The organism is Hafnia sp., from assembly GCF_036648275.1.
Lineage (GTDB): Bacteria > Pseudomonadota > Gammaproteobacteria > Enterobacterales > Enterobacteriaceae > Hafnia > Hafnia alvei.
On sequence record NZ_JAVXIQ010000012.1, the window covers coordinates 57,672 to 115,342 of the forward strand.

Consider the following 57,671-nt stretch of genomic DNA (forward strand, 5'->3'; position numbering starts at 1 on the left):
AATGCCGTGGCATTTGGTGAAAGAGTACGGCGGTTGGAAAAATCGTAAAGTCGTTGATTTCTTTGTTCACTTTAGCGAAGTGGTGATTAAACGTTACCAACATAAAGTGAAATACTGGATGACGTTCAACGAGATCAACAACCAGCGTAACTGGAAAACACCGCTGTTTGGTTATTGCTGTTCAGGGGTGATTTACACCAATGAGCCTAACCCTGAAGAGTGCATGTATCAGGTACTGCATCACCAGTTCGTTGCCAGCGCGCAGGTGGTGAAATTAGGGCACGATATTAATCCTGCACTACAAATCGGCTGCATGATTGCAATGGTGCCGCTCTACCCGTACTCCTGCCATCCCGATGATGTGATGTATGCGCAGGAAGCGATGCGTGAGCGTTTCCTGTTTGGCGATGTGCATATGCGTGGTTATTACCCTTCATACATTCTTAAAGAGTGGGAACGCAAAGGGTATCACATTGAAATGCAACCGAATGATAAGCAGATTTTGTTAGACGGATGCGCGGATTATATCGGCCTGAGCTACTACATGAGTAATGCGGTGCAGGCAAACTCGGCGGGAACAGGAACGGCGCTGGCGGGCTTTGAGGGATCGGTACCGAACCCACATGTGAAAGCGTCAGAGTGGGGATGGCAGATCGACCCTGTAGGCCTGCGTTATACGCTGAACATTTTGTATGAGCGTTATCAGAAGCCGCTGTTTATCGTTGAAAACGGCTTTGGTGCGGTCGATAAAGCCGGTGCCGATGGGCAAATTCACGATGATTATCGTATCGCGTATTTAAAATCCCACATCGAGCAGATGAAAAAAGCAGTGATCGACGACGGCGTTGAGCTGATGGGGTACACCCCGTGGGGCTGCATTGATTGCGTTTCTTTCACTACTGGTCAATACAGTAAGCGCTATGGCTTTATCTACGTTGATAAACATGATGATGGCACTGGCACGCAGGAACGCTCGAAAAAACAGAGTTTCGATTGGTATAAGCAAGTGATTGATAGCAATGGTGAGAAGTTGTAGTAGTTTGATTTAAATAAAAAAACAAAAAAGCCATCGGCTATTCGCAGATGGCTTTTTTACGTCTTCAAATCAGACGATTTTATTTTTTGCTTAATGAATTGAAGATGGTGAACTGCTTACAAATATAGGTCTGGCCACCCATCGTCAGATTGTATAAGTCATTGCCTGGTGTGCCAGGATGACCCATTTTGATGCCGAAATTGATGGTGGTATTCGATGGATCTGGCGTGAACTGTTTGGTTTTCTCATCGTAATTAGACAGCACATACTGCACTTTCTCGCTCTCGTCGTCAGTACGATTCCCGTAATAAATCTGCGATGCCTTGCTGATAGGGTCAGTGATTTGCAACACCATCACATTCTCGTTGCTGATGGCGCTGGAGAGCACTTTAAACCCGCCGCAGGTGGTATAACCTACCGCATGATAGTTGCCGATCATCGGCTGTGCTGGCGTTGCGGCCAGACTGGCGAACGGTGAGAGAACGAATAAGGCTAACAGTGTTTTCTTCATGAAATTGTTCTCAATGGTTAAAAATTAAACTATTCAGCGTGTTAAGCTAATTCGCTTTTATTTGGTCAGTAGCTTGGACAACAGATTCTATAAAACCTTCGGTATCTGTCCAATTTGCACTGCAAGAATTTATGTCTAGAGGCTGGGGGTTGGAAAGCTTTTCTCGTGGCTTTGAAAGTAAAGATATATAAATTATTTATAATTCAATGAGATGATGTGACAATCATTATTGTCTGAACGTTTCAAATTGAAAATACCAGCAACACTTTTTAGGAATCAATGACTTTCAGCATTGTGCTATGAGCAAAAAGACGCCTATCCATATAACTTATAAGGTAGTGCGCCTTTTCTTTTGCGTTATCAGGTCATCAGTCCTGCATCAGAGCACTCCGTCCACCGTCCATCACGATGGTGGTTCCCGCGATAAATCCAGCCGCGGGGCTAGATAAGAACAAACACAGTTCGCCCACTTCTTCAGATGTTCCGATACGGCCAACGGGATGTTTGGCGATAGTTTCTTGCCGCGCTTTTTCTCCGTCGCCGTGTGAGTCAAACCAAACCTGATTTCCTGCTGTATCAATAAAGCCTGGCGCGATCCCCACGCTGCGAATAGCCGGCCCCCATTCAATGGTGAGGCTTTGTACCAGCGAGAGCAACGCACGCTTGGTGATGTTGTAAGGCGCGCAGCCTGGCATGGTTGAAAAGGCGTGGTTTGAGGTCATCACCAGAATAACGCCCCGTGATTTCTCTAACATCCCACGGCAGCATTTCGCCATATACCAATGTGAGCGCAGGTTAAGATCGAGATTGTGGTGCCAATCTTCCAGTTCGCAATCAATGCCTTTAAAGACGTTTTTGCCTGCGTTAGAAACCAATACGTCAAGGCGGCCAAAACGTTGCTCAACGGCGGTAATAAATTCGCTGATGCTTTCGGTGCGGGTGATATCGACCGAGTAGTAGCAAAAATGTTCGGGGTAGTGCTCTAAAAGCGTTTTGGCATGGGGCGCTTTTTCCAATGAGGAAAAAGCGCAGCCAATAACAATATCACCGTTTTTCAAAAATGTTTGCGCGATGGCGTGGCCGATGCCTTGGCTGGCTCCGGTCACGATGACAACGCGCGGCTGCTGGGCTGGTGTAGACATAAATACTCCGTCAGTTTAAAGAGCAAATGTTGAAATGAAACTGTCGATCATCAGACGATCTTGCTCCGTCAGTGACCAGCCAGGGTGGCGACAGTAATCGCTGGCGATGATCCCTCGGCGTTGCAGGATCGTTTTCTCCACCTGAATGATGTATTCGCAGTGCGTCATCCAACGCTGGATCCACGGCAACAGCTGCTGATGTAATTCTTGTGCAGCGGCTTTTTCACCTTGCTGCCAGCGCTGATAAATCTGTACATAGATCTCGCTGAAGGAACAACCGGGCATCACGCCTTTGCCTCCCGTCTCAAGCATTTGCAGCATATAAAGCCCTGCATAACCGTTGAGAACGCTGGCCTGAGGCGCTTGTTGTAAAAATTCACGGGTGTAATCCACCGGTGGATTGCATTCAATTTTAAACACCGCGTGTGGATAGCGAGTTGCCACCTCGGCCAGCTGTGCAGGGGTGATAGCCAGCCCAGTCTCACCCGGTGCGTATTGCACCATGACCGGAATATCGACCGCTTCTAGCACCGAGAAAATATGATGTGAAATCGCCTCTGGGCTCGGCTGTAGGAAGAATGGCGGCAATAGCATGAGTGCATCGGCACCACGCTTTTGATAGTCGCGAGCGCGCTTAACGGCAACCTCAGTGCTGTGGTCGGTGACTGAAATGGCGCGAAAAACACCGCTGCCGCGAAGGTCAGATAAAAACTGATTGGAAAGCAGTAAGCGTTCAGCATCATCCAACTTAGGAAATTCACTGGCGATGCCAAATAGGGTTAATCCCTGAATACCGGTTGCCGCCAGATGCTCCAACATACGGCCAAAGCTTGAGTAATCCAGTTCGCCCTGCGATGTGAAGGGCATGGCTGCAATCGGATTGACGCCACAGATATCTGTTGATTGGTACATGATGATTACTCCTCATCTCGGTCTGCAAGCACGGCACCTTGTGCCGCAGGCAGTGCCCAGCGGCGGTATAAACGTAGGAATCCGCGTGGTACCTGTTTTTCAATCGGAACCCAATGCTGGCGGCGCTCTGCCAACGTGGCTTGGTCAACGTTCAATGTGAGTTCGCGGGTCGGAATATTGATAGTGATGATGTCGCCATTTTCGACCAACGCCAGATCGCCGCCGTCACTGGCTTCAGGTGAAATATGACCAACAAACAGCCCGCGGTTGGAACCGGAGAAGCGGCCATCGGTGATTAACGCACAGCTATCAGAAAGCCCCATGCCCTCTAGATATTTCATGGGCTTATACATTTCCGGCATACCTGGCCCGCCTTTGGGGCCTTCATAGCGCAGAACCAGCACGCTGCCAGACGCGATCTCGCCGGAAAGAATGGCATCAACCGATTCCTGCTCGCTGTTGAACGCGACCGCAGGGCCAGTGAAGGTCATCAGGTGTTCAGGCACGGCAGCCGGTTTAACGACGCAGCCGAGCGGCGATAAGTTGCCATGTAAGACCGCAACCCCTGCCTCATTGCGCACCGGAATGGCCAATGTGTGAATGACTTCAGGGCGATGACTGACTGGAACCTGAGCCAGCCATTCGCCTTTGGTTTGTCCATTTACGGTGAGCGCGTTGAGATCCATCAGCGACGCGATCTCTTTTTCGACCGCCGCCACGCCACCTGCCTCCCAGAAATCGATCATGTCGTATTCTGATGCTGGGTAGAGCGACGCAACGAGAGGAACCTGATGGCTTAGCTTATCGAAGTCTGACAGCGGTAGATGACCGTATTCCCCTTCGTAATGAATCGCCTGTAAATGCAGGATCGCGTTGGTTGAACCGCCGGTTGCCAGTAGATAAATCATGGCGTTACGAATTGACTGCGGCGTGATAATTTGCCGCGCATTGATGCCGCGTTTGACTAAGTCAACGGCGGTTTGGCCGGTGCGGAAAGCGCATTCGCGACGCGCTTGAGATATGGCGGGAAGCATTGCGCTGCCTGGCAAACTCATGCCTAAAACCTCTGAGATACTGCACATCGTATTGGCGGTGCCATACATGGTGCAGGAGCCAGGTCCGGGCTCGGCGATATCTTCGATATGCCGGAACTCGGCTTCGTCAATTTCACCGCGTTTTTTCCAGCCAATAGCCTCGGTAACGATATTGCCGTCCCAATGTTTGCCGTGATATTCCGCCGGATACATTGGACCACCGTTAACCAAAATGGCTGGAATATCCAGACGTGCTGCGGCCATGAGCATCGCGGGGACAATTTTGTCACAGGAGCCGAGCAGCACCATGCCGTCAAAACGGTGGGCGCGCATCATCACTTCGATTGAGCTGGTGATCACTTCGCGGGCAGCAAGAATGTAGCGCATGCCCAAATGCCCCTCGGCGATACCGTCGCAGGGTGCAATAGTGCCAAAGACCATGCCAACGCCGCCGGCCTCATCAATTCCTTTCAGCACTTCGGCGGTAAGCTCATTGAGGTTCGCATGACCAGCCGTAGCGTTGGTATAGCTGTTTACGACCGCAATGACCGGACGACGTAGCTGCTCATCCGTATGCCCCATTGATTTGTACAGCGCACGCTTAAGCGCGCCGTCGTCGCCGCTTAATACTGGGTTAAAATGACCATCACCACAGGTGCCACAGCTTTTACATCCACTCATAAACTGCCTCTTTTCAATAACGATACAACGCCCACCGTGCTTTGCACTTAGGATCTGCCTGCATCACGGCGGGGATTAACCAGCTTGGCTGGTAACAAAAACATCAGGGGGGCGCACAGCAATAAAAATGCGGCGAGGATATACAGCCCGACATTGGTGCTGCCGGTATTGTCTTTGAGCCAACCAAGAACCGTAGGGCCAAAGAATCCAGCCAGATTGCCGACTGAATTAACTAGTGCGATACCCGCAGCGGCAGCGGTGCCAGACAGCAACGTACCGGGAAGGCTGATATAGGTTGGGATCAGCGCCAAAGTGCCGGACATCGCCAGACATATCCACGCCATCATCCATACAGTTGAGCCGCTGCAATATGCGCTGAGCGTGAGCCCCACCGCGCCCAGCACCGCAGGAATGGCAATGTGCCAGCGCCGCTCGCAGTGCAGATCGGAGTGACGACTGTTCCACACCATGAAAATGGCGCCGAAAACATAAGGTAGCGCGGCGAGTAAGCCGATATGGAAATCGTCACTCACGCCAGAACTTTTAATGATTGAAGGAAGCCAGAAGTTGATGCCGTAGTAGCCAATATTGAAGCTGAAAAAGATCAGCGCTAACAGCCAAACGTAGCCATTACGAAACATCATTTTTAGGCTTTGTGGTGGCTTGCCTGCATTCGCTTTCAGGCTGCGTTGACGGTCGATTTCAAGGTCGTCGCTGACGACCTGCTTTTCCTCATCGCTAAGCCAACGGGCTGATTTCACGTCGTTGTCGAGATAACGTAATACGACGAATGCCAGTAAGAACGAGGGGATCGCTTCGACCACAAACAGCCATTGCCAGTTATGTAGACCTTCAACGCCTTCAAACGCTTTTAGAATAAAACCAGACAGCGGGCTGCCAATGATGGTGGATAGCGGTGTGACGAGAATAAACAGCCCCAACGTGCGAGCCGATCGCCACGATGGAAACCACAGCGTGAGATAAAACACGATGCCGGGGAAGAATCCCGCTTCCGCCATGCCCAGTAGGAAGCGAAGCACGTAGAACTGAGTGGGTGTTTTTACGAAGATCATCAACGCAGAGAGAACGGCCCAACTGATCATGATCCGCGCGATCCAAAAGCGCGGGCCAAAACGCTGCATCAGCAGATTACTCGGCAGCTCAAACAGAAAGTAGCCGATAAAGAAGATCCCCGCGCCTACGCCGTATACGGTATCGCTGAAGTTGAGTGCATCCTGCATATGCAGTTTGGCAAAGCCGACGTTTACGCGATCCAAGTAGGCGAAGAAGTAGCACAGGATCAAAAAGGGAATGAGGCGGCGGGTAATTTTGTTATATACCGCGGCGATCCTTTTTTCATTTTCAGAGGTATTACTGATGTCCAAAGCTGTCATAGGTGACCTCGACGAAACAAAAATAATCGTGAATTAAAGAGCGCTGCCGATGCTTTTCAGCGGTGAGCCAGCCATCAGGTTTTTCTCGATGTTTTCCAGCGAGATATTTTTAGTTTCAGGGACAAACAGCAGGGTCAGCACGATGCAGACCACGTTGAGTCCGGCATAGAGCCAGAACGTGCCCGCGCTGCCGACGGTGTCGATGAGAGTAAGGAAAGTGGCGCCGATAATCATATTGGCGATCCAGTTGGCCATGGTGGAGCAGGTGACGCCAAAATCACGGCCAGCCAACGGTTGGATCTCGGAACAGAGCACCCAGATCAACGGGCCAGCGCTCATGGCGAAGCCGACGATAAAGATCAGCAATAGCGTGACGGCGGTATATTGCTCAGTGGCGCTGGTGATGCCGACAAAGAACATATATCCCATTGATGCCATGCAGATCGCCATTACGCTAAAACCGAGTTTGAGGATCGGTTTACGTCCCCAACGATCCACCAAGCCAATGGCGATAAAGGTGGCGAGCACGTTGGTAAGTCCTGCGATAACGGTTCCCCACATTTGCTGTTTGGTAGAGGCAAATCCAGCAATGGCGAAGATCTTCGGTGCGTAATACATGATCACGGTCATGCCTGTGAACTGCTGCATAAACTGCAACAAAATGCCCAGATAGGTGGAGCGGCGGAAATGACTATTGGCGCGGAACAGCTGCCAGCCACGCTGTTTTACCTGCACGCTTTGGCGAATGGCCTCTAGCTCGGCGTGGGCTTCCGTGTGGGTGGAACGAAGCAATAACAGAACTTTTTCTGCTAGCGCATGTTTGTCTTTCATCATCAGCCAACGAGGGCTTTCTGGCAGCGTAAGTACGCCGACAAACAGGATCAGAGCAGGGATGGTAATAATGCCCAGCATCCAACGCCAGTTACCGCTGGCGCTGAGCGCCGTATCGGATAAAAAGGCGGCTAAAATCCCAATAGTGATCATTAACTGATACAGGGAAATCATGCTACCGCGGATGTGTTCTGGCGCGATTTCAGAGAGATAGAGCGGCGCCACAAAGGAGGCCACGCCAACCGCTGCACCGAGCAAAAAGCGCGAAATAATCAGCATCTGCAAATCACCTGCCAGCGCACAGCCAATCGAACCGACCACAAATAAAACAGAGCCGATGAGCAGCGTTTTTTTACGTCCAATTCGAGTACATAGCGGGCCACTGCATAGTGCGCCGAGCGCCGCACCTAACATCATGATGCTGACAACCATCTCTTGCTGGTGGCTGCTAAGGGCGAATTCTTTAGCTAAGAACGGGAGAGCTCCGGCAATCACGCCCATATCTAGGCCGAAGAGCAAACCAGCCAATGCGGCTAAAAAACAGATCAGCAATGTTTGCCGATTGGTGTGGGGTACAGACTGCGGAATTGAATGCGTAGTCATGGTAAGCCTCTAAAATAATTAATTGTTTTAATGATTATTCAGGGTGAACAGCGTGGCTCGCTGTCCGGTGTAGGAGGTTTGATAACGTAAAAGTGCGCCTTCAATGTTGGCAGGCTCGACGAGTCCATCAGACGCTGAAGTGATATAGAGATCGTGCAAATCTGGCCCGCCGAAGGCACCGCTTGTCGGTTGAGTGACGGGAAGTGAATAGGTTGCCAGCCATTCAGGTGCGGCATCGCCCAAGCGGTAGGCCGTGATACAGGCGCTTCCCCAGCAGGCATTGAGCAATATTCCGTTATGCGTAAGCGCTGAGCCGTCGGCCAGCAGCGAGGCGATCGGCCATTCGTGCAGGCTGGTTTCGCTCATGCGCGGAGCATCACAGCGACAAAAACAATGGCGAAAAGTATCGGCAAACCAAGCGTGTTCGCCATGCCAGACCAACGTATTGGGAACGTGCTGCCCGCTGAGCATTTTCTCTGGCTGGGCGCTGCCGTAGGCAAAGCGATACCAACTGCCAATGGCTAACTGAGCGGTTTTGTCCATGGTGCTAAACCACAGCGAGCCATCTGGTGCAATGGCCGCTTCGTTCGGGCGTGTTCGATTATCTTCAGGCCAAGCACACAACGCGCGATGGCTTTGCTGGCGATAGTCGTACAGCATCACGCCCTGGGTGGTGAGCAGCAGAAATTGTTCAGGTTCGGTCGTAAGCAGCGCGGCGCTACAGAGAAAAGGTAATGCGTGGATCTCGATACGTTCCTCCTGCTGCGGCCAAAAGCGCAGCAGGCGGTGCTGCAAAATATCTACCCAGATCAGCGACTGAGAGCGGAAACACCACACCGGTGATTCCCCGAGCATTGCGCGGTAGTCGCCGACAATAGACGGATTTTGCAGCGCGTTGAGGTTCATTTTTTATCAGCCTGATGCCAAGCGTCGTGATAGGCCAGCGCTCGTTCACGTAGCGTGGTTAGCGATATATCCGGCTGATATAAGCCGCCGCCTAAACCAAAACCACGCGCGCCAGACTGCCTGTAGCGGCGCATTTGCTCGGCGTCAGGATGAATCCCGCCCACGGGTAGGCAAACGGCTTCGGCGGGTAAAACGGCTCGCATCGCTTTAACGATCGTGGGCGTTATCAACTCCGCGGGAAAGAGCTTGAGCGCGCTGGCACCGGCACGCAGTGCAGTAAACGCTTCACTCGGCGTTGCGATGCCGGGCAGGCTGGTAAGCCCTAACTCACAGCTGGCGCGGATAACAGAAGGCTCCATGTTGGGTGAGATAATCAACTGCCCACCGGCGTCAGCGACCTGATGAACCTGATGCTCGGTGAGCACCGTTCCGGCCCCAACGAATCCACGACTACCGACGGTTTTCGCCATAATCGCAATAGATTCAAATGGCTGAGGGCTATTAAGCGGCACTTCCAAATAGGTAAAACCGCATTCAAGCAGCATTTCTGCCACGCCCTGTGCTTCTTTAGGTGTAATCCCACGCAAAATAGCGATCAGCGGCAATGAGCACTGCTGCCAGCGAGCTGCAAAGCTAAGGTAGTTCATGCGAATGCTCCGTCTAAGGATTGATAGATTTTGCTCATGCCGTGGATAAAGCAGCTATCGCCATCGACAGAGGTCAACGTGATGCCAAGCAGACTGGCTGCGCGGGTATAGCGCTCGGAGAGTGCTGGTGAACCAACGAGCCACGCTTGGGTTTCTAATAAAGCAGCCAGTTCTGAGCCAATGAGCAATCCAGATAGGTAGCTAGCAACCTGAGCCGCGTTGATGACGCCGCCGAGTTTTAACGTGCGTGCAGAGAAGAGGGCGTTGCTGAGATAAGGAGCAGTTTGTGCATTCTGCACCCCAAGGGTGAAGGCGGGATTATCTTCACAAGGCTCCGGTAAATCTTTGCCTAGCAGTGAATGGTTCAGCATGACGGCGTAGATTTCGCCGGTCATAAAAGTGTTGAAGTGCAGAATATGGTCGTGCTCAAGCGTGGCGTGTTTGCTGTGCGTACCGGGCAAAATAACCCGATGACGTTCCTGAGGATATTGGGCTGCCAATCCAATCAGTTGAATTTCTTCACCACGCATGACATCCGGTAAACCGAAGGCGTTAACACCGCAGGCGCCGGCGACAATTCGGCAAGGGCTTCCCCATGAGGTAACAACCTGCGCGGTTTGCTGAGCAAAGCGTTGGCCACTGGCGGGTAATTCAACATAAGGCACTTCTTGCCAGCCCTGCTGTGAGCCGACCATTCCCGCCATGAGCAGAGGAAGGTTAGGGTGTTGCGCCAACCACGGGGCAATCAGTGGTAAAAGCGCAGCGTCAAACTGGCGATCGGGCACGCTAAGCAGCCCGCAATGTGCGCTGACGCTATCAATGCATTGGTTATGGTTCATCAGGAACGCACGAAAATTTGAGGTTCCCCAGTCGATCGCAATCCAGTGATTATTCATTCTTGACTCACAACAAATCAATTCTTGTATTACAAGAATAATGGCGAAAAAATAACCCTAGATCTGTGAAGGAGATCGAAAGTTAGTTACGCGTGAGGAAGAATGATGAAAAAAAGCCTAGAAAAAGTGCTGATATTTTTCTGGGATTTCACGCCAAATATGCTTATGAGCTGCGCTCAATAAGATATGGCGCATGCATTGACGGGCTGTATCTGCCTGTTTTAAACGGATGGCTTCAAATAGATCGCGGTGCTGCTGGACGGCGTCTTGGGTCAATTGGAGATCGTCTTCAAGCGTCTGCTTGAATGATAAAAGCATGGCGGCAGAGAGCGCGTTGCCCACGGAGGCGAGAAAAGGGTTATGACAGGCGCGCAGTACCGCTGTATGAAAGGCCAAATCGCCGCGCTCAAACTGCTCTGCGGAGTTATTTTTTTGCCCCGCCTGCATAGTAGTCCAAGCATCTTCGATAGTGGCTAAATCATGGCCGTTGGCGTTAAGTGCTGCCATTGCCGCAACGTCGGGTTCGAAAATGAGGCGGGTTAGCATCAGTTGCTCAACCAGTTCGGATTCAATCCCAACGTCTTCTAACCAAGAGAGCACTTCGGCATCCAGAAAGCTCCACTGCTCACGCGGCGTGACTGTGCTGCGGCGTTTAGCCTGAATCAGCAGCATTCCTTTGGCTCCCAGCACCTGAAGCGCATTTCTTACCGACGTTCTTGATGCGTCGTACTGTTGTGCCAGCTCATGCTCGCCTGGGATTGCCATGCCTTCTGCTAGTTCGCCACGAATAATACGAATCGCTAGATCACGAGTGATTGATTCAGAAACAGAAGACGTTGGTTTGCTCATGACTTTCTCGGTGGCCACAGTAAGTAGAAATAGGGTTTAGATTGAACGGAATAAACATCATGCTCGCACTATCTTAGCATTGTTACTTCTGAGGGGATATTGGTGAGAAATGAAGATGTTAGAGATAAATGGATAGCAAAAAGGCGCTTTATCTTGCGATAAAAGCGCCTTTTTTCAATACGTTAACTGATTAGTATCAGTTCATGCCGTATTTTTTCAATTTCTTACGCAGAGTTCCGCGGTTAATTCCCATCATCAGCGCAGCGCGGGTTTGGTTACCGCGAGTGTACTGCATCACCATGTCTAACAGTGGCTGTTCTACTTCAGCCAGTACCAGCTCATACAGATCATTAACGTCCTGACCATTCAGTTGAGCAAAATAGCCTTTCAGGGCTTGTTTAACCGAGTCACGCAGTGGCTTTTGAGTCACCTGGTCCTGGGAGTTTACGGTAGAAACGGTCAGTACGTCAGAATTTACGCGTTGTTCGAACATAGTTCTGTCAGCTCTTTTTTTACGCTAAGATTTTCGAAATATGCCTCCAACGCCTCCAGCTGTTCGCTGGCATCCTCTATGGCGTTGAATGTGCGCCGAAACTGGTCACATGGGGCGTGTTCTTGGAGATACCAAGATACGTGCTTGCGGGCAATGCGAAATCCCTTACCAGAACCGTAAAAATTATGCAGTTCTTGTACATGCCCTAATAACAAGTGCTTAACTTCCTCCAACGGCATGGGCGGAAGCAGCTCCCCTGTGTCCAGATAATGCTGGATTTCCCGGAAGATCCAGGGTCTCCCCTGAGCGGCACGTCCTATCATCAGAGCATCGGCTCCAGTGTAGTTGAGTACCTCTCTGGCTTTATGCGGGTCAGTTATGTCTCCATTCGCGATAATCGGGATGGAAACACTCTGCTTAACTGTCCGAATGCTGTCGTACTCCGCCTCGCCGTTGAATAAGCAAGCACGTGTTCGGCCATGAATAGTCAGGGCCTGAATTCCGCAGCGTTCAGCCAATTGGGCAATCTCAACACAGTTACGGTGTTCTGGGCTCCAGCCCGTACGAATTTTTAGCGTTACCGGTACATCCACAGCGTTAACTACCGCGCTGAGGATTTTTTCAACCAAGTCGGGATACTGCAAAAGCGCAGAACCCGCGAGTTTGCGGTTCACTTTTTTCGCTGGGCAACCCATATTGATATCAATGATCTGCGCGCCGCTATCAGCGTTGATTTTGGCAGCAGCAGCCATGTCATCAGGGTCACACCCGGCGATTTGCACGGCTCGGATCCCAGGCTCGTCTAAATGCACCATACGCAGACGCGACTTATCTGTCTGCCACACTTCCGGATTGGAAGAGAGCATTTCAGAGACAGCCATCCCTGCACCCATTTCGTAGCAAAGCGTCCGAAAAGGGCGATCGGTTATGCCGGCCATAGGCGCAGCAATAAGGCAATTTTTAAGTTCAATGTGTCCAATGCGCATAGACAAAGACTGACCATACTGTGTCCGCAAGGGCGCGTATATTACGCATTTTTGCTTGGATATGAAAGGCCAAACTTTGAACAATCCTCTGTTGTAGATCAATGAAATTGCGGGCTGAGGGCAGGGGTTTGATTATTTTTGTTGTTTAACATATGGTTATATTGCAATGGTTAAAAAATGCTCTTTTGTTTTTTACCTTTAGTATTCGTTGTTTTAACCTGTTTTTGGCAGTGGCATTCAAACAAATTGCTGATTAAAACAGCAATAATGGCGCTATAAATGGGATGCATATCGCATTTTAGAGGATGATATGGACAGTGAAATCGCATTATTTTGGTCGAAAATAGTACAAGCTCACCCAGATTTAGCTGGCCGTCCTTATCATGCTGAACAGTTTGGTTCCCCGGGTGAGTTAGCGCAGCAGCTTGCAGACCTTATCGTCAGCGGCGAAAAATATGCTACCTGCGGTGCTTTAGTAGAGTATCAGCAGCAGGGAAGCACCATTCCTCACGTGGGTTACCTGACTATTGTGCTAGATGGGCGTGAAAAGCCCGTGGCGGCGATAGAAACCACGCAGGTGTCTTTGCGTCGCTTTCGTGATGTAGACGCTGTATTAGCCGCGGCAGAGGGAGAAGGGGATAAATCTTTGGCTTATTGGCGGCAGGCTCATCAGACATTTTTTGAAACATCCCTTGCGGCAATAGATAAAAACTTCACTGAGGATATGTGGCTGGTCTGTGAGTATTTCCGGTTATTGGGTATTGCTGAAACAAAAACAGCGCCTGAATAAGGCGCTGTTTTTAACGATGGTTCGTTGTGAACGTGGGAATATCGCTTAGCGGCGAACGCCGGTAATACGGCACCACTCTTCGCGTTCTGCTACTGGATCGATAATGAATTTATCTTCGTATGCTTCTGCAACGCTTGGTGCCTGCGTTGCCAATACACCAGATAGGCCCAAATGGCCGCCTGATTTTGGCAGATCGCTGATCAGCGGTGCCAGTTCACGCAATGGACCTGCAAGAATATTAGCGACAACCACATCAGCACTCAGATCGGCTGGCTGATCTTTTGGCAGATAAAGCTCTAGACGTTCAGAAACACCGTTACGCTGGGCATTATCACGGCTGGCTTGAATTGCCTGCGGATCGATATCGATCCCAATAGCGCGTGCTGCACCCAGTTTTAGCGCGGCAATCGCCAGAATGCCTGAGCCACAGCCGAAGTCGATCACGGTTTTGCCTTCCAGATCCAAACCATCCAGCCATTGTAGGCAAAGGGCGGTGGTTGGATGCGTACCCGTACCAAATGCCAGACCCGGATCGAGCATAACGTTCACCGCGGTAGGATCGGGAACATCACGCCAGCTTGGGCAGATCCACAGGCGACGGCCAAACTGCATTGGGTGGAAGTTATCCATCCACTCGCGCTCCCAGTCTTTATCTTCGATCTGCTCGATTTTGTGGTGGAAGCCTTTGCCTAGTGCGGGATCGTTTTCCAGAATCGCGACAATCTCTTTCATATCGGTTTCAGCATCGTACAGGCCGATAACGTCGGTATCGCCCCACAGCAGGGTTTCACCCGGCAGCGGCTCAAACACGGGGTTGTCATGAGTATCTTGGAAGGTAACGGATACCGCGCCGCTTTCCATCAGCGCATCACTCAGTGATTCTGCCTGATTGCCGGTCGTATTGATTTTGATTTGAATCCAAGGCATCTCGAAGTCTCTATTTTGAATTTAATTCAGTGGCAGCGGACGTGGACGTACCACGTTCGCCAAAAAAGTTTCCGATCCAGAATGCCGCCAAGCTGATTAACAGTGACGGAATGATCGGATGTAAGCCGAAAATATGCCAGTCGGCTGTGGCAAGCGCGGTATAACACGCGGCACCGGCAATCATAGAGCTGAGCGCACCGTGCGCATTAGCGCGTTCCCAGTACAAACCCAGTACCAGTGGCCATAGGAATACCGCTTCGAGGCCGCCAAATGCTAACAGGTTCAGCCAGATGATCATCTCAGGTGGACGCCATGCTGCCAGCAGCAATAGCAAACCTAAAATCAGCGTAGACAGACTGGACATTCTTGCCAAACGCTTTTCATTTTTGAGCGCGTGAGGCTGCATTCCCAGGTACAAGTCTTTGACGATGGTCGCCGATGATTGTAACAGCTGAGCATTAATGGTGGACATGATCGCGGCCATCGGCGCAGCCAAGAAGATACCTGCGGCGAACGGCGGCAGAACTTTCACCATCAGCGTTGGAATAACCAGATCGGGCACTTTGAGATCGGGTAGAACCGCACGCCCAAGCGCACCGGCTAAGTGCATGCCAAACATCAGAATGGCGACCACGATGGTGCCAATAATAATGGCACGGTGCACCGCTTTGCTGTCTTTGTATGAAATACAGCGCACGGCGGTGTGTGGCAGACCAATCACGCCAAAGCAAACTAATACCCAGAATGACGCCATAAACGGCGCACTTAAAATATCGTCAGCCCCTTCCGGTGCAACGAGTTTAGGGTCGATATTTTTCAGGGTATCTACGGCGGCGTGCAAACCCCCTGCGGCATGGATAACGCCGGCAAGCAGAATGATGGTGCCGAGCAGCATTACCAGGCCCTGCATGGCATCGTTAAGCACGCTAGCACGGAAGCCGCCCACCGACGTATAGAGCGCAATACTGACGCCAAAAATTAGCAGGCCGGTGTCGTAAGGAATACCCGCTGCGGTTTCCAGCAGGCGTGCACCACCAATGAACTGTACGGTCATGGCGCCGATGAAAGCGACCAGCAGACTCAGGCTTGCTACCCAAACTAATAAACGGCTTTTATAGCGTGCATACAGCATGTCGTTAAGCGTAACGGCATCATATTTGCGTGCCAGAATAGCGAATTTCTTACCGAGAATGCCAAGAGATAGCCAAACGGCAGGCAGCTGTATCATCGCTAACAGCACCCATCCCAGCCCATATTTATAGGCCGCGCCGGGTCCACCGATAAACGAGCTGGCGCTAATATAGGTGGCGGTTAGCGTCATCGCGAGCACGAAGCCACCCATTGAACGATCGCCAATGAAGTAATCGTTAAGGAAGTTGCCCTTTTGGCGGCGACGATAGGCATATACCGATAAACCAAATACCAATAATAGGTAGCCTACCAGCGGTAAAATGACATCAGTCTGCATCATTGTTCCCTAAAGGTATGTCTTTAAAAATCAGGCGAACCATCGCCCAGCACAGCAAAATAAACACCAGCGGCAACAGTAAACAGGCCATTTCAAACCAATGTGGTAACCCTGTTATGCCCTGCAAGTTGTTTGGGATATATGCGGCAGCGATCCATAGCACCATATAAGCAATCGTTAGCCACAAAGCCCAGCGTGCTTCACGGTTCGCCTGCGAAAAGCGTGCATCCATGGGGATCTCCCCTGTTTGAATAAAAAGTCAGAAGGTACGGGATTTTACGGCAACCCTACGTTTTATGCAGCGTTATCGTTTCTCTGGACGATTCGGCAGCTAAAAAGCAAAAAGGCCGGTTACCCGGCCTTTTGAGGGAGCTAAAACTCACGCGCAGTTATTTTTCCTGCAAACCGAGTTTTTTCTCCAGATAATGAATGTTAGTACCGCCGTGTTGGAAGTTCTCGTCACTCATGATCTTTTGTTGCAGCTCAACGTTGGTTTTGATGCCGTCGATGATCAGTTCCGCCAACGCATTTTTCATGCGAGCGATAGCCACGTCACGGTTTTCACCGTAGCAGATAAGCTTACCAATCATGGAATCATAGTACGGAGGCACAGTGTAGCCTGCGTAGATATGAGATTCCCAACGAACACCAAAGCCACCCGGTGCGTGGAAGCGCGTAATTTTACCCGGGCTTGGCAAGAAGGTATCAGGATCTTCGGCGTTGATACGGCATTCTACCGCATGACCGCGAACCTGAACTTCGTGCTGTTTGATAGACAGAGGCTGTCCTGCAGCGATACGCAGCTGTTCTTTAATCAGATCGACGCCGGTGATCATTTCAGTCACTGGATGTTCAACCTGAATACGGGTGTTCATTTCGATGAAATAGAACTCGCCGTTTTCGAACAGGAACTCAAAAGTACCTGCGCCGCGGTAGTTGATGTCTACACAAGCTTTAGAACAACGTTCGCCGATGTAGCGACGCAGTTCAGGCGTGATGCCTGGTGCTGGTGCTTCTTCGACGACTTTCTGGTGACGACGCTGCATTGAGCAGTCACGTTCAGCCAGATAGATCGCGTTGCCTTGACCGTCTGCCAGCACCTGAATTTCGATGTGGCGTGGGTTTTCCAGATACTTCTCCATGTAAACCATGTCGTTGTTGAAAGCCGCTTTGGCTTCCGCTTTCGTCATGATAATGGATTGTTCCAGATCTTTATCGCCGCGAACAACACGCATACCGCGTCCGCCGCCGCCGCCAGAGGCTTTGATAATCACTGGGTAACCGATGCGTTTGGCGATGGCTTTGTTCTTCACCATATCGTCGCCTAATGGGCCGTCAGAACCCGGTACGCAAGGGACACCTGCTTTTTTCATCGCGCTAATCGCAGAAACTTTATCACCCATCAGGCGGATAGTTTCAGCGCGTGGGCCGATAAAGATAAAGCCAGAACGCTCGATTTGCTCAGCAAAATCAGCGTTTTCAGACAGGAAGCCATAACCTGGATGAATCGCTACGGCGCCAGTAATTTCAGCTGCAGAGATAATCGCAGGGATGTTTAAATAGCTTTTGACTGATTGTGCAGGGCCAATACAGACGGTTTCGTCTGCCAGCAGCACGTGTTTCAGATCGCGGTCAGCCGTGGAGTGAACTGCTACGGTTTTAATTCCCAGCTCTTTACAAGCGCGCAGAATACGCAGGGCAATTTCACCACGGTTGGCGATAACAATTTTATCTAGCATGACTCGCCTCGTTATTCGATGACGACCAGAGGCTCGTCAAATTCAACCGGTTGGCCGTTTTCCAGCAGAATGGCTTTCACCACACCGGATTTGTCGGCTTCAATCTGGTTCATCATTTTCATTGCTTCTACGATGCACAGTGGATCGCCAACATTCACTTTTTGGCCCACTTCAACAAACGCTTTCGCATCTGGGCTTGGAGTACGGTAGAAAGTACCGACCATCGGAGAACGTACAATGTGACCGCTAATCGCTGCCGGAGCTTCTGCTACAGGTGCTGCCGCAGGCGCTGCTGCTACTGGAGCTGCCGCTTGCGCAGGTGCTGCATAGTAAGGCTGCATCATAGGCATGCTGCCTGCTGCTGGGGCACGACTAATGCGTACTGATTCTTCACCTTCAGAGATTTCCAGCTCAGAAATGCCAGATTCTTCAACCAGTTCGATCAGTTTTTTGATTTTACGAATATCCATGTGTGATTCCGTACTCTTTGTTGTTACGTAGAATATAGATGCTCATCTGTCTGAACCTAAACCCTGGGTTCGGATCGACCGGGATGACATCCTTAGTTAAATTTTTTCAGGCGGTTAACTGCCGCCTGCAGGGCGAATTCGTATCCATCTGCACCCAAGCCGCAGATAACGCCAACAGCGATATCAGACAGATAGGAGTGATGACGAAAAGGCTCGCGTGCGTGCACGTTCGACAGGTGGATCTCGATGAACGGGATTTGAACTGCCAACAGTGCATCGCGGAGTGCTACGCTGGTATGCGTAAATGCCGCAGGGTTGATCAGAATGAAGTCAGTGTTGCCTCGGGCAGCATGAATGCGATCGATAAGCTCAAATTCGGCATTAGACTGCAAATGACTGAGCGAAACATTCAGCGCATCGGCGGCCTGTTCTAAATGGCTGACAATTTCTGGCAACGTGGTGCTGCCGTATTTGTCTGGCTCACGCGTTCCTAACAAATTTAGGTTAGGCCCGTTTAAAAGCAAAATGTTGAACTTATCTGCCATTGTGCTGCTATCTCCGGCAATCAGACGATCATCGTCAAAATAACCCTATGTCACCGACTTGTCACCTTTTCTGTGTCAATTTGTGGCACAGATCTGCGTATAAGGTCGGGCATTATAATGATTTCGTGGCAATTAGCAGCTAAATACTGGTCGAATCAGCGAAGATATTCAACTACGAACTTCGCTAGATAGAAACACGTTGAATGAATTTGAATAGAAAAATACTAATAAGTTCCAACCGTTACCGCCACCATTGGCGAATTTTCTGATAACGGAATGCTAACAATATAATCGCTCCAATCGCGTAAAAAATAGGCAATGGCGAGAGTGTTTTCACCGACCACAGGTAGTGAATCGGCGCTAGGATGGCCACAATATAGACAAAATTATGTAATTTCTGCCAGCCAGAACCCATTTTTCGCATCGCCCACTGGGTGGATGTCACCGTTAAAGCAAATAAAATCAGCCAACTGATGATGCCTAAGGTGAGATAAGGTCGCTTGATCAACTCACTGCCCAGCAGGGTGAAGTCTAACCCAAGTTCCAGAATTGTATAGCTGGCTAAGTGAATTGATGCCCAAACAAAACACCAAACTCCGAGCAAACGGCGGCAGCGAATTAGCAACGGTTGTTTTCCGTAGCGCGCCAGCGGGCTAATAAGAAGGGTGGCCAGCAGCAGTTTTAGCGCCATTCTGCCGGTGAAGTGCTGAATATCTTTAGCGGGATCGGCGCTAAGTAGTCCCTGTGTGGCCGCAAATACTAACCAAAGCAGCGGTAGGCTCGCCGCTAGCCAGATCAGCACTTTGACTATCTTTATCTGTTTGAGCGTCAGTCTTTTCATGTTTGGGCTGTTGACCTCGTACTCTAGGCTGCTGATGGATCATCTTGAGCACATCGGGTTAGTGGTTAGAAAAATTTCCTAAGATCCATGCCTTGATAGAGCGGTGCAACCTGTTCGGCATAACCATTAAAAAGCAGCGTTGGTTGGCGTTTGACGTCCAAAATGCCGCCAGAACCAATAAAACGTTCGCTGGCCTGCGACCAACGAGGATGATCGACATGTGGATTCACGTTGGCATAGAAACCATATTCGTCCGGAGCGCTGGCATTCCAGGTTGTCGGCGGTTCATCGTGAGTTAAGCGGATACTGACAATTGACTTAATCCCTTTGAAGCCATATTTCCACGGCACCGTGAGGCGCAAAGGGGCACCGTTTTGCGGCGGCAGCGCTTTGCCGTAGACGCCTGTGGTGATCATGGTGAGTGGATGCATGGCCTCGTCTAAGCGCAGACCTTCAATGTAGGGATATTTCAGCCCGCCGCCGATAAAGCGATCTTTTTGCCCCGGCATGTTGTCAGGGTCATAAATGGTTTGAAACGCCACGTAGCGAGCTTTGCTGGTGGGTTCCGCCATTTTTAGCAGTTTTCCCAGCTCAAACCCTACCCACGGCACCACCATCGACCAAGCCTCAACGCAGCGCATGCGATAAATGCGTTCTTCCAAGGCAAAGTGTTTATAGATGTCGTCCATATCGAGGGTGAGCGGTTTGGCGACTTCGCCGTCGATGCGAATTTTCCAGCCTTCGGTTTTTAACGTTCCAGCATTGGCTGCGGGATCGGCTTTATCCAAGCCGAACTCATAAAAGTTGTTATAGCCCGTCACTTTATCTTCCGGCGTGAGCGCGAGCTTTGCTTGGTACTCTGCCGGTTGGGTAAATTTCAATGGTTTACCTGCCGGAGCTGCGGGACGATCGTGCCCCTTAAACCAAGAGAGAAGATCGGCCTGAGCAGCATGGGGAAGCGCTAAAGATGCTGCGGTAATGCCTAACGCCTTGAGTACGCTGCGGCGTTGCTGAAACACGCTCTCCGGCGTGACATCTGATTCAGTGAATCTTGGAAATTTAGCCATGATAGATGCCTCTTGTTTTTCTTAATTATCGTCGCTGTTGAAAAACATGATGGCAGGAATTACGCGTAATGGAGGAGTATCACGAAATTGTTATAAACTCGTCATACTTAGCGTGAAGGTTCCCTCTCCTTCGCGGGAGAGGGAAGTGTTTAGCGTGAACGAGCAAGACGCTGCTTAGCGAACTTTCACTAAGGTGCGGCCCGTGACTTTGTTGTCGATTAAGGCCGCTGCGGCTTCTGCGGCTTTTTCCAGCGCAACTTCTGTTGACGCGTGTTCATAGAAGCTTTCTGGCAGTAAATCAGCCAAACGCTCCCATGCTTGGGTGCGGCGTTCATGCGGAGTCATTACGGAATCAACGCCTTGCAAACGCACATTACGTAAAATAAATGGCATCACGGTTGTAGGTAACTGATAGCCACCGGCTAGCCCACAGGCTGCAACCGTGCTGTTGTAGTCCATCTGAGCCAAGACTTTCGCCAGCACTTTATCGCCAACAGTATCAATTGCGCCTGCCCAAATTTGCTTCTCTAATGGTCGGCTGTCGGCGGTGAACTCACTGCGTGGCAGAACACGTTCTGCTCCCAGTGATTTTAGATACTCTTCATTACTGTCACGGCCGCTCACGGCAACAACGTGATAGCCCAAGCGAGTCAGCAACGCAATGGCGGTGCTTCCCACGCCGCCGCTGGCACCTGTAACCAGAATTTCACCGCTTTCTGGCGTCACGCCGCCATCTTCGAGAGCCATAACGCACAGCATGGCAGTAAAGCCCGCTGTGCCAATAATCATGGCCTTACGCGCATCCAGCCCCTGAGGTAATGCAACGAGCCACTCACTGCTAACACGAGCCTGCTCAGATAAACCGCCCCAATGATTTTCTCCCACGCCCCATCCTGTGAGGATCACGGATTGACCAATATGGAAACGCGGATCTTCGCTGTGATGGACGGTACCCGCAAAATCAATGCCGGGAACCATTGGGAAATTACGGATAATTTTGCCTTTACCGGTGATCGCCAAGGCGTCTTTATAGTTAAGGCTAGACCACTGGACATCAACGAGAACATCTCCTGCGGGGAGATCGTCAGTTTTCAGAGTCTGAATATTGGCAACGGTTTTGCCATCAATTTGTTCAAGCACTAAAGCTTTCATTCGGGAGCCCTCGTTGAGGTCATTAAATTGCCAAAAGATCGAGAAAATACCGCGAGACGCCTCATTCATTGACAAAAATCGTCTCGGATTAATTAGGAATTCGCTATGCTAATAGATTAATCAGTGTGTGAATAATTTCAAAAGTTGTCTTTGATATAGAGCAATGAAGCTCTTAGGATGTCGGTGTGCGCAATGGAAAGGCGCTTGGGAGCCAGATTTACGGCTAAGTTACATTATATAGGTGGGTACTGACAGGGATGCGTATCACAACCAAGTTGTTTGCGTTTGTTACGGTCTTAGTGGCATTGGCAATGTTGCTCATGTTACTGGGAAGCACATACAGTTTTTTCAATCAAAGCCATCATCGGGCTGAAAACCAGCTTAATGCCCTCGCCACGACTATCGATCAGCTGTTGTTGACCGAGCCGCGCAGCAATATCAAAAAATGGCTACCGGTGGTTATGCGCTCGTCTGGCGTAAATGAAATCATCGTCCACAATAATTCTCATCAGGTCTATCAGCTTAAATTACCGACCAGCTACAACGCGTGGGATACGCTAACCAACCAGCGCTATGTTGACGCGCCTTTAATGCATCATCCAGGCTATAGCCTAAAAATGGTGTATATCGATCCCACGGCGAGCTATACGCGCTCGCTGGAAACCATGTTTCCCGTGACGGTTTCTATCGGTCTGATGATTTTGGTGCTGCTATTTAGCTATCGCTGGCTACGTGAACAAACGCTGGGGCTCGAAAAGCTAGAGCGGCGGGCGCGGAAAATCTTGGGCGGTGAGCGAGAAAATGCGGTTCGTGGCGACGTACATGAGTTTCCACCTAACGCGAGTAGCGCTATCGATCGTCTACTTTCCGATCTGGCTGATGCGCGCGAAGAGCGCGGGCGTGTTGATACCTTGATCCGCGCTTTTGCGGCGCAGGATTCTCGCACCGGACTCAATAACCGCCTCTTTTTTGATAATCAACTGACGACGCAGTTAGAAGATGAAGGTGCGCACGGCGTAGTGATGGTGATCCGTGTGCCGGACTGGGAATCGATGGCGGGTCTGCCAGGTAAACGCGAGCGTGAAGAATACCGCTATTCGCTGGTGAATATGCTGTCGACGTCGGTCATGCGTTATCCATCTGGGTTATTAGCCCGCTATTTCCAAAACAATTTTGCCGTGTTGCTTCCTCATCGATCTTTAAAAGAAGCCGAAGGGTTTGCATCCCAGCTCATTAACTCGGTCAGTGCTATTCCTCCTGCCAACGGGATTGATAGCGAGGAAGTATTGCACATCGGGATTAGCCTTTATCATTATGGGCAAAGTACCGAGCAGGTGATGGATCAGGCCGAGCAGGCAGCGCGTAACGCGGTGCTACAGGGCAGTAACGGCTGGTTTATTGATAGTAACCCCGTGCCGGAAGTGGTACGCGGTAGCGTGAAATGGCGCACGTTGTTAGAACAAACGCTTGCACGAGGCGGCCCAACGCTGTTGCAAAAAGAAGCGGTCAGCGTGAGTGGAGAAGTGCATCATCACGATATTCTTCCTTATATTTACGATGGGGGTCAGGCGCTACCCAGCGCTGAATATTATCCGCTCGTTCAACAGCTTGGCATGGCTGAAAGCTATGACCGGCAGATGCTGCTTCAGATTATTCCTTTATTACGTCATTTTTCTGCTGAGAAACTGGCCTTTCCGGTTAGTATTGACTCATTATTGCAGCGCAGTTTCCAACGGTGGCTGCGTGACACGCTGCTTCAGAGTGAAAAATCGCTTCGCCAGCGTATTTTGTTTGAACTGTCTGAGGCGGATGTGAGCCAGCATATTGACCGTTTGCGCCCTGTTGTGCGCTTGCTACAAGGTTTGGGTTGCCACATTGTTATCTCTCAAGCAGGGCTCAAAGTGGTTAGCACTTCTTATATCAAGCAATTACAGGTGACGTTGGTAAAACTTCATCCTGGCTTGGTTCGTAATATCCATAAGCGTGTAGAAAATCAGCTGTTTGTTCAGAGCTTGACGGGCGCGTGTGAAGGCACGTCGGCACAGGTTTTTGCCGCAGGCGTACGAACTAAAGAAGAATGGCAGGTACTAAAAGACAAAGGGATCGCCGGTGGCCAAGGAGATTTTTTTGCAAAACCAAGGCCTGTTAGTCGTGTGTAAAAAAAATATTCACATCGACAATAAATTGGCCTTTTTGTCGCGTGAAATTCACGTAGAATAGCGCGCGACCAAGTCATTCATAGTTGGTAGGTGCTAACGTTAGTGACCACCTGCCGATTGATACAAAAGACCGTCCGCAGTATTCGACGCATTAATGCATCGAAACTGTTCAGCAATAGGTTGTCTATTGGTCAAATATTGTCTGTCGGTCAGTTTCAAAGCTCATGTGTGCTGTGTTTTACCGTTCAACGAATTACCGGCGTGGTGTTTCTGTGGCCGCTGAAGGTGAGATTGTGCTGTTATTTCTCTGACCTGTAGGCCTAATTCATTGAATCTCAAACATGGTGTAAATTTTCACCGAAGTAGGACGTTTTTGCGCCTTGTCGCTGCTTCGCGTGGTTGGTAAAGTAGGCGGATTTTATTTTTCGCCCCCAGCTTTCAGGATTATCCTTCAGTTATGTTTAAGAAATTTCGTGGCATGTTTTCAAATGACTTGTCCATCGACTTGGGTACAGCCAATACCCTGATTTATGTGAAAGGACAAGGCATTGTATTGAACGAACCGTCCGTAGTGGCGATTCGTCAGGACCGCGCAGGCTCCCCGAAAAGCGTTGCCGCGGTAGGGCATGAAGCTAAGCAAATGCTGGGCCGTACGCCAGGTAATATTGCCGCGATTCGTCCAATGAAAGACGGCGTTATTGCCGATTTCTTCGTGACTGAAAAGATGCTTCAGCACTTTATCAAACAGGTGCATAGCAACAGCTTTATGCGTCCAAGCCCACGTGTCTTGGTGTGTGTGCCAGTAGGTGCAACGCAGGTTGAACGTCGTGCAATCCGTGAATCTGCGCAGGGCGCAGGTGCTCGTGAGGTCTTCTTGATTGAAGAACCAATGGCAGCAGCCATTGGCGCAGGCTTGCCTGTTTCTGAAGCTACCGGCTCAATGGTGGTGGATATCGGTGGTGGTACCACTGAAGTTGCCGTTATCTCCCTTAATGGCGTGGTTTACTCTTCTTCTGTACGTATCGGTGGTGACCGCTTCGATGAAGCTATCATTAATTATGTGCGTCGTAACTATGGCTCACTGATTGGTGAAGCAACCGCCGAACGCATCAAGCACGGCATCGGTTCTGCTTACCCTGGTGATGAAGTTCACGAAATCGAAGTTCGTGGCCGTAACCTGGCAGAAGGTGTTCCTCGTGGCTTCACGCTGAATTCCAACGAAATTCTGGAAGCTCTGCAAGAGCCTCTGACGGGTATCGTAAGCGCGGTGATGGTTGCTCTGGAACAGTGTCCACCAGAATTGGCTTCTGATATTTCCGAGCGCGGTATGGTTCTGACCGGCGGCGGCGCACTGCTGCGCAACTTAGACCGTCTGCTGATGGAAGAAACCGGTATTCCAGTTGTTGTTGCCGAAGACCCGCTGACCTGTGTGGCGCGTGGTGGTGGTAAAGCGTTGGAAATGATCGATATGCATGGCGGTGATTTGTTCAGCGAAGAATAATCGGCCAGTAGGTAGGAGCTTGGCTCCTGCTTGCCGGTGATGCCACGTGTTTGCCACCGGATTGGGAATTCCCAAGCCGGTGGTTGTGCATCGTGGAATCGCTAAAACCGCTCGGGAAACGCTTGCCTGTTTCCCTGCTGTCGAGGATAACGCAATTTTATGAAGCCCATATTTAGCAGAGGCCCTTCTCTGCAACTCCGACTCTTTCTGGCGGTGGTTGTTGCTATTGGATTAGTGATTGCAGATAGCCGTTTTGGTACTTTTCTGCAGATTCGTAGCTATCTTGATACCGCCGTTAGTCCTTTTTATTATCTGTCAAATGGACCTCGTCAGATTCTGGACAACGTTTCAAGTACGTTGGCCACCCGCGAACAATTGGAACTGGAAAACAGGGCATTACGCCAAGAACTCCTATTAAAAAATAGCGATACCCTGTTACTCGGTCAGTTCAAACAAGAAAATGCCCGTCTGCGTGAGCTGCTGGGATCGCCGTTGCGTCAGGATGAGCACAAAATGGTGACGCAGGTCATTTCCACATTGCCCGATCCGTATAGCGATCAGGTGGTGATAGATAAAGGTAGCAACAGCGGCGTTTATTTTGGTCAGCCTATCATCAGTGATAAAGGCGTAGTGGGTCAGGTTGTTGCCGTCGGCAAAATGTCTAGCCGAGTGCTGCTGATCTGTAATGCTTCACATGCTTTACCTATTCAGGTATTACGCAACGATATTCGCGTGTTAGCTGCGGGTAACGGTTGTACTGACGATCTTCAGCTTGAGCACCTTCCTGCCAACACTGACATTCGCGTCGGTGATGTCTTGGTGACATCCGGCTTGGGTGGACGTTTCCCTGAAGGCTATCCGGTTGCCGTGGTTTCTTCGGTTAAAGTGGATAACCAACGTGCTTATACCGTGATCAAAGCGCGTCCAACCGCTGGGCTACAACGCTTGCGCTATCTGCTGCTGCTGTGGGGTGCCGATCGCAATGGCACCATGCCGCTGCCGCCAGATGAAGTACATCGTGTTGCCAACGAACGTTTGATGCAGATGATGCCGCAGGTATTACCGACGCCGTCTGAAATGGGTCCCCAACAACCCGCGCCAACTGCAGGTATTACCCCGCCGGGAACGACTCCCGTTGCGCCAGTAACGCCTACCAATAATGCTACCAACTCAACCACTCCTGCGGTTTCGCCTTCAGCCACAACGCTTCCTGCTCGTGCGCAAGGAGGCCGTTAATGTCGGGATATCGTAGCCAAGGACGGTGGATTATTTGGTTGTTCTTTCTGCTGGCCTTCGTATTGCAAATAATGCCGTGGCCGGACGAATTGATGATGTTTCGGCCGAATTGGTTAGCCTTGTTTCTGATTTACTGGGTGATGGCGTTGCCGCATCGGGTTAACGTTGGCACGGGGTTTGTGCTGGGCCTGATCTGGGATCTCATTTTAGGCTCAACGCTCGGTGTTCGCGCGTTAGCGTTTAGCCTGTTGGCGTATCTGGTCGCATTCAAATTCCAACTATTCCGCAATATGGCACTCTGGCAGCAGGCCCTGATGGTGGTATTACTCACGGCTGCCATGGACGTTGTTGTTTTCTGGGGTGAATTTGTTGTGGCAAATGCCTCTTTCCGTCCAGAGGTATTCTGGAGTAGTGTGGTTAACGGCGTGCTGTGGCCGTGGCTATTCTTGCTGATGCGCAAAGTTCGCCGTCGTTTTGCGGTGCAATAATTTACCTTAGGGTAAAGCTCATTCATTTATAACGAGATATAACGAGAATTTTCAATGGACTCTATCTATCTGGGATCTGGATCGCCGCGCCGTCGCGAATTATTAGCGTTAATGGATATTCCATTCGAGCGCTTGATTATCGATGTGGAAGAACAGCGCCAGCCAGAAGAAACGCCATTGGAATATGTTTGCCGTTTGGCTCAGGATAAAGCGCGTGCAGGTGTTGATGCAGCGCCAGAAGACAAACCGGTGCTGGGTGCCGACACGATTGTTGTGCTAGATGGCTTAGTGCTGGAAAAACCTAAAAATGAGACTCATGCGGCACAGATGTTGCGCCAACTATCAGGGCAAACTCATCAGGTGATTACCGCGGTTTCATTGGCAGATAGACAGCATCAGTTATATTGTCATGTGGTAACCGACGTGACATTTCGATCTCTCAGCGAACAAGATATTCACGACTATATCGCCAGCGGCGAACCCATGGATAAAGCGGGTGCATACGGAATACAAGGAAAAGGTGGCTGCTTCGTAAGATCTATTACCGGTAGTTATCATGCCGTAATGGGACTACCGTTAGTAGAAACACAAGAGCTACTTAAACAGTTTATGGCGTTACGGGACGTGAGGAGAGACCATGACAGCTGAATTGCTAGTTAACGTTACACCTTCAGAAACACGGGTCGCCTACATTGACGGGGGGATCCTGCAAGAAATCCATATTGAGCGCGAATCTAAGCGTGGCATTGTGGGTAATATTTACAAAGGGCGCGTCAGCCGTGTACTTCCCGGCATGCAGGCGGCTTTTGTCGACATTGGATTAGATAAAGCGGCATTTCTACATGCCTCGGACATCATGCCGCACACCGAATGCGTGGCGGGTGATGAGCAAAAAAACTTCCACGTACGTGATATCGCCGAGCTGGTTCGTCAGGGACAAGACCTGATGGTTCAGGTTGTCAAAGATCCCCTTGGAACAAAAGGCGCACGCCTAACCACGGATATTACGCTGCCTTCTCGTTATCTGGTCTTTATGCCGGGAGCGAGCCACGTTGGCGTTTCTCAGCGTATTGAAGGCGAAGCGGAACGCAATCGTCTGAAGTCTATCGTTTCTGAATACTGTGATGAGCAGGGCGGTTTTATTATCCGCACGGCGGCAGAAGGTATTGATGACGAAGAATTGGCACAAGATGCCGCATTTTTAAAACGTTTGTGGACCAAAGTAATGGAACGCAAGCGTCGCAATAAAACCAAATGTAAGCTGTATGGCGAATTGGCCTTAGCGCATCGCGTATTGCGTGATTTTGCAGGCGCCGCGTTAGATCGCATCCGTGTTGATTCACGCCTGAACTTTGATTCATTGACCGAATTCACCCGTGAGTACATTCCGGAGATGACGTCTAAGCTTGAGTTGTATACGGGCAAGCAGCCCATTTTCGATCTCTATGACGTTGAGAACGAGATCCAGCGCTCGCTCGATCGTCGCGTTGAGCTAAAATCGGGTGGCTATCTGATCATCGATCAAACGGAAGCCATGACGACGGTTGATATTAATACCGGTGCGTTTGTGGGCCATCGTAATCTGGATGAAACCATTTTCAACACCAACGTTGAGGCGACTCAGGCAATTGCTCGTCAGCTACGGCTGCGCAATTTAGGCGGAATTATCATCATTGATTTCATTGATATGAGCAGTGAAGATCACCGCCGCCGCGTGCTGCATTCGTTGGAGCAGGCGCTTAGCAAAGATCGTGCGAAAACCAGCATAAACGGTTTTTCCCAGCTAGGATTAGTGGAAATGACGCGCAAAAGAACGCGCGAAAGCATTGAACATGTGCTGTGCAGCGATTGTCCAACCTGTCGCGGGCGTGGAACGGTGAAAACCGTCGAAACCGTATGCTACGAGATTTTGCGTGAGATCGTTCGTGTACACCATGCTTATGACAGCGATCGATTCTTGGTTTATGCGTCACCTGCCGTTGGCGAAGCGCTGAAAAGCGAAGAATCTCATTCTTTGGCTGAGGTGGAGATTTTTGTGGGTAAACAGGTCAAAGTACAGATTGAGCCGCTTTACAACCAAGAGCAATTCGACGTGGTTATGATGTGATTTGAACGCTCAGCTTACCATTATGATTTCAAGGAGAAGAGCGTGAGGCGACTGTCTGGATACTTACTAGCGACACTGGTGGCATTGATTGTTCTGGTGGCGTTGATAGTGAGTGGCCTGCGCTTGGCTCTGCCTCACCTTGAAACATTTCGCCCGCAGATCGTTGAAAAGATTGAACAGTATTCTGGTGTGCCGGTAAAAATCGGCGCGCTGGATGCAAACTGGCAGTCGTTTGGCCCCACGCTGGAAGTGCGCAATATTTCTGTGTCGCAGCCAAAAGGTAATATCAGCATTCAGCGAGTGACCGTTGCGCTGGATGTTTGGCAGTCTCTGCTGCATTGGCGTTGGCAGTTCCGCGATCTCACTTTTTACCACTTACAGGCCGATAGCAATGAGCCTTTAAGCGGTTCCTCGTCCGATTCAAAGGGCATCGAAAGTGATGGCATCACGGATATTTTCCTTTATCAGTTTGACCACTTTATCCTGCGCGACAGTAAGATCACCTTTCCAAGCCCGTCGGGCCCGCGTATCCAGCTTGAAATCCCTAATCTGACTTGGCTAAACACTGCGACGCGTCACCGCGCAGAAGGTCAGGTTATGTTCTCCACGCCGGAAGGTCAGCACGGCAATATGCAGGTCAGAATGGATCTGCATGACAAAAACGGCTTGCTCAGCGATGGCACCGTTTATTTGCAGGCCGATGAAATAGAGATGAAGCCGTGGCTGAGTCGCTGGGTAAACCGCAATACTGGGTTGCATAGCGCGCGGTTCAGCTTAGCGTCTTGGTTAACCGTGACCGATGGCGAAATCCAAGGCGGGCATCTGTTGTTAAAACAGGGCGAGGCCAATTGGAGCATCGCGGATAAGCAACATGAGCTGACGGTGGATAATCTTACGCTACAGGTTGGGCGCATTGCCGGCGGTTGGACGTTTGATATTCCGCAGCTTAATTTGAGCACCGATGGCGTTGCATGGCCGAAAGGCTCGTTGAGCGCCATGTATCGTCCCGAAAATACCCATTTTATCGGCCCAGACCAGCCTGAAGAACTGCGTCTGCGTGCGACAGATTTACAGTTAGAACGCATAGGGCCTATTTTACCTACGCTGGCGTTTCTTACGCCTGACGCCTTAGGGCGCTGGGACGATATTCGCCCTAAAGGCCATATCGCCTTCGCGGGTGTTGATATTCCCCTGCAACAACCTGAACGAGCGCGCTTTATCGGGGAATGGCAAGACGTTAGCTGGCAGCCGTGGAAATTGCTGCCTGGTGTTAATCATTTCAACGGCAGCGTATCCGGCAGTGCGATGAACGCGGGCCTGAAATTCTCGTTGAAAGACAGCTTACTGCCGTATGGCGATATGTTCCGAGCGCCGCTCGAAGTGAGTCACGCCAGCGGTTCCGCCACGTTTATCAACAATGACAAAGGCTGGTCGCTGTCGGGTGATAATCTTGACGTACAGGCGAAGTCTTTGTGGGCGACCGGCGAGTTTAATTATCAGCATCCTAAAGAAGGCCAGCCATGGCTGAGCATCTTGTCAGGGATCCGTCTGTATGACGCGACACAGGCATGGCGCTATTTCCCTGAGCCCTTGATGGGAACGCATTTGGTTGATTATCTCACCGGCGCATTGGAAGGCGGGAAGGTGGACAATGCCACGCTGGTCTACGCAGGGAACCCGCATGACTTCCCTTATCTGCATAATGAAGGGCAGTTCCAAGTCTTTGTTCCCCTCCGTGATGCCACTTTCCGTTTCCAGCCAAACTGGGAGCCGCTGAATAATCTCGCTATCGATTTGAATTTCCTCAACGATGGCCTGTGGATGAATGCGCCGCACACGAAACTCGGTGACGTTGACGGCACAGATATCACGGCCGTAATCCCTGTTTACCAAAAAGAAAAGCTGCTGGTTGACGCAAAGGTGGCAGGTTCTGGCAAGGCCGTTCATGAATACTTCAAAACATCGCCATTAGCCGATTCTGTGGGCGCGGCCTTGGATGAATTGGAAGTGGGCGGCGATGTCAGTGGGCGCTTACATCTTGATATCCCGCTGGATGGCAAAGAAACCCGAGCTACCGGTGACGTTGCTTTTAAAAATAACTCCTTGCTGATCAAACCGCTGGATAGCACCTTTACTCAGCTCAATGGTTCGCTGCATTTCGATAATGGCAACTTAACCAGTAGCCCAATGAATGCCGCTTGGTTTGGTCAACCGGTAAACTTCACCTTCTCAACGGCGGAAGGTGCACAGGACTTTGGCGTGGATGTGGCGATGAACGCTGATTGGCAACCCGCGAAGCTGCCGTGGATGCCGTCGGCGTTAGCGAAAGACGTTGCAGGTTCTGCGCCTTGGAATACAAAAGTGGCGATTAAGCTGCCGCATAAAGGCCATCCATCGTATGACGTTCAGGTTAGTGCCGATCTGAAAAATGTAAGCAGTCACTTACCGTCACCGTTAGATAAACCACATGGCCAGGCATTACCATTGGTAGTGAATGCTAAAGGCGATTTGAATGGTTTCATGCTGACAGGGAATCTGGGGCCGAAAAACCACTTTAATAGCCAAATCATTCTGCAAAAACACGGTGTGAAGCTGGCTCGTGCCGCGTGGAGCGACAATAGCCGTAAAATACCGGCGTTGCCTGAAAGCGAGTCGTTAACGTTGAATCTGCCGGCTCTCGATGGTGAAGAGTGGCTCGCGGCGCTGGCTCCTGCGCTGGGAGAGAAGGCGGGAACCGCAGCTTCAAACTTCAGCTATCCGCAGCAGGTTAACCTAACCACACCGCAGCTAATTTTAGCGGGGCAAACGTGGCATCAGTTGACCGTTTCGGCTTCAAAGCTAGCGAATGGCACGCATATCAGCGCGAAAGGACGTGAAATTAACGGCGAAGCTGATTTAGATAATAACAACGTGTTACGTGCCAACGTGGCCTACCTATATTACAACCCGCAGTGGAGCACTGTGTCTCCAAGTGCTGCGCCTTCAGCAAACAACGATGCGCCACCGGCCGTGGAACGTGTCTCCTTTAGCCAGTGGCCAAGCATGATCCTGCGTTGCCAAGACTGCTGGATGATGGGGCAGCGACTGCGTCAGGTAAACGCAGATTTAACGCCGAACGGCGATCAACTGATGTTGAAAAATGGCTTAATCGACACCGGAAATACTAAAGTCACCCTCAGCGGAATGTGGAATCAGAGCAACAGCAAAGATCATACTTGGCTGAAAGTGCAGGTTAAAGGCGCTAACATTACCACTAGCAGCGACTATTTTGGCTTTAGCTCGCCGCTGAAAAATTCGCCGTTTGATGTTCATCTTGATTTGAACTGGATAGGCGAACCGTGGCGACCGCAGGTGAACTCGCTTAATGGCACGCTAAGCAGTAAGCTGGGTAAAGGTGAAATTGATAATGCGGGCGGCGGCCGTGCGGGGCAGCTGTTGCGATTGGTGAGTTTCGACGCCCTGCTACGTAAACTAAAACTCGATTTTAGCGATACGTTCGGTCAAGGGTTCTACTATGACAGCATTCGCGGCAATGGTAAGTTTAAGGATGGTATTCTATCCACCAATGACTTACTGGTAGACGGCTTAGCTGCTGATATTGCGATGGACGGTAACGTGAACCTTGTGACTCGTCGTATCGACATGCAGGCGGTCATCGCGCCAGAGATTTCAGCTACCGTCGGCGTTGCAACGGCATTTGTCATCAACCCTGTCGTTGGAGCCGCCGTGTTTGCTGCATCAAGAGTATTGGCGCCGTTGTGGAATAAAATATCGCTGATACGCTACAACATTACAGGCAGTTTGGATCACCCAACCATTAACGAAGTTTTACGCCAGCCAAAGGAGAAATAGCACGATGAGGAATGCAAATATTGCTTTATTGCAACTGTGCAGCGGAGATAACACCCGTTCGAATCTGGCGCAAATAGAACAGCAAATCAAACAGTTGAATAACAACATCAAGCTGGTGATGACGCCAGAAAACGCACTGTTGTTTGCTGATTCGAAAGCCTATCACGAGCAGGCCGAGCAAGAAGGCAAAGGCCCGTTGCAGGATGCTATTCGTGATATGGCGCGCCGTTACGGGGTGTGGATCCTGATTGGCTCAATGCCGCTAATTAGCCGTGGAGACAGCAAGCAAATCACCGCCAGCAGCCTGTTATTTGACGATCAAGGCGAGCTGAAAGCGCGTTACGATAAGCTGCATATGTTTGATGTTGATATTAAAGATACACACGGCCACTACCGTGAATCTGATACCTATCAGCACGGTGAACATCTGACCGTGGTCGATACCCCAGTGGGTAAATTGGGTATGACTATCTGTTACGATCTACGTTTCCCTGGATTATTCCAAGCGCTGCGCGATAAAGGTGCCGAAATTATTTCCGTGCCTGCGGCATTTACCCGTGTAACAGGGGAATCTCATTGGGAAATTTTGCTGCGTGCTCGCGCGATTGAAACCCAATGCTATATTTTGGCTCCGGCTCAGGTTGGCCGTCATGGCGCAACGCGCCGTACGTGGGGACATACCATGGCGGTAGACGGTTGGGGCAATATTATTGAACAGAATGCCGATTTGGTGATGCCGATTAAAGTTAAAGTGAATACTCACTCACTTGAAGGTATCCGCACCCAGATGCCGGTCGCGCAACACAACCGATTCCAGCCGACGCTGGTTAATCCTTTGGATCATGAAGAGTAAAACGCTATGAGTCTGACGTTCGTTAGTGAGCAGCTATTGGCTGCTAACAAACTGAGTCATCAAGATCTGTTTTCAGTATTGGGTACACTGGCTGAACGTCAGCTTGACTACGCCGATCTCTATTTCCAGTCCAGTTACCATGAATCTTGGGTGATTGAAGACCGTATCATTAAAGACGGTTCTTACAATATCGATCAGGGCGTTGGCGTACGCGCTATTAGCGGTGAGAAGACCGGCTTCGCCTACGCTGACCAGATTACCCTTAATGCACTGAATCAAAGCGCACAGGCGGCTCGCAGCATCGTTCGTGAACAGGGTAATGGCAAAGTTCATACCTTGGGCAACGTGCCTTATAACTTGCTGTATCCCGCCATTGATCCGCTGCAAAGCCTGCCGCGTGAAGAGAAAATTGCTCTGCTGCATCGCGTTGATAATGTTGCGCGCGCGGAAGATCCCCGAGTGCAGGAAGTGTCTGCCAGCATTACTGGGGTGTATGAATTAATTCTGGTGGCTGCAACCGATGGCACCTTGGCGGCGGATGTTCGCCCGCTGGTTCGTCTTTCGGTCAGCGTGCTGGTAGAAGAGGATGGTCGCCGTGAACGCGGTTCAAGCGGCGGCGGTGGCCGTTCTGGTTACGAATACTTCCTTGAGATCGTTGATGGTGATGTGCGTGCCGATGCTTTTGCTAAAGAAGCGGTACGCATGGCGCTGGTAAATCTGTCTGCGGTGGCAGCTCCAGCCGGTTCAATGCCGGTCGTGCTTGGCGCAGGCTGGCCGGGCGTGCTGTTGCATGAAGCAGTTGGTCATGGCTTAGAAGGTGATTTTAACCGCCGTGGTACGTCGGTGTTCAGTGGACAGATGGGGCAGTTGGTGGCCTCTGAGCTGTGTACCGTTGTTGATGATGGTACGATCAGCGGGCGTCGTGGCTCTCTGGCAATCGACGATGAAGGCGTTCCAGGTCAATACAACGTACTGATCGAAAACGGCATTCTGAAAGGCTTTATGCAGGATAAAATGAATGCTCGCCTAATGGGACTTGCGCCAACCGGTAACGGTCGTCGTGAATCTTATGCGCATTTACCAATGCCGCGCATGACCAATACTTATATGCTGGCGGGCAAATCATCGCCGCAGGATATTATTTCTAGCGTTGAATATGGCCTGTATGCGCCGAATTTTGCTGGTGGTCAGGTCGATATTACGTCGGGTAAATTTGTCTTCTCTACGTCAGAAGCTTATTTGATTGAGAATGGCAAAATCACCAAGCCGGTGAAAGGCGCAACGCTGATTGGTTCAGGCATTGAAGCCATGCAGCAAATTTCTATGGTCGGTAACGATCTGGCGCTGGATAAAGGCGTTGGCGTATGCGGCAAAGAAGGGCAGAGCGTGCCGGTTGGCGTTGGTCAGCCAACGCTGAAGCTCGATTCAATGACGGTGGGAGGAACGGCGTAAGCTGCATCTTCCTCGCCAAAGACCCCCTCCCAGCCTCCCCCTTGTCAGGGGGAGGAGCAGATCGAGATCCTTAATTGAGCGCCGATCTGTTCCCTCCCCCGCGAGGGGGAGGGTTAGGGTGGGGATTTTACCCTCACTCCTCCTGCCGATAATCCTGATAAATCTCCCCAACCTTGGTGAAGTATTCGCTGAGATAGTTAATACAAACCTGTACTTTGAGCGGTAGCTTATCTTTTTGGGTATGTAAGGCGTAAACCGGCCTTGGATCGGATTGGTAACGGCTGAAGAGAATTTCAACTTCACCGCGTTTTATCTCTTCAATTACCCACATAAGCGGCACGTAGGCAATTCCCACGCCTTCACTGAGCCAGCGGATGAGCGTTTGTGAGTCATTGGTGACGAAGCGCCCCTGAGGCGAGAGGCGCAGAGTTTGCCCTTCTGGTGCAATCAGCTCAAATTCACTGTCAGGGCGAACGCTGTAGGTTAGCCAGCTAAAACTGGTGATGTCTGCGGGCTTCTCAGGCGTGCCGTGCTGTTGGAGATAGCTTTTCGCAGCACAGACCACCATTGGCATGGAGCCTAAGCGCTTAGAGAAAAGGCTGGAGTCTTGTAACGCGCCCACCCGCACCACCAGATCGAGCCCGTCAGCGATAAGGTCTGGAGCAGGAACGCCGGTGACTAAATCTATCGACAATCCCGGGTATTCACGCAGCATTCTGGCCGTCATCGGCGCCAATACATTTTGTGCCATGGTGGATGAACTGCCGATACGTAAGGTGCCCGTTGGCGTATTGTTGAAGGCGTAAATCTGTTCGTGGACTTCCTGCGCCTCAAGCAACATTTTCCGGCAGCCCTGATAATAAATTTTCCCCGCCTCGGTTAAACCAATGCTGCGCGTGCTGCGGTTGAGCAGCTTAATATTCAGCTCATTTTCCAGCTTGGAAATAGTTTGGCTTATGGACGAAACGCTCATCTCAAGCTGGCGTCCTGCGCTAGTAAAGGAGCCGCATTCAACTACTTTGGCAAACACGGCCATTCGCTTAAGTCGTTCCATTGTTCAATCTACCTTAATAGGGAAGTGAGGCTGCATGGGAGAAAACGCCATACAATCAGCCTTTGAGGTAACGATGATAGCTTAAAAAAACGACTGATTGTTTATTTAAAATAAAAAGTGATTTAGCTCACATATTCTATACATGGTGATTATTATTGCGCTAAGATATTGTCATTGACGATGCGGAAATAATCCTCTGTGTATCGAAACGACGAAATGTCCTTCTGCCATCAGATCCTGTAGTTCACATCCTCTGACAGACATCCTTTTTCTGAGTTAAACGCCATCAACCAGCATTTCAGGGTGAGGGCGGTTAGTGGATCGCGTAAGGCAAAAGTTATCGTTCGTAACGCTATGCAGCCAACGAAGAACGCCGCGTTGAGCTAGGCTAAATATTATTTGAGTGGAGAGAATTATGGGGCTGCTACCGGTAATGGTCGTTTTTGGCCTGTCCTTTCCACCGGTGTTTTTTGAACTGCTGGTGGCTTTGCTGCTGTTTTTACTGTTCCGGCGAGTATTACAGCCGACGGGGATCTACGACTTTGTTTGGCATCCGGCGTTGTTTAATACCGCGTTGTACTGCTGTTTGTTCTACTTGATTACCTGCTTATTTGTCTGAGGTCACTGTGAATCAAATTATGATAAAAATGACCCGCATCGCTATCACCGTGATTATCGTGATAGTAGCGGCAATTGCCGTGTTTAAAGCATGGGCCTTTTATACCGAATCTCCCTGGACGCGTGATGCCAAATTCACCGCCGACGTGGTTGCCATTGCGCCAGACGTCAGCGGCCTGCTATCGGACGTGCCTATTCGTGATAACCAACTGGTGAAGAAAGGGCAGATCCTGTTTGTTATCGATCAGCCGCGTTATCAAGAAGCGCTAAATCAGGCCGAAGCCGATGTGCGCTACTACCAAACTCTGGTCAGTGAAAAAGCGAAAGAGGCTGGGCGTCGTGTACGTTTAGGTGTTCAGGCGATGTCTCAAGAAGAGATCGACCAGTCAAGCAACGTGCTGGCAACGGTGCGTCAACAGTTGGCGAAAGCACAGTCAACGCGCGATCTGGCGAAGCTGGATCTAGAGCGTACCGTGGTGCGTGCCCCAGCCGATGGCTGGATAACCAACCTGAACGTGCATCAGGGTGAGTTCATTAACCGTGGTGCTACGGCGGTTGCGTTGGTGAAAAAGGGTACCTTCTACATTCTGGCCTACATGGAAGAAACCAAACTCGACGGCATCCAGCGCGGCGATCGCGTGGAAATTACGCCGCTGGGCAGTAACCGTATTCTGTACGGCACCGTAGACAGCGTATCCGCAGGGGTGAACAACAAAAGCTCTACCGCGGATAGCAAAGGCTTAGCGACCGTAGACTCAAACCTTGAATGGGTTCGTTTGGCGCAGCGTGTCCCGGTGAAAATTCTGCTCGATAACAAAGAGCAAGAGACACCTTATCCGGCTGGGACAACTGCCACCGTGGTGGTGAGCAATCAGCAAGACGTTGAGCGTAAATCGTCATCGCCGATTGTGCAGTTGCTGCACCGTCTGCGCGAATTTGGCTAAGCCCTCCTTACGGCATTTTCATTGATATTCAATTGGGATTTGTACGCACGTTAACGTGCGAATCCCTATCACTTTTTAGCGCAGAAAGAGGCAATGATGAATAATGGTGGCATGTTTTTGCGCTTACGTTTTGCCTGTAAGTTAGCATTTGCTATCGTGCTGGCGCTGTTTCTTGGCTTTCATTTGCAGCTTGAAACACCGCGCTGGTCGGTTTTAACCGCGGCAATTGTGGCCGCAGGCCCCGCGTTTGCCGCGGGTGGCGAGCCTTTCTCTGGCGCGATTCGTCACCGTGGTTGGCTACGTATTATCGGGACATTTATCGGCTCGATTGGCGGTTTGCTGATCATGATGCTGTTTATCCGTGCGCCGCTGGTGATGATGCTCCTGTGCTGCGCATGGGCGGGCATATGTACCTGGATCTCTTCGCTGGTGCGCGTGGAGAACTCGTATGCCTTCGGTTTAGCGGGCTATACCGCGCTTATTATCGTGGTGACAACGGCAACGGAACCCTTGTTGAGCCCGCTGTATGCGGTTGAGCGCTGTAGTGAAATCGTATTAGGGATCGTGTGTGCGGTACTGGCCGACATTATCTTTTCGCCACGCTCCATCAAAAGTGATATCGACCGCGTGGTGAGTTCGCTGATCGTCGATCAATTCCGGTTACTGCAAATGTGCGTTCGCCCTGACGAGCGAGACGTACTGGATAAATCGTGGAACGATTTAGTAAAAGGCACCAATGCGCTCAATGGGATGCGCAGCAATCTGATGTTGGAATCCACCCGTTGGGTACGCGTAAACCGCCGTTTGAAGGCGTTGAACACCGTTTCTTTAACGTTGATCACGCAGGCTTGTGAAACCTTTTTTATCAGCTCAAATGCGCCAGAACGTATCCCCAGCGAAATGCAGGTTCTGATCCTTGAGCCGGTAGAAACTATTGGTGACGTTCACAAGCGTATGAAACAGCTGCGTCAGCTGCTATCGATGCAGCCCACGGACTCGGTGCCGCTAACCATCAGCAGTTGGATTGGCGCCGCTACGCGCTACCTGCTATTGGCGAAAGGGGTGCATACCAACAGCAGTATCAGCTCGGTAGAAGAAAATATTCTTGAAGGCGAGTATGTGGTGAAACCTGCCTCCGCAGAGCGTCATCATGCGATGATCAACGGCCTGCGTACGTGGGCAGCCACGTCCATTGGCGCGTTGTTCTGGCTGTGGACCGGTTGGACGTCCGGCAGTGGCTGTATGGTTATGATTGCCGTGGTGACCGCGCTGGCGATGCGCACGCCGAACCCACGCATGGCATCGATTGATTTCCTGCTAGGCACGATTATGGCGCTGCCGATCGGTGCGCTGTTTTACATGCTAATTCTTCCCGCTACGCAGCAAAGCATGCTGTTGCTGTGTATTAGTTTGGGGCTGATGGCGTTTGTTATCGGTTTGGAAGTGCAAAAGCGTCGCTTAGGATCGCTGGGGACCTTGGCTTCGACGATTAACATTATGGTGTTAAGCAACCCGATGACGTTTCCGGTCAGCAGCTTTTTAGACAACGCGATTGGCCAGATCATCGGCTGCTTTGTGGCGATGATTGTGCTGTTCTTGATCCGCGATCGTTCTAAAGCTCGAACAGGACGCGCCTTACTCAATGGCTTTGTGTACAGCGCGGTATCGGCGTTAACCACCAATCAGGCGCGTCGCAATGAAAACCATTTGCCGGCGCTGTATCAACAGCTCTTTCAACTGTTGAATCTGTTCCCGAATGACATAGCTAAATACCGTTTGGCGCTGACGTTGATCATCGCTCACCAGCGTTTACGCAATGCGCCGATTCCGGTCAACCAAGAGCTGTCCGATTTCCATAAACAGATACGAGCGACCGCTAATAAGGTGATTTCAGCCGGTGGCGACAGCAAGCGAAGAGGATACTTTTTCCGCTTGTTAGACGAACTGAATCAGTATCAGGAACGCTTGGTGCACTATCAGGCACCGTACACCGTTACGATCCCGGTCAAACGGCTATCGACCATGTTGGAGAAATACCAGCATGCGCTAATTGATTAAATCCTAAGCATGCGGTGAATAGGGCTTAGGAAAAGAAATCGTTTGCGTAGGATCATAAAAATCGTGATTTAGCGCTTGCAGCATCGCTGCGGGTGAGTATAATGCCCGACAATTTGCCGGGAGACTGCATGAAAAACGTTGTGGCTATCAGTGCTGTTTGGGTCGCTTGTCGACTAGACGCCCTGCCTGAACAAGGCGGCTGCCACCGTTTTTTTCTTCCGTTGCTAAAACGATCGTTAATCGCCCCTCAATGAGGGGCTTTTTTTTGCCCAGCGATCGGGTTGATTACATTTTAAACATCCAGTAGTCCCGGCCAGCGGGCGCGAAAAACAGGAGAACAAGAAATGGCTAATCCGTTGTATAACAAAGATATCATCTCCATAAACGATCTGAATCGTGAGGAACTGGAGCTGGTATTACGCACTGCTGCAAGCCTGAAGGCGAATCCGCAGCCAGAATTGTTGAAACACAAAGTGATTGCCAGCCTGTTCTTCGAGGCCTCAACGCGTACTCGTCTCTCTTTCGAAACCTCCATGCATCGCCTTGGTGCTTCGGTCGTCGGTTTCTCCGACAGCAGCAATACCTCGCTGGGTAAGAAGGGTGAAACGCTGGCGGATACCATTTCGGTTATCAGCACCTACGTAGACGCCATTGTGATGCGTCACCCACAGGAAGGTGCGGCGCGACTGGCCACTGAGTTTTGTGGTTTGATTCCGGTTGTTAACGCGGGCGATGGTTCGAACCAGCATCCAACTCAAACGCTGCTCGACCTGTTTACGATTCAGGAAACTCAGGGACGTTTGAATAACATCAATATCGCGATGGTCGGCGACCTAAAATATGGCCGCACCGTGCACTCATTGACGCAGGCGTTGGCGAAGTTTGAAGGAAATCGCTTCTATTTCATCGCGCCAGAGGCTTTGGCGATGCCCGCATATATCTTGAAGATGCTGGATGAAAAAGGCATTCAATACAGCCTGCATACCAGTATCGAAGAAGTGATGCCGGAGCTGGATATTCTGTACATGACCCGCGTACAGAAAGAGCGCTTGGATCCGTCTGAATACGTCAACGTGAAGTCTCAGTTCGTGCTGCGCGCGGTGTCCTTAGAAGGCGCTCGTGACAACATGAAAGTGCTGCATCCTCTGCCACGTATTGATGAAATCACCAACGACGTTGATAAAACGCCGTATGCCTATTATTTCCAGCAGGCAGGAAACGGCATCTTTGCCCGTCAAGCTTTGTTGGCTCTAGTTTTGAATGCTGAACTGAACTTTTAATCGAGGGCGCTAAGATGACACACGATAATAAATTACAGGTAGAAGCGATTAAACGTGGCACGGTGATTGACCATATTCCAGCTCAGGTCGGCTTCAAACTATTAACGTTATTCAAACTCACCGAGACCGATCAGCGCATTACTATCGGCTTAAACCTGCCTTCGAATGCGCAGGGCCGCAAAGATCTGATTAAAATCGAGAACGTCTTTTTGACCGAAGAGCAGGTCAACCAACTCTCGATTTATGCGCCAAAAGCGACGGTAAACCGCATCGATAACTACGAAGTAGTTCTTAAGCTCACGCCAACGCTGCCAGAGCAGATTGACCACGTATTGGACTGCCCAAACAGCAACTGTATCAGCCGCAGCGAACCAGTATCTTCCAGCTTTAAAGTTCGTGTGCGCCAAGATGAAGTGTTATTGAAGTGTAAGTACTGTGAAAAAGAGTTTGAACATCATGCTGTGATGCAGGGGATTTAGATTAAAGCTCAATACAAATTTCCAGATTTAACTCGGGTTTGCGAGGCGGCGGGTGGGTTTTAGTAGGCCGCTTCCCTATAATGGTGACGAATTTATTCTTAATGTTCATCATACATCCGAAATCCTATAGGAGCAGATATGTCACGCATCATCAGTACAGAGAACGCACCTGCCGCAATCGGTCCTTATGTTCAGGGCGTTGATCTGGGTAGCATGATCATCACTTCTGGTCAGATCCCTGTGAACCCGAAGAATGGTCAGGTTGCTGAAGACGTTTCCGCACAGGCGCGCCAGTCTCTGGAAAACGTGCAGGCTATCGTTGAAGCTGCTGGTCTGAAAGTATCAGATATTGTGAAAACGACCGTTTTCGTTAAAGATCTGAACGACTTTGCGACCGTTAACGCGACCTACGAAGCGTTCTTCACTGAGCATAATGCGCCGTTCCCAGCGCGTTCATGCGTTGAAGTTGCACGTCTGCCTAAAGACGTGAAAATTGAAATCGAAGCGATCGCAGTACGTCGCTAATATCTCGATTATCAATGTTATACAGGCCAGCAAACGCTGGCCTGTTTTGTTTTTAGCGCAGTAACAAATTGAGGTTAAGCGTCTTTCACTGACGACGTATTACCGAAGAAGAGCTCGGTAATCAGTTTATCGTCGATGGGCTCACCGCTCAGCGTGCGCACCAGTAATTCACTGCCGAGCAGTTGAAGTGAGAACACCATATCAGGCTGAACGCGCTTAATTTTCTGTAGGTGTTTGCTGGCATTAACCACCGAAATAGTTTTGGTGTTCGCATTGGCGACCTCTTTCGCCGCCAGCACGATAAACGCATTTTCTGCATCATCGTCACGCAGCGCCAGAATGAATTTCGCCTTTGCCGCACCGGCTTCGATCAGCACTTGGGCATTAGACGGATCGCCGATAATTAAGTCCGTATCCGGTGGATATTCATGAGAAACATTGGGTGGCACGATGACGGTCAGTGCGTCTCCGCGCTGTTTAAGCCCGAGATAAACGCTCAATGCTAGCGGAGTGGCACCCGCGATAATAAAGTGATTTTTACGCATCACGTGAGAAATCCTGCCTTTCACCAATCGTTTTAAATTACCGCCAATCACTGGCCCAATAATGGCACTGATTGACGTCGCAAATACGGTAATCCCCATAACGATAACGGAGACGGTAAATAGCCGAGCGGTTGCCGTATGAGGAACAATATCGCCAAAGCCTACCGTTGACATACTGACTACCGAGAAATAGAACGCCGTTGGCATATCTAAAATAGGTGGAACAAATTCGCCACCCAAATAGAGCGAACCAAAAACGGCATACAGCAGTAAAGACGCAAAGCTGACTAACGCAAATAAACCACCGGCGGCTAAGCTGGCGTGGTCAAAACGTCGCCAATAGGCGATGAGTAAAATCAGCAATATCACGGCGTACAGAAACAGGTTCAGCATTTCCTGAGGTGAAAGAAAGCTGAGTAGGCCGGTAACGAATAATAATAATAACGAGAATGCCCATGCCACGCGCGCGCGCAGCAGCAGCCCGAACGCCATCAGTATTAAGCCAAATCCAAGCACAAACTGCGGGATTTCAAGTAGGCCAGTAACAGAAAGCGTCTCTTTCCATGAGCTGAACGAACTGATGGCGTTTGGCACATAGTCAAACGCTCTCAGCATCACCGGACGCATGAAGAGATAGCCATACGCGGCCACCAACACGGCCAGACACCAGTGCGGTTTAAACAAAGATATGAATCTGTGGAATAGTTTTTTCACGGCAAAGGGACTGATTCAAATAAAAAAAGTGTAGCGCGAAACGCCAGTGATGAACAGTTGGAGTCTGGGCGCGTTGCTCGCCAGTTTAACTCTCCCCTGTGAAGGGGAGAGGGAAAATAGGGTTTATTGGCCTAATACCTTTTCGTATTAGAAGAACCCTTGTGGTTTTTCGCTATAGCTGACCAGCAGGCATTTCGTTTGCTGATAATGCTCCAACATCATTTTATGGGTTTCACGCCCGATGCCAGACTGTTTATAGCCACCGAATGCGGCATGTGCTGGATAGGCGTGGTAGCAGTTTGTCCACACGCGGCCGGCCTGAATTCCGCGGCCCATTTGATAAGCGACGGTACCATTACGCGTCCATACGCCTGCGCCGAGGCCGTAGTCGGTATCGTTAGCCAGCTCAAGCGCTTCCGCCTGATTTTTGAACGTTGTGACGGCCAGTACTGGGCCAAAAATCTCTTCTTGGAAAACGCGCATGCTGTTTTTGCCAAACAGAATGGTGGGTTCTAAATAATATCCACTGCCTAGTCCACCCTCTAAGAGTCGTTTGCCGCCGCCGGTCAGTACGCGCGCGCCCTCTTTTTTACCAATCTCGATGTATTTCAGTATGGTATCCATTTGACCTGCGGAAACCTGAGCGCCCATCTGGGTATTGCTATCGAGCGGGTTGCCCGAGCGAATGGATTCCACACGTTTAATCGCGCGTTCCATAAAGCGTTCGTAGATCGATTCCTGCACCAGCGCGCGGCTTGGACAGGTACAGACTTCACCTTGGTTAAAGGCGAACATAGCAAATCCTTCCAGCGCTTTATCAAAGAAGGAGTCTTCTTTGTCCATCACGTCGGCGAAGAAAATATTGGGGGACTTTCCTCCCAGTTCAAGCGTAACGGGGATCACGTTTTTCGCCGCATAGCCCATGATTTGCTGACCCACTTCTGTGGAGCCGGTAAACGCCACTTTAGCAATGCGCGGTGAGGTTGCGAGATATTCGCCAATTTCGCCACCGGCACCGTTTACCACGTTGAGCACGCCTTCTGGCAACAAATCGCCGATCAGCTCCATCATGATAAGCACAGACATCGGCGTTAGCTTAGCGGGTTTTAGTACGATGCAGTTGCCTGCCGCCAGCGCTGGCGCCATTTTCCAGCAGGCCATCAACAGCGGAAAGTTCCACGGAATGATTTGTCCCACGACGCCAAGCGGTTCATGAAAATGATAGGCCACGGTTTCACTGTCAATTTCGCTGATACCCCCTTCCTGAGCGCGAATACAGGAGGCAAAGTAACGGAAGTGATCGATGGCAAGAGGAACGTCGGCGTTCAGGGTTTCACGGATCGGTTTGCCGTTATCCCACGTTTCAGCGTGAGCCAGCAATTCTAGATTTTGCTCCATGCGGTCAGCAATCTTAAACAGCACGCTGGCGCGTTGCTGTACCGAGGTTTTCCCCCAGGCATCTTTGGCTGCGTGGGCGGCATCGAGCGCTAAATCCACGTCTTTTTTACTGGAGCTGGCCACTTCGCAAAGTGCTTGTCCGGTAACTGGGGTCAAGTTAGAGAAATATTCTCCTTCAACGGGTGGCACCCATTTTCCGCCGATAAAGTTTTCATAACGTGATTTGAGTTTGAGGGGAGAGTTGCCGCTGCCGGGAGTGAGAATATCAAGAGCGTGATTCGTCATTACTGTCTCCTTGAGTCCATAGTGTCAGGTACAGTGAAACGTTTATACCCTTCATACTTCAAGCTGCTTGCAGTATGGCGGGTATATATAGCTCTATAAGCGTAGCGTGGCTGAATATATGAGGGACAAGGAGGGCGTATTTATTCGGAAGGGATCACAGTTTGGTGCGCAAATGCGCACCAAAAAGCCATGATAGATCGTTAATCGTCTTTGAACAGCGCGCTATCTCGCAGTAGATGATCGTTTCCACGGCGGCGAGTGAAGCCACTGCGATCAAAAAACTCCAGAATTTGGATCGCTAGCTTGCGCCCTACGCCCAGACGATCGCGGAAATCAGCGGCGGAAGTGCTGCCCTGCGTGGCGTCCATGGCGCGGATCAAATCGGCAAACTGGTGCATACGCTCGGTGCGATAGTAACGATCTTTGACCACGGCGGTGATGTAGCCAAGCAATGCCGCCTGACGCAGTAATTGGCGCATTTCATTTTCTTCGGCTTTCACTTCATTGGCCAGATCGCGCACCCACCACGGCGCATCCTGAATCAATGGCTGCGTGCGCTCCCACAGCGCCTGCTGGGCGTCGCTTAGGGTTAAACCATGCTGTGGCAGGTGCAGCCAGCCACGGCTGTTGACGATTTGCTGATTAGCCAGCAGATGATTTATGAGGGCAAATACCAGCGATTCGGGTTCGACGGGCAGTGCCATACGGCGCAGGCGCGCGCGGCCAACGCCCATCTGATCGTTATGCTGCTCGTGGAACAGCGCCAACGTGTCTAACAAACGCTGTTGGAAGCGTTCCGCTATTTCGCGTGATAACGCGTAGTCGCCCACCACCAGCAGATTATCTGCATGGAAAAGTTCGCTACAGCGTTCTGCCGTGAGCTGGCGTTCCCAGGCGAACTGAGGAATAGAAAGCGTGCCTTTAGGCAGGCGCAAGGCTAATACCTCGGCATCACTTTGGGCATTGGCGAGCTGTTTTAGCCAATCTAAAAATGCAGGCAGACGTTTACCACGGCGCGGTGAGGTGGTTTGCAATACCCGAGCAGCACCTAGCGTACTGCGTGCTGAAATATCGCGCATGATCAGGGTGTCATTTTCGACCAACCACAGCGGGCTATCGAGCACCAGTTCAGCTAGTTGAACGCCTTCCATCGGAGCCTGTTCATCCAATAACGAGATACGCCCCGTAATGTGGCTTGCGGCATGATGCAGATGTAACGGTTGCCAGTGCTGGATGGGCGCAATGAGATCAAGCGCAACTAAAATACGCGTGCTCGCTGTTTCCGAAGGACGCTGTGCCAGCAGCCAATCACCGCGGCTGATTTGCTCTTTGCTGACGTCGCCGCTGAGGTTTAGTGCAATACGCTGACCCGCATGGGCATGTTCAGACGGTTGGTTCTGAGCATGAATGCCGCGCACGCGCACGGGTCTATCACAACCGGTTAGCCATAGATTGTCACCCACTTTCACGCGGCCTGCGAGTGCGGTGCCGGTAACCACTAAACCCGCGCCTTTCACGCTAAAAGCACGGTCGATTGCTAAACGGAAGCGTTGATCGAGATGGGCTGGTGTTTCGGTAAGGGCAATAAGATGGTCGCGCAGCTCATCGATACCCTCACCTTGAGCGGCTGCGGTGGTAAAAATCGGTGTGTCAGACCAGCCCATTTCATGCAGTACGTCAGTGACTTGCTGGTGGACTTCATCCACACGATCGCTATCAGCGCGGTCGGCTTTGGTTAACGCCACGGTTAATGCCGGTTTACCTGCTAAGCGCAGCAGCGTTAGGTGTTCGCGCGTTTGCGCCATAACGCCGTCGTCGCAGGCCACGACTAACAGGGCGTGAGGAATACCGCCAATGCCTGCCAACATATTGGCGAGGAATTTTTCATGGCCGGGAACGTCGATAAAACCCAACACGTTGCCATCATCTAATGGCAAATAGGCATAGCCGAGATCGATGGTCATACCACGGCGTTTTTCTTCCGGTAAACGGTCGGCATCCACGCCCGTCAGCGCCTGTAACAGCGTGGTCTTACCGTGGTCAACGTGCCCAGCGGTAGCAATAATCATGGACGTAACTCCTGTAATAACGCGTGTAAAAGTCCTTCTTCATCTTCTAAACAGCGCAGATCGAGCCACAGTTTTCCTTCACTGATACGGCCAATTACAGGGCGGGATAGCGAGCGACATTGCTGAGACAGCGCTTCGAGTTCGCCGCCCTTACCGCTGTGCGGCATCAGGGTGATTGCGATGCTTGGCAGGCGATCAACGGGCAGCGAACCACTGCCGATTTGCGACTGGCAAGGCGTGATGCTCACGTTAAACTGCTTGGCGAAGCGCTGCTGTAATGGCGGCAATAGGCGTTCGGCGCAGGCGTGGATCTCAGCTTCGGTACGGGTCATATGGCGCAGCGTCGGCAAAGCCTGAGCGAGTTTATCTGGCTGTTGATAGAGCTGGAGCGTGGCATCAAGCGCTGCCAGCGTCATTTTACCGCAGCGAAGCGCGCGCTTAAGCGGATGGTTTTGCAGCTGTTCGATCAGCGCACGTTTGCCTACGATAATGCCAGCCTGCGGCCCACCTAGTAATTTATCGCCGGAAAAACTGACTAAGTCCACGCCGTCGGCAATGAGCTTTTGCGGCATTGGCTCGGCGGGAAGACCGTAGGCGGCCATATCAATCAGTGAACCACTGCCCAAATCGGTAATAACGGGGACTCCCGTTTCACGGCCTAACGTCACCAGCTCGGCTTCCTCTACGGCGGAGGTAAATCCTTGAATTGCATAATTGCTGGTGTGTACTTTCATCAGCAACGCGGTGTTTTCGTTGATGGCCTGACGATAGTCTTTAAGGTGAGTTCGGTTGGTGGTACCCACTTCCGTGAGTTCGCATCCGGCCTGCAGCATGACGTCGGGAATACGAAATGCGCCGCCAATCTCAACCAGTTCACCGCGTGAAACGATAACCTGCTTATGGCTCGCCAGCGCTGCCAGCATTAGCAGCACCGCAGCCGCATTATTGTTAACTATGCAGGCATCTTCCGCGCCGGTTAATTCACACAGGCGGTCGGCGATCGCGCGATCGCGATGGCCACGGCCTGCGCCGTCGAGATCGTATTCCAGCGTGACGGAGTGACGCATTGCCATGACGCTGGCGTCGATAGCCTGCTCTGCTAGAAGGGCTCGGCCTAAGTTGGTATGTAATACGGTTCCAGTCAGATTAAAGACCTGCTGGAGGGCATCTTTTTGGCTGAGCGAAAGCTGATGATCGACTGCAAGAGCCCAGTTTTCACACCATGCGGGAAGCTTTTGCTGAACGCGAATGCTGTCGCGCGCCTGCTGTTGCAATCTGCGCAAAGTTTGGGTGACGAGCTGTGCGCCATAGTTTTCCAACAAAGACTGGAAAGTTTCGTCGCGTAACAGCGTATCGACGGAGGGGAGCTGGCTATAAAGAGTCTGGCTGTCTGCGGACATGGTGATCTCACGCCTTTATCATCGTAATAATGAATATGATAAAGGCTGAGAGCCCAAGAATACAGCGAGTATCAGGTTACCGGTGGTTCTGTGCGGGTAAAGCTCTCTCGTTGGAACAAACGTTCGGCCAGTTTAACCAGCTCAGGGCGCTCTAAACTCCAGTTTGGCGCGACCCGACGAAAGTTGAGATAGCCAAGACAGCATCCGGTGGCAATATCTGCCAGCGTCATCTGCGATCCGTTGAGCCACTTCCCTTCTTTTGCGTGTCGTTCTAAAGCGTCTAAGCCGCGATCGATTTTGCCACGCTGGCGCACAATCCAGTCGCTATTCTGCTTGTCGGCTGGGCGCATCATTTCCTGAACTAATAGAACCGCGGCGTCACAGATGCCGTCAGAAAGTGCTTCTAGCTGGCGTACACGCAGCGCCTGTTGGCGATCTTCCGGTACGAATTTTGGCGTAGCATCTAACAGATCGATGTATTCGGCAACGATGGGTGAGTCATAAAAGATCTCACCGTCGGCGGTGACGAGCGCAGGAATTTTCCCTAGCGGGTTATATTGCGGAACATGGCTGGTGCTTTCCCATGGAATGTCGTTAACAAATTCAAATGTCAGCCCTTTTTCCAACAACATAACAAAGATTTTGCGCACGTAGGGGCTGGTATAGCTGCCAATGAGTTTCATGGTCCCTGTCCTTATCCACTAACAAAACGATGAGTTTATAAAAGGATACTGGGATGAGTATGGCAGAAACGTTACGGTAGGGAAGGGAGAACCGACCACGGAATAGTGGTCGGTGGCGCAAATAGTTTACTTCTTCTTGTAAATTTCGGCGGTGCCGCGGGCAATATCGCCCATGCCCTCTGTACCGACTGAAGTGATGCGATAAGCGTCAGCATCTTTCTCTTCGGCTTTTTTCTCCAGCTTTTTCACGATGTCATCCATGGTGCCGTCGCGCACTTCCGCGCTGACGTCGCCGATTTTGGTGTATTTCTCCATATCGGAATGTTTGATTTCATCAGCTGCGTTAGAAAATGCAGAGAAAGAGAGCAGAGAGGCACCGGCAATAGCAAGTAGGTATTTGTTCATATCTTTATCCTCGATTTTATTTGTGAGTTACCGGCCTTAACGACAAAGCCAGAAGTTCATCCTTCAAACGATGGATCTACGACGTTTTACAGCATGGAATATAGGAACGTAGGCGGAAGACAACCGCATCAATCCTGAATTCATTCTTTGAAACCGCCGAAATTCGATGATTAACAAAATTAATCAGACGGTTTTTAATCGCCTTTCAAGCTTAGTGTAGATTTTCAGGATTGATAGTGAGGAAGGGAAAACGATGTTTATGCAGGGGGCGAAAGCCCCCTGTGAAAGGGTAAATATTATTTATGTTGTCCCTGTTTCTCAAGGAACTGAACGCCTTTGTCTGGGAAGTCAGTGAATGCGCCGTCAACGCCCGCTTTGTTGTAGATCAGATCGTAAAGCTGATCGCCGTTGCTGACGTAATTTGGCAAGGCGTCAACGCGAATGGTGTAGGGATGCACTACCATTTTCGCGGCGTGAGCATCGGTTACCATCGCGGTTAGTTTTGGATTAGCTTGGGTGGCATCTTTGCCCACCAGCATGTGGTAATCCGGTCCAATGCCGTCGGCATATTGCGCAATCTGCTTCATCGCACCCGGTTTAAACATCCAGTCGTAGTCGTAGTTCACCCATGTCCCGTCTGGTTTTTTCTCATAGGTTTCATTCCAGTCGGTATAGGCAATCAACTGAACCAGTTTGAGATCCATACCCATCTTAGGCTCTAACTCGGTTTTGATGCGCTTAAGCTCGTTTGGATCGAAACATTGCAGATAGACATTGTCGTTCTTGCCGGTGTAGCCGTATTGCTTCAGCACCTGTAGCACTTTGGTGGAGATGTCTTTGCCTTCTTGCTGGTGGAACCACGGTGCTTTTATCTCAGGGTAAATCCCGATATTTTTGCCCGTTGAATGGTTAAGCCCTTGGACAAACTCGATCTCTTCTTCAAAGGTGTGGATGCGGAAATCAGACTTGCCCATCGGGAAACGGCCCGGATAGCTTTGCACGCGCTTGCCGTCTTTGATGTCAAAACCTTCGGTGAATTTCAGCGATTTGATTTCGTCGAGGGTGAAATCAATCGCGTAGTAACGCCCATCTTTACGAGCACGATCGGGGAAGCGGTCGGCAACATCGGTCACGCGATCCAGATAATGGTCATGGAGAACGACTAATTTGTCGTCCTTGGTCATCACCAAATCCTGCTCTAGGAAATCGGCGCCTTGAGCATAAGCCATAGCCTTAGAAGGCAGAGAATGTTCCGGCAGATAGCCGCTTGCGCCGCGGTGCGCAATAACCACTTTATCAGCAGCCTGTGCGCTCATCGCCAGCGTGCCGCTTAATAGCAATCCTGCCATGATGGCATTGAGTCGTAGGGTCATAGAGGTTTTCCTTATTTTTAGAGGTCTTTACCCGTCATACTTCAAGTGGCTTATGCGTTGGCTGCGTTCAATCACCCGAATCACTTACCAGAGTCAGTTCATCGGGATTCTTTCTCTTGCCGCCTTCAAGCAACTCGAATTATTTTGGGTCTATTGGGGTAAAAAAAAGGCCGTGACGCAGGAAGCAACGACACGGCCTAGTGAAACTTTTTAAAGATTAGTTCCCGCGGTTTGCCGCGATTTCTTCGTGATGTTTTTTCTCGTTGATCATCACGACTAACAGCAGGATAACGGCGAGAATGCTACCGCCAATCATCACCATAAAGCCGCCGTCCCAGCCGAAGAAGTCAACGGTGTAACCCACGATGGCGCTCGCAGCAACCGAACCACCCAGATAACCGAACAGACCGGTAAAGCCCGCTGCGGTACCCGCTGCTTTTTTCGGTGCCAGCTCTAAGGCGTGCAGGCCGATGAGCATAACAGGGCCGTAAATCAGGAAGCCGATGATAATCATACAAGCCATATCGACGCCTGGGTTGCCCGCTGGGTTCATCCAGTAAACGATGGTGGCGATGGTGACCAGAACCATGAAGAACACGCCGGTGGCACCACGGTTTCCGCGGAATACTTTATCCGACATCCAGCCACACAGCAGGGTGCCTGGAATACCCGCATATTCATACAGGAAGTAAGCCCAAGAGGATTTATCCAGCGCGAAGTGTTTCACTTCTTTCAGATAGGTTGGAGACCAGTCCAGAATGCCATAGCGCAGCAGATAAACAAACACGTTAGCGATAGCGATGTACCACAGCAGTTTGTTAGGCAGCACGTACTGCATGAAGATTTGCTTAGCGGTCAGCTCTTCTTCGGCTTTCTCAGAGTAATCATCCGGGTAGTCGTTTTTATACTCTTCAATCGGTGGCAAACCACAAGACTGCGGAGTATCGCGCATCAGGCCGAAGGCGATCAGAGCAACAACAATGGCTGCGATGGCTGGCATATACAGCGCCGCGTGCCAGTCGTTAAACCATGCCATCCCCAACAGGAACAGAAGTGGAGGCAAGCCGCCGCCGACGTTATGCGCACAGTTCCATACGGAAACGATGCTGCCACGCTCTTTCTGTGACCACCAGTGAACCATGGTACGTCCACATGGAGGCCATCCCATTCCTTGGAACCAACCACACAGGAACAGCAGAACGAACATGACCGCAATGCTGGAGGTTGCCCATGGCACAAAGCCCATAAAGAGCATCACCGCAGCGGCCAGAATCAGACCGGCAGGCAAGAACACGCGTGGGTTCGAGCGGTCGGAGACGGAACCCATAATGAATTTCGAGAAACCGTAAGCGATTGAAATCCCTGAAAGGGCAAAGCCCAAATCGCCACGAGAGAAACCTTGTTCGATAAGGTACGGCATCGCTAGCGTAAAGTTTTTACGCACCAGATAGTAGGCCGCGTAGCCGAAGAAGATCCCCATGAAGATCTGCCAACGTAAACGACGATAGGTCGGATCGACCTGTGCGTCAGGCAAGCGCTTCGCGTGCGCTGCGGGTTTAAAAATACTTAACATGTAGATATGCCTCCGATGGCTTTCTCTTCTTTATATGTATCCTGAACCGATTCCCCAGTGAGCCCGGTTAAGGTTTGCTGTGTGCCAACAAAAAATAGAACAGCAATGGTGTTTTCTTACGCTATTTTCCGTTTAGTGGTGGTCATTCCATTTTCTTTTTCGAGCGTAGAGTATTCAAACGCGCATTTCGTTACTGTGAGAGATCGCGCAAATTGTTACAGTTTTATGAATGCGATGCTGATTTTGAGCGGTTAGTTAATTTTTTGAAACCAAAAATCACATACATCTAGTGATAATGATCACAAAAATGGTGAAATACGCGCTAATCACTTTCGTTTTGTGCGCGTATTTGCTCCTTATCAAACAATTTCTGTGTGGGTTATGCCTTAATAAGCACAATTGCTTATCAGTACATTCATTGTTGTGAATAAGGTCGGGAGCCACACATGCTACAAAGCCCAGCGACACAAGAAACTGATGTCATCATCATCGGGGGTGGTGCGACCGGTGCAGGGATTGCACGTGACTGCGCACGCCGCGGCTTGCGTTGTATTTTATTAGAGCGTCACGACATAGCGACTGGCGCAACAGGACGCAATCACGGTCTTTTGCACAGCGGCGCGCGTTATGCGGTAACCGACGGCGAATCCGCGCGTGAATGTATTGAAGAAAACAAAATTCTTAAGCGCATTGCCCGTCACTGCGTTGAACGCTCAGATGGCCTGTTTATCACGCTTCCTGAAGATGATTTGGGTTTCCAATCTGGCTTTATCGAGGCCTGCCAAAAGGCGGGTATTGATGCGCAGGCCATTGACCCTAAAGAGGCGCTACGTCTTGAGCCTGCCGCTAACCCCGCTTTGATTGGTGCGGTACGGGTGCCTGATGGCACCGTCGATCCATTCCGTCTCACCGCGGCCAATATGCTGGATGCACGTGAGCATGGCGCACAGGTGCTGACCTATCACGAAGTGAGCGGATTATTACGCCACGGCGATCGTATTACCGGCGTGCGCGTTATCGACCATAAATCGCGTGAAAGCTATGAAATTCATGCGCAAATCGTAGTGAATGCCGCTGGGATCTGGGGCCAGCATATTGCTGAGTATGCCGATTTACGGGTACGCATGTTCCCAGCCAAAGGCGCGCTGTTGATCCTTGGTCATCGCATTAACAATATGGTGATCAACCGCTGCCGCAAGCCCGCCGATGCCGATATTTTGGTGCCGGGCGATACCATTTCTCTTATTGGTACCACCTCAACGCACATCGATTACGATCAGATCGACAACATGATCGTGACGCCGGAAGAAGTCGATATCTTGATCCGCGAGGGCGAGAAGCTTTCGCCTAAATTAGCGAGAACGCGAATTTTACGCGCCTATGCGGGCGTGCGTCCGCTGGTTGCTAGCGACGACGATCCAAGCGGGCGTAACGTGAGCCGCGGCATTGTGCTGCTCGATCATGCGGTTCGTGATGGTCTGGAAGGCTTTATCACGATCACCGGCGGCAAGCTGATGACCTATCGCCTGATGGCAGAATGGGCCACGGATAAAGTCTGCGAGAAACTCGGTATTACAACTGCGTGTACCACGGCGACCGAAGCACTGCCGGGATCACAACATTCAGCTGAAGAGACGCTGCGCAAGGTGATCTCGTTGCCTGCTACGATCAGAGGTTCGGCGGTTTATCGCCATGGCGATCGCGCCGACCGTATGCTGGCGGGCGATCGTCTTAGCAACAGTCTGGTATGTGAATGTGAAGCCGTAACCGCAGGGGAAGTGCGCTATGCGGTTGATTCTCTGACGGTGAATAATCTGGTGGATTTGCGCCGACGTACCCGTGTGGGTATGGGCACCTGTCAGGGCGAGCTTTGCGCCTGCCGCGCCGCGGGTCTGCTTAATCGTTTTAAAGTTACCACGCCGAAGCAATCTATCGATCAGCTCTCTCATTTCCTTAATGAACGTTGGAAAGGCGTGCGCCCAATAGCTTGGGGCGATGCGCTGCGCGAAAGCGAATTTACGGCTTGGGTTTACCAAGGTTTATGCGGCATGGAAGCACCTGCGCAGAATCAGGGCGCTCAGGAGAATGACAATGAAATTTGACACGGTAATGATTGGCGGCGGCTTAGCTGGGCTATTGTGCGGTATTCGATTAGCTGAGGCTGGGCAGAAATGCGCCATTGTGAGCTCGGGTCAAAGCGCGCTGCATTTTTCTTCGGGCTCGCTAGACTTGTTATGCCATCTGCCCGACGGCAGCGCCGTAGAGCAACCGCTGGCCGAGTTGGAATCTTTAGCGGCTCAGGCTCCGCAGCATCCTTATAGCTTAATGGGGCATGATGCCGTGGTGCGTTATGCCGCGGAATCAGAGCGTTTGCTGGAACGCAGCGGGCTGGCGTTAGTGGGAAGCTGCCAACAAAACCATTTACGCGTCACGCCGTTGGGAACGCGTAGAGCAACGTGGCTGAGCCCAAACGAAGTGCCGGTGAGTGCATTGGATCAGCCGCTGCCGTGGGAACGTGTGCTGGTTACCGGTATTGAAGGGTTCCTCGATTTCCAGCCACATTTGGTGGCGAATTCGTTGGCCGAGCAGGGCATAGAAACCAAAATTGCGGAGCTCACGCTGCCCGCGTTAGATCGTTTGCGCAATAACCCAAGTGAATTCCGCGCGGTGAATATTGCGCGCGTGTTGGATTTACCTGATAACCAACAGCTATTGATTGATGAACTTAACCGCCTTGCCCAGCAGGTGGATGCCATCATCATGCCTGCCTGCGTTGGCATGGAACAAGCTGATGCATTAGAGCATCTACGCTCACGAGTGAGAGTGCCGTTATTGCTGTTGCCAACGCTGCCGCCATCGGTGCTGGGAATGCGTTTGCATCATCTGCTTCGCCGCCGTTTTCAGGCGCTTGGCGGCGTGATTATGCCCGGTGATGCGGTGTTAAGAGCCGATCTGGAAGAGGGCTCAGAGGCGAAAATTTACACTCGTAACCACACCGACATTCCTTTGCGGGCGAAAAACGTGGTTCTGGCGAGCGGTAGTTTCTTCAGTAATGGGCTTAAGGCTGATTTCAACGGCGTGACTGAACCCGTGTTCGGCTTAGACGTTATCAGTGAAAACGAGCGGGCTAACTGGAGCACTGAAAATATGTTCGCGCCTCAGCCGTATTTGCAGTTTGGCGTGAGCACCGATGAGCAATTGCGCCCAACAATAGGTGGCAAAGTCGTGAGCAATCTACGAGTGATTGGTGCCGTTCTGGGGGGATACGATCCTATTCAGCAAGGCTGTGGCGCAGGTGTTTCAATGCTAACGGCGCTGCATGCGGCGGAACAAATTTTGGCAAAAGCGGAGGGCGCGCTATGAACCTGCTCGCAGATAACAGCTTCGAAAACTGCATTAAATGCACTGTGTGCACCACCTATTGTCCGGTCGCGAAGGTTAACCCGAATTATCCAGGGCCAAAACAGGCTGGGCCAGATGGTGAACGCCTGCGTTTGAAAGATCCTCTGCTTTATGATGATGCGTTGAAATACTGTACCAACTGCAAACGCTGTGAGGTCGCTTGCCCATCAGATGTAAAAATTGGCGATATTATCCAACGCGCTAAAGCAAATTATAGCCAGCATAAGCCGACGCTGCGTGATGCGATTCTCAGCCATACCGATCTGATGGGGACGCTATCAACGCCGTTCGCGCCGATTGTGAATATGACCACCGGTCTTAAACCGGTGCGCAAACTGTTGGATAAAGCGCTGAAGATCGACCATCGTCGTGAATTGCCAAAATATTCGCTGGGGACATTCCGTCATTGGTACAAAAAACAGGCCGCAGAACAGGCTAAGTTCGCCGAACAGGTCGCGTTCTTCCACGGTTGTTTCGTTAACTATAACCATCCGCAGCTCGGCAAAGATTTGGTGAGCGTGTTTAACGCCATGGGTATCGGCGTGCAGCTGTTGAAGCGCGAAAAATGCTGCGGCGTACCGCTGATTGCGAATGGGTTTATCGAACAGGCGAAAAAACAGGCTCGCGTTAACGCAGAGTCTTTGACCGACGCCGTGATTGGCAAAGGCATTCCGGTTGTCGCCACGTCTTCAACCTGTGCATTTACCATCCGTGATGAATATCCGCACGTGCTGGATGTGGATACCACGCAGGTGCGTGAACACGTTGAGCTGGCAACGCGCTATCTCTATCGCTTATTAGACGGTGGGCGTGAGTTAAAACTGAAATCGACGCCGATGAAGATCGCGTACCACACGCCGTGTCATATGGAAAAAATGGGCTGGACGCCGTATACGCTGGCGCTGCTGCAAATGATTCCCGGCGTGGAGTTGACGGTTCTGGATTCCCAGTGCTGTGGTATTGCGGGAACTTATGGCTTCAAGAAAGAGAACTACGAAACATCGCAGGGAATTGGTGCAGGGTTATTCCGCCAGATCGAAGAGAGTGGGGTGGATCTTGTGGTGACGGACTGCGAAACCTGTAAGTGGCAGATTGAGATGTCGACGAGTAAGAAATGTGAGCATCCGATTTCGTTGCTGGCGCGGGCGTTGGGGTAAGGTTTCACCCAGCAGAACTGCATATGTTGGATCAGTGAAGATTTCGTCCGCCTATCAATAACGGTTTTCACATGTAACGCCAATCTAAGGCGTCCGATGAGAGCCCCGTTGCGCGGGGGCTCTCAACTCGCGCGCTTTTAT

The 57,671-nt window shown here is 50.9% G+C and carries 50 protein-coding genes (1 of these 50 only partly in view); 20 read left to right on the plus strand and 30 right to left on the minus strand.

Annotated features, from left to right (window positions below):
* A protein-coding gene (locus RSC70_RS12445; protein WP_332542583.1) for a 6-phospho-beta-glucosidase crosses the window boundary here: on the plus strand, positions 1-1,036 show its 3' portion. The gene continues 401 nt to the left of window position 1, outside the view; the window shows 1,036 of its 1,437 coding nt (coding positions 402-1,437); its start codon lies off the left edge, out of view; it ends in the stop codon at positions 1,034-1,036.
* Positions 1,037-1,115: 79 nt separating this feature from the next.
* Here RSC70_RS12445 and RSC70_RS12450 read toward each other — a convergent pair whose 3' ends face one another.
* From RSC70_RS12450 to dusB, 12 genes are all read right to left on the minus strand, one after another.
* Complete coding sequence (locus RSC70_RS12450; RefSeq protein ID WP_103008577.1) at positions 1,116-1,547, minus strand: hypothetical protein; 432 nt, start codon at positions 1,545-1,547, stop codon at positions 1,116-1,118.
* 368 nt (positions 1,548-1,915) lie between these two features.
* A complete protein-coding gene (locus RSC70_RS12455; RefSeq protein WP_115104414.1) occupies positions 1,916-2,689 on the minus strand; it encodes an SDR family NAD(P)-dependent oxidoreductase in 774 nt (257 codons plus the stop codon).
* Between the two features lie 15 nt (positions 2,690-2,704).
* Entirely contained in the window at positions 2,705-3,601 is an 897-nt protein-coding gene (locus tag RSC70_RS12460; RefSeq protein ID WP_332542585.1) for a dihydrodipicolinate synthase family protein, read from the minus strand.
* 5 nt (positions 3,602-3,606) lie between these two features.
* Positions 3,607-5,316, minus strand: a complete 1,710-nt coding sequence (gene ilvD / locus RSC70_RS12465) for a dihydroxy-acid dehydratase (RefSeq protein ID WP_282807883.1) — start codon at positions 5,314-5,316, stop codon at positions 3,607-3,609.
* Positions 5,317-5,363: 47 nt separating this feature from the next.
* Complete coding sequence (locus RSC70_RS12470) at positions 5,364-6,710, minus strand: MFS transporter (protein ID WP_332542586.1); 1,347 nt, start codon at positions 6,708-6,710, stop codon at positions 5,364-5,366.
* Between the two features lie 33 nt (positions 6,711-6,743).
* Positions 6,744-8,144, minus strand: a complete 1,401-nt coding sequence (locus RSC70_RS12475; protein ID WP_130970347.1) for a sugar porter family MFS transporter — start codon at positions 8,142-8,144, stop codon at positions 6,744-6,746.
* Between the two features lie 27 nt (positions 8,145-8,171).
* Entirely contained in the window at positions 8,172-9,050 is an 879-nt protein-coding gene (locus RSC70_RS12480; protein ID WP_332542589.1) for an SMP-30/gluconolactonase/LRE family protein, read from the minus strand.
* Positions 9,047-9,697 carry a 2-dehydro-3-deoxy-6-phosphogalactonate aldolase gene (locus tag RSC70_RS12485; protein WP_332542591.1) on the minus strand — a complete coding sequence of 217 codons (651 nt, stop codon included), beginning with the start codon at positions 9,695-9,697 and terminating at the stop codon, positions 9,047-9,049. The genes RSC70_RS12480 and RSC70_RS12485 overlap by 4 nt, the downstream gene beginning before the upstream one ends.
* A complete protein-coding gene (locus RSC70_RS12490; RefSeq protein ID WP_332542594.1) occupies positions 9,694-10,593 on the minus strand; it encodes a 2-dehydro-3-deoxygalactonokinase in 900 nt (299 codons plus the stop codon). Before RSC70_RS12490 ends, RSC70_RS12485 begins: the two co-directional genes overlap by 4 nt.
* A gap of 117 nt (positions 10,594-10,710) precedes the next feature.
* Positions 10,711-11,442, minus strand: a complete 732-nt coding sequence (locus RSC70_RS12495) for a FadR/GntR family transcriptional regulator (protein ID WP_025798474.1) — start codon at positions 11,440-11,442, stop codon at positions 10,711-10,713.
* Between the two features lie 196 nt (positions 11,443-11,638).
* A complete protein-coding gene (gene fis, locus RSC70_RS12500; RefSeq protein ID WP_004097144.1) occupies positions 11,639-11,935 on the minus strand; it encodes a DNA-binding transcriptional regulator Fis in 297 nt (98 codons plus the stop codon).
* On the minus strand, positions 11,917-12,921 hold the full coding sequence (dusB, locus tag RSC70_RS12505) for a tRNA dihydrouridine synthase DusB (RefSeq protein ID WP_040045618.1): 1,005 nt from the start codon (positions 12,919-12,921) through the stop codon (positions 11,917-11,919). Before dusB ends, fis begins: the two co-directional genes overlap by 19 nt.
* A 310-nt stretch (positions 12,922-13,231) precedes the next feature.
* Between dusB and RSC70_RS12510 the strand changes: the two genes are divergently transcribed.
* Positions 13,232-13,711 carry an ASCH domain-containing protein gene (locus RSC70_RS12510; RefSeq protein WP_040045619.1) on the plus strand — a complete coding sequence of 160 codons (480 nt, stop codon included), beginning with the start codon at positions 13,232-13,234 and terminating at the stop codon, positions 13,709-13,711.
* A gap of 45 nt (positions 13,712-13,756) precedes the next feature.
* Here the strand turns inward: RSC70_RS12510 and prmA are convergent, their stop codons facing one another.
* The 9 genes from prmA to acuI form a co-directional block, all read right to left on the minus strand.
* A complete protein-coding gene (prmA, locus tag RSC70_RS12515; protein ID WP_025798460.1) occupies positions 13,757-14,638 on the minus strand; it encodes a 50S ribosomal protein L11 methyltransferase in 882 nt (293 codons plus the stop codon).
* Between the two features lie 10 nt (positions 14,639-14,648).
* Entirely contained in the window at positions 14,649-16,106 is a 1,458-nt protein-coding gene (gene panF, locus RSC70_RS12520; protein ID WP_130933950.1) for a sodium/pantothenate symporter, read from the minus strand.
* Positions 16,096-16,338 (minus strand): YhdT family protein, encoded by a 243-nt coding sequence (locus RSC70_RS12525; RefSeq protein ID WP_040045621.1) that lies wholly within the window; start codon positions 16,336-16,338, stop codon positions 16,096-16,098. The genes panF and RSC70_RS12525 overlap by 11 nt, the downstream gene beginning before the upstream one ends.
* Before the next feature lie 157 nt (positions 16,339-16,495).
* Positions 16,496-17,845 carry an acetyl-CoA carboxylase biotin carboxylase subunit gene (accC, locus tag RSC70_RS12530; RefSeq protein ID WP_025798454.1) on the minus strand — a complete coding sequence of 450 codons (1,350 nt, stop codon included), beginning with the start codon at positions 17,843-17,845 and terminating at the stop codon, positions 16,496-16,498.
* Between the two features lie 11 nt (positions 17,846-17,856).
* Complete coding sequence (gene accB, locus RSC70_RS12535; protein ID WP_072310189.1) at positions 17,857-18,315, minus strand: acetyl-CoA carboxylase biotin carboxyl carrier protein; 459 nt, start codon at positions 18,313-18,315, stop codon at positions 17,857-17,859.
* Positions 18,316-18,407: 92 nt separating this feature from the next.
* Positions 18,408-18,860, minus strand: coding sequence for a type II 3-dehydroquinate dehydratase (gene aroQ, locus RSC70_RS12540; protein WP_040045623.1), 453 nt, complete (start codon positions 18,858-18,860; stop codon positions 18,408-18,410).
* A 241-nt stretch (positions 18,861-19,101) separates the two neighbouring features.
* The gene (gene msrQ / locus RSC70_RS12545; protein ID WP_234619609.1) at positions 19,102-19,701 is read right to left on the minus strand and encodes a protein-methionine-sulfoxide reductase heme-binding subunit MsrQ; all 600 of its coding nucleotides are present in this window, start codon (positions 19,699-19,701) and stop codon (positions 19,102-19,104) included.
* 65 nt (positions 19,702-19,766) lie between these two features.
* Positions 19,767-20,768 carry a protein-methionine-sulfoxide reductase catalytic subunit MsrP gene (gene msrP / locus RSC70_RS12550; RefSeq protein WP_234619608.1) on the minus strand — a complete coding sequence of 334 codons (1,002 nt, stop codon included), beginning with the start codon at positions 20,766-20,768 and terminating at the stop codon, positions 19,767-19,769.
* Positions 20,769-20,942: 174 nt separating this feature from the next.
* Entirely contained in the window at positions 20,943-21,920 is a 978-nt protein-coding gene (gene acuI / locus RSC70_RS12555) for an acrylyl-CoA reductase (NADPH) (RefSeq protein WP_025798443.1), read from the minus strand.
* A gap of 257 nt (positions 21,921-22,177) precedes the next feature.
* On the opposite strand from acuI, the gene csrD reads away from it, so the two are divergent.
* The 9 genes from csrD (at position 22,178) to tldD (ending at position 35,568) form a co-directional block, all read left to right on the plus strand.
* On the plus strand, positions 22,178-24,079 hold the full coding sequence (gene csrD / locus RSC70_RS12560; protein WP_332542603.1) for an RNase E specificity factor CsrD: 1,902 nt from the start codon (positions 22,178-22,180) through the stop codon (positions 24,077-24,079).
* Positions 24,080-24,536: 457 nt separating this feature from the next.
* Positions 24,537-25,580 (plus strand): rod shape-determining protein MreB, encoded by a 1,044-nt coding sequence (gene mreB / locus RSC70_RS12565; RefSeq protein WP_012147106.1) that lies wholly within the window; start codon positions 24,537-24,539, stop codon positions 25,578-25,580.
* A 159-nt stretch (positions 25,581-25,739) separates the two neighbouring features.
* Positions 25,740-26,816, plus strand: a complete 1,077-nt coding sequence (gene mreC, locus RSC70_RS12570; protein WP_332542605.1) for a rod shape-determining protein MreC — start codon at positions 25,740-25,742, stop codon at positions 26,814-26,816.
* Positions 26,816-27,304, plus strand: a complete 489-nt coding sequence (gene mreD, locus RSC70_RS12575; RefSeq protein ID WP_040045629.1) for a rod shape-determining protein MreD — start codon at positions 26,816-26,818, stop codon at positions 27,302-27,304. The genes mreC and mreD overlap by 1 nt, the downstream gene beginning before the upstream one ends.
* A 54-nt stretch (positions 27,305-27,358) precedes the next feature.
* Positions 27,359-27,952, plus strand: a complete 594-nt coding sequence (locus RSC70_RS12580; RefSeq protein WP_063586331.1) for a Maf family protein — start codon at positions 27,359-27,361, stop codon at positions 27,950-27,952.
* Entirely contained in the window at positions 27,942-29,411 is a 1,470-nt protein-coding gene (gene rng / locus RSC70_RS12585) for a ribonuclease G (protein WP_040045631.1), read from the plus strand. The genes RSC70_RS12580 and rng overlap by 11 nt, the downstream gene beginning before the upstream one ends.
* A gap of 42 nt (positions 29,412-29,453) precedes the next feature.
* Positions 29,454-33,263 (plus strand): AsmA2 domain-containing protein YhdP, encoded by a 3,810-nt coding sequence (gene yhdP / locus RSC70_RS12590; RefSeq protein ID WP_332542609.1) that lies wholly within the window; start codon positions 29,454-29,456, stop codon positions 33,261-33,263.
* A gap of 4 nt (positions 33,264-33,267) precedes the next feature.
* Positions 33,268-34,116, plus strand: coding sequence for a deaminated glutathione amidase (nit1, locus tag RSC70_RS12595; protein ID WP_332542611.1), 849 nt, complete (start codon positions 33,268-33,270; stop codon positions 34,114-34,116).
* A gap of 6 nt (positions 34,117-34,122) precedes the next feature.
* Positions 34,123-35,568 (plus strand): metalloprotease TldD, encoded by a 1,446-nt coding sequence (gene tldD / locus RSC70_RS12600; RefSeq protein ID WP_130970364.1) that lies wholly within the window; start codon positions 34,123-34,125, stop codon positions 35,566-35,568.
* A gap of 133 nt (positions 35,569-35,701) precedes the next feature.
* Here the strand turns inward: tldD and aaeR are convergent, their stop codons facing one another.
* Positions 35,702-36,622 carry an HTH-type transcriptional activator AaeR gene (aaeR, locus tag RSC70_RS12605; RefSeq protein WP_040046147.1) on the minus strand — a complete coding sequence of 307 codons (921 nt, stop codon included), beginning with the start codon at positions 36,620-36,622 and terminating at the stop codon, positions 35,702-35,704.
* Positions 36,623-37,037: 415 nt separating this feature from the next.
* Here aaeR and aaeX point away from each other — a divergent pair, with 415 nt between their 5' ends.
* The 6 genes from aaeX (at position 37,038) to ridA (ending at position 42,526) form a co-directional block, all read left to right on the plus strand.
* Complete coding sequence (aaeX, locus tag RSC70_RS12610; RefSeq protein ID WP_004097177.1) at positions 37,038-37,241, plus strand: p-hydroxybenzoic acid efflux pump operon protein AaeX; 204 nt, start codon at positions 37,038-37,040, stop codon at positions 37,239-37,241.
* Between the two features lie 19 nt (positions 37,242-37,260).
* A complete protein-coding gene (gene aaeA, locus RSC70_RS12615; RefSeq protein WP_040046158.1) occupies positions 37,261-38,184 on the plus strand; it encodes a p-hydroxybenzoic acid efflux pump subunit AaeA in 924 nt (307 codons plus the stop codon).
* Positions 38,185-38,295: 111 nt separating this feature from the next.
* Positions 38,296-40,242, plus strand: coding sequence for a p-hydroxybenzoic acid efflux pump subunit AaeB (aaeB, locus tag RSC70_RS12620; protein WP_411909377.1), 1,947 nt, complete (start codon positions 38,296-38,298; stop codon positions 40,240-40,242).
* A gap of 344 nt (positions 40,243-40,586) precedes the next feature.
* Positions 40,587-41,522, plus strand: coding sequence for an aspartate carbamoyltransferase (pyrB, locus tag RSC70_RS12625; RefSeq protein ID WP_282815075.1), 936 nt, complete (start codon positions 40,587-40,589; stop codon positions 41,520-41,522).
* A gap of 14 nt (positions 41,523-41,536) precedes the next feature.
* Positions 41,537-42,001: an aspartate carbamoyltransferase regulatory subunit gene (gene pyrI / locus RSC70_RS12630; protein ID WP_043489007.1), complete on the plus strand. Its 465-nt coding sequence runs from the start codon at positions 41,537-41,539 to the stop codon at positions 41,999-42,001.
* Positions 42,002-42,139: 138 nt separating this feature from the next.
* Positions 42,140-42,526 carry a 2-iminobutanoate/2-iminopropanoate deaminase gene (gene ridA, locus RSC70_RS12635; protein ID WP_025798421.1) on the plus strand — a complete coding sequence of 129 codons (387 nt, stop codon included), beginning with the start codon at positions 42,140-42,142 and terminating at the stop codon, positions 42,524-42,526.
* Positions 42,527-42,600: 74 nt separating this feature from the next.
* Here ridA and kch read toward each other — a convergent pair whose 3' ends face one another.
* From kch to glpT, 8 genes are all read right to left on the minus strand, one after another.
* The gene (gene kch / locus RSC70_RS12640) at positions 42,601-43,785 is read right to left on the minus strand and encodes a voltage-gated potassium channel protein (RefSeq protein WP_025798419.1); all 1,185 of its coding nucleotides are present in this window, start codon (positions 43,783-43,785) and stop codon (positions 42,601-42,603) included.
* A gap of 147 nt (positions 43,786-43,932) precedes the next feature.
* Complete coding sequence (exaC, locus tag RSC70_RS12645) at positions 43,933-45,468, minus strand: acetaldehyde dehydrogenase ExaC (protein ID WP_040046144.1); 1,536 nt, start codon at positions 45,466-45,468, stop codon at positions 43,933-43,935.
* Positions 45,469-45,668: 200 nt separating this feature from the next.
* A complete protein-coding gene (gene selB / locus RSC70_RS12650) occupies positions 45,669-47,537 on the minus strand; it encodes a selenocysteine-specific translation elongation factor (protein ID WP_332542618.1) in 1,869 nt (622 codons plus the stop codon).
* A complete protein-coding gene (gene selA / locus RSC70_RS12655) occupies positions 47,534-48,937 on the minus strand; it encodes an L-seryl-tRNA(Sec) selenium transferase (RefSeq protein ID WP_130998861.1) in 1,404 nt (467 codons plus the stop codon). Before selA ends, selB begins: the two co-directional genes overlap by 4 nt.
* A 71-nt stretch (positions 48,938-49,008) precedes the next feature.
* Complete coding sequence (locus RSC70_RS12660; RefSeq protein ID WP_234619605.1) at positions 49,009-49,620, minus strand: glutathione S-transferase; 612 nt, start codon at positions 49,618-49,620, stop codon at positions 49,009-49,011.
* Between the two features lie 126 nt (positions 49,621-49,746).
* Positions 49,747-50,025 (minus strand): DUF1471 domain-containing protein, encoded by a 279-nt coding sequence (locus tag RSC70_RS12665; protein ID WP_025798408.1) that lies wholly within the window; start codon positions 50,023-50,025, stop codon positions 49,747-49,749.
* 296 nt (positions 50,026-50,321) lie between these two features.
* On the minus strand, positions 50,322-51,374 hold the full coding sequence (gene glpQ, locus RSC70_RS12670; protein ID WP_410471304.1) for a glycerophosphodiester phosphodiesterase: 1,053 nt from the start codon (positions 51,372-51,374) through the stop codon (positions 50,322-50,324).
* Positions 51,375-51,615: 241 nt separating this feature from the next.
* On the minus strand, positions 51,616-52,971 hold the full coding sequence (glpT, locus tag RSC70_RS12675) for a glycerol-3-phosphate transporter (RefSeq protein ID WP_025798404.1): 1,356 nt from the start codon (positions 52,969-52,971) through the stop codon (positions 51,616-51,618).
* A 446-nt stretch (positions 52,972-53,417) separates the two neighbouring features.
* On the opposite strand from glpT, the gene glpA reads away from it, so the two are divergent.
* Genes glpA through glpC form a run of 3 tightly spaced genes read left to right on the plus strand, consistent with a single transcriptional unit; the run spans position 53,418 to position 57,530 of the window.
* Complete coding sequence (gene glpA, locus RSC70_RS12680; RefSeq protein ID WP_025798402.1) at positions 53,418-55,073, plus strand: anaerobic glycerol-3-phosphate dehydrogenase subunit A; 1,656 nt, start codon at positions 53,418-53,420, stop codon at positions 55,071-55,073.
* Entirely contained in the window at positions 55,063-56,334 is a 1,272-nt protein-coding gene (gene glpB, locus RSC70_RS12685; protein WP_332542621.1) for a glycerol-3-phosphate dehydrogenase subunit GlpB, read from the plus strand. The genes glpA and glpB overlap by 11 nt, the downstream gene beginning before the upstream one ends.
* Positions 56,331-57,530, plus strand: a complete 1,200-nt coding sequence (gene glpC / locus RSC70_RS12690; RefSeq protein ID WP_025798398.1) for an anaerobic glycerol-3-phosphate dehydrogenase subunit GlpC — start codon at positions 56,331-56,333, stop codon at positions 57,528-57,530. Before glpB ends, glpC begins: the two co-directional genes overlap by 4 nt.
* Positions 57,531-57,671: the final 141 nt, after the last annotated feature.

Excerpts from the sequence above, each read along its gene's own strand:
- RSC70_RS12460 (WP_332542585.1), bottom strand. The coding sequence starts at position 3,601 with ATGTACCAATCAACAGATATCTGTGGCGTCAATCCGATTGCAGCCATG.
- mreC (WP_332542605.1), top strand. The coding sequence starts at position 25,740 with ATGAAGCCCATATTTAGCAGAGGCCCTTCTCTGCAACTCCGACTCTTT.
- mreD (WP_040045629.1), top strand. The coding sequence starts at position 26,816 with ATGTCGGGATATCGTAGCCAAGGACGGTGGATTATTTGGTTGTTCTTT.
- RSC70_RS12525 (WP_040045621.1), bottom strand. The coding sequence starts at position 16,338 with ATGGATGCACGCTTTTCGCAGGCGAACCGTGAAGCACGCTGGGCTTTG.
- msrQ (WP_234619609.1), bottom strand. The coding sequence starts at position 19,701 with ATGAAAAGACTGACGCTCAAACAGATAAAGATAGTCAAAGTGCTGATC.
- RSC70_RS12660 (WP_234619605.1), bottom strand. The coding sequence starts at position 49,620 with ATGAAACTCATTGGCAGCTATACCAGCCCCTACGTGCGCAAAATCTTT.
- acuI (WP_025798443.1), bottom strand. The coding sequence starts at position 21,920 with ATGAAAGCTTTAGTGCTTGAACAAATTGATGGCAAAACCGTTGCCAAT.
- glpA (WP_025798402.1), top strand. The coding sequence starts at position 53,418 with ATGCTACAAAGCCCAGCGACACAAGAAACTGATGTCATCATCATCGGG.
- aaeR (WP_040046147.1), bottom strand. The coding sequence starts at position 36,622 with ATGGAACGACTTAAGCGAATGGCCGTGTTTGCCAAAGTAGTTGAATGC.
- RSC70_RS12480 (WP_332542589.1), bottom strand. The coding sequence starts at position 9,050 with ATGAACCTCAACGCGCTGCAAAATCCGTCTATTGTCGGCGACTACCGC.
- prmA (WP_025798460.1), bottom strand. The coding sequence starts at position 14,638 with ATGCCTTGGATTCAAATCAAAATCAATACGACCGGCAATCAGGCAGAA.
- aaeA (WP_040046158.1), top strand. The coding sequence starts at position 37,261 with ATGATAAAAATGACCCGCATCGCTATCACCGTGATTATCGTGATAGTA.
- tldD (WP_130970364.1), top strand. The coding sequence starts at position 34,123 with ATGAGTCTGACGTTCGTTAGTGAGCAGCTATTGGCTGCTAACAAACTG.
- aroQ (WP_040045623.1), bottom strand. The coding sequence starts at position 18,860 with ATGGCAGATAAGTTCAACATTTTGCTTTTAAACGGGCCTAACCTAAAT.
- exaC (WP_040046144.1), bottom strand. The coding sequence starts at position 45,468 with ATGACGAATCACGCTCTTGATATTCTCACTCCCGGCAGCGGCAACTCT.
- nit1 (WP_332542611.1), top strand. The coding sequence starts at position 33,268 with ATGAGGAATGCAAATATTGCTTTATTGCAACTGTGCAGCGGAGATAAC.
- rng (WP_040045631.1), top strand. The coding sequence starts at position 27,942 with ATGACAGCTGAATTGCTAGTTAACGTTACACCTTCAGAAACACGGGTC.
- glpC (WP_025798398.1), top strand. The coding sequence starts at position 56,331 with ATGAACCTGCTCGCAGATAACAGCTTCGAAAACTGCATTAAATGCACT.
- RSC70_RS12510 (WP_040045619.1), top strand. The coding sequence starts at position 13,232 with ATGGACAGTGAAATCGCATTATTTTGGTCGAAAATAGTACAAGCTCAC.
- aaeB (WP_411909377.1), top strand. The coding sequence starts at position 38,296 with ATGTTTTTGCGCTTACGTTTTGCCTGTAAGTTAGCATTTGCTATCGTG.
- accC (WP_025798454.1), bottom strand. The coding sequence starts at position 17,845 with ATGCTAGATAAAATTGTTATCGCCAACCGTGGTGAAATTGCCCTGCGT.
- glpB (WP_332542621.1), top strand. The coding sequence starts at position 55,063 with ATGAAATTTGACACGGTAATGATTGGCGGCGGCTTAGCTGGGCTATTG.
- RSC70_RS12455 (WP_115104414.1), bottom strand. The coding sequence starts at position 2,689 with ATGTCTACACCAGCCCAGCAGCCGCGCGTTGTCATCGTGACCGGAGCC.
- RSC70_RS12490 (WP_332542594.1), bottom strand. The coding sequence starts at position 10,593 with ATGAATAATCACTGGATTGCGATCGACTGGGGAACCTCAAATTTTCGT.
- RSC70_RS12475 (WP_130970347.1), bottom strand. The coding sequence starts at position 8,144 with ATGACTACGCATTCAATTCCGCAGTCTGTACCCCACACCAATCGGCAA.
- ilvD (WP_282807883.1), bottom strand. The coding sequence starts at position 5,316 with ATGAGTGGATGTAAAAGCTGTGGCACCTGTGGTGATGGTCATTTTAAC.
- RSC70_RS12470 (WP_332542586.1), bottom strand. The coding sequence starts at position 6,710 with ATGACAGCTTTGGACATCAGTAATACCTCTGAAAATGAAAAAAGGATC.
- dusB (WP_040045618.1), bottom strand. The coding sequence starts at position 12,921 with ATGCGCATTGGACACATTGAACTTAAAAATTGCCTTATTGCTGCGCCT.
- glpQ (WP_410471304.1), bottom strand. The coding sequence starts at position 51,374 with ATGGCAGGATTGCTATTAAGCGGCACGCTGGCGATGAGCGCACAGGCT.
- csrD (WP_332542603.1), top strand. The coding sequence starts at position 22,178 with ATGCGTATCACAACCAAGTTGTTTGCGTTTGTTACGGTCTTAGTGGCA.
- RSC70_RS12485 (WP_332542591.1), bottom strand. The coding sequence starts at position 9,697 with ATGAACTACCTTAGCTTTGCAGCTCGCTGGCAGCAGTGCTCATTGCCG.
- fis (WP_004097144.1), bottom strand. The coding sequence starts at position 11,935 with ATGTTCGAACAACGCGTAAATTCTGACGTACTGACCGTTTCTACCGTA.
- selA (WP_130998861.1), bottom strand. The coding sequence starts at position 48,937 with ATGTCCGCAGACAGCCAGACTCTTTATAGCCAGCTCCCCTCCGTCGAT.
- RSC70_RS12665 (WP_025798408.1), bottom strand. The coding sequence starts at position 50,025 with ATGAACAAATACCTACTTGCTATTGCCGGTGCCTCTCTGCTCTCTTTC.
- selB (WP_332542618.1), bottom strand. The coding sequence starts at position 47,537 with ATGATTATTGCTACCGCTGGGCACGTTGACCACGGTAAGACCACGCTG.
- RSC70_RS12580 (WP_063586331.1), top strand. The coding sequence starts at position 27,359 with ATGGACTCTATCTATCTGGGATCTGGATCGCCGCGCCGTCGCGAATTA.
- panF (WP_130933950.1), bottom strand. The coding sequence starts at position 16,106 with ATGCAGACTGATGTCATTTTACCGCTGGTAGGCTACCTATTATTGGTA.
- mreB (WP_012147106.1), top strand. The coding sequence starts at position 24,537 with ATGTTTAAGAAATTTCGTGGCATGTTTTCAAATGACTTGTCCATCGAC.
- aaeX (WP_004097177.1), top strand. The coding sequence starts at position 37,038 with ATGGGGCTGCTACCGGTAATGGTCGTTTTTGGCCTGTCCTTTCCACCG.
- msrP (WP_234619608.1), bottom strand. The coding sequence starts at position 20,768 with ATGGCTAAATTTCCAAGATTCACTGAATCAGATGTCACGCCGGAGAGC.
- ridA (WP_025798421.1), top strand. The coding sequence starts at position 42,140 with ATGTCACGCATCATCAGTACAGAGAACGCACCTGCCGCAATCGGTCCT.
- pyrI (WP_043489007.1), top strand. The coding sequence starts at position 41,537 with ATGACACACGATAATAAATTACAGGTAGAAGCGATTAAACGTGGCACG.
- RSC70_RS12495 (WP_025798474.1), bottom strand. The coding sequence starts at position 11,442 with ATGAGCAAACCAACGTCTTCTGTTTCTGAATCAATCACTCGTGATCTA.
- pyrB (WP_282815075.1), top strand. The coding sequence starts at position 40,587 with ATGGCTAATCCGTTGTATAACAAAGATATCATCTCCATAAACGATCTG.
- RSC70_RS12450 (WP_103008577.1), bottom strand. The coding sequence starts at position 1,547 with ATGAAGAAAACACTGTTAGCCTTATTCGTTCTCTCACCGTTCGCCAGT.
- accB (WP_072310189.1), bottom strand. The coding sequence starts at position 18,315 with ATGGATATTCGTAAAATCAAAAAACTGATCGAACTGGTTGAAGAATCT.
- glpT (WP_025798404.1), bottom strand. The coding sequence starts at position 52,971 with ATGTTAAGTATTTTTAAACCCGCAGCGCACGCGAAGCGCTTGCCTGAC.